Annotated in this window: 49 protein-coding genes (2 of these 49 running past the window's edge); 27 read left to right on the top strand and 22 right to left on the bottom strand. The window is 64.0% G+C overall.

Annotation, left to right across the window (positions count from 1 at the left end; all coding sequences use genetic code 11):
* The 14 genes from C7402_RS19730 to C7402_RS19790 form a co-directional block, all read right to left on the bottom strand.
* On the bottom strand, positions 1 to 27 hold the start of the coding sequence (locus C7402_RS19730; protein WP_165841925.1) for an acyltransferase family protein. It extends 1,095 nt beyond the left edge of the window; the window shows 27 of its 1,122 coding nt (coding positions 1–27); it begins with the start codon at positions 25 to 27; the stop codon falls past the left edge of the window.
* A gap of 96 nt (positions 28 to 123) precedes the next feature.
* Positions 124 to 1,449 (bottom strand): hypothetical protein, encoded by a 1,326-nt coding sequence (locus C7402_RS19735; RefSeq protein ID WP_133254509.1) that lies wholly within the window; start codon positions 1,447 to 1,449, stop codon positions 124 to 126.
* Between the two features lie 154 nt (positions 1,450 to 1,603).
* On the bottom strand, positions 1,604 to 2,776 hold the full coding sequence (locus C7402_RS19740) for a hypothetical protein (protein ID WP_116611763.1): 1,173 nt from the start codon (positions 2,774 to 2,776) through the stop codon (positions 1,604 to 1,606).
* 92 nt (positions 2,777 to 2,868) lie between these two features.
* Complete coding sequence (locus tag C7402_RS19745) at positions 2,869 to 5,259, bottom strand: polysaccharide biosynthesis tyrosine autokinase (RefSeq protein WP_116611764.1); 2,391 nt, start codon at positions 5,257 to 5,259, stop codon at positions 2,869 to 2,871.
* 24 nt (positions 5,260 to 5,283) lie between these two features.
* The gene (locus tag C7402_RS19750) at positions 5,284 to 6,555 is read right to left on the bottom strand and encodes a polysaccharide biosynthesis/export family protein (protein ID WP_116611765.1); all 1,272 of its coding nucleotides are present in this window, start codon (positions 6,553 to 6,555) and stop codon (positions 5,284 to 5,286) included.
* 38 nt (positions 6,556 to 6,593) lie between these two features.
* Positions 6,594 to 7,538 carry a glycosyltransferase family 2 protein gene (locus C7402_RS19755; protein WP_112172510.1) on the bottom strand — a complete coding sequence of 315 codons (945 nt, stop codon included), beginning with the start codon at positions 7,536 to 7,538 and terminating at the stop codon, positions 6,594 to 6,596.
* Between the two features lie 28 nt (positions 7,539 to 7,566).
* The gene (locus C7402_RS19760) at positions 7,567 to 8,958 is read right to left on the bottom strand and encodes an undecaprenyl-phosphate glucose phosphotransferase (protein WP_116611766.1); all 1,392 of its coding nucleotides are present in this window, start codon (positions 8,956 to 8,958) and stop codon (positions 7,567 to 7,569) included.
* Positions 8,959 to 8,986: 28 nt separating this feature from the next.
* The gene (locus C7402_RS19765) at positions 8,987 to 9,721 is read right to left on the bottom strand and encodes a Crp/Fnr family transcriptional regulator (RefSeq protein WP_112172512.1); all 735 of its coding nucleotides are present in this window, start codon (positions 9,719 to 9,721) and stop codon (positions 8,987 to 8,989) included.
* Between the two features lie 157 nt (positions 9,722 to 9,878).
* On the bottom strand, positions 9,879 to 10,211 hold the full coding sequence (locus tag C7402_RS46325; protein ID WP_133254510.1) for a hypothetical protein: 333 nt from the start codon (positions 10,209 to 10,211) through the stop codon (positions 9,879 to 9,881).
* Between the two features lie 265 nt (positions 10,212 to 10,476).
* A complete protein-coding gene (locus C7402_RS19770) occupies positions 10,477 to 13,035 on the bottom strand; it encodes a glycosyl hydrolase 2 galactose-binding domain-containing protein (protein WP_165841926.1) in 2,559 nt (852 codons plus the stop codon).
* 94 nt (positions 13,036 to 13,129) lie between these two features.
* Positions 13,130 to 14,167, bottom strand: a complete 1,038-nt coding sequence (locus C7402_RS19775; RefSeq protein ID WP_116611767.1) for a DUF1839 family protein — start codon at positions 14,165 to 14,167, stop codon at positions 13,130 to 13,132.
* Positions 14,164 to 15,210, bottom strand: a complete 1,047-nt coding sequence (locus C7402_RS19780) for an amino acid--[acyl-carrier-protein] ligase (RefSeq protein ID WP_116611768.1) — start codon at positions 15,208 to 15,210, stop codon at positions 14,164 to 14,166. Before C7402_RS19780 ends, C7402_RS19775 begins: the two co-directional genes overlap by 4 nt.
* 1 nt (position 15,211) lies before the next feature.
* The gene (locus tag C7402_RS19785; RefSeq protein ID WP_116611769.1) at positions 15,212 to 16,471 is read right to left on the bottom strand and encodes an acyl-CoA dehydrogenase family protein; all 1,260 of its coding nucleotides are present in this window, start codon (positions 16,469 to 16,471) and stop codon (positions 15,212 to 15,214) included.
* On the bottom strand, positions 16,468 to 16,719 hold the full coding sequence (locus C7402_RS19790; RefSeq protein ID WP_112172517.1) for an acyl carrier protein: 252 nt from the start codon (positions 16,717 to 16,719) through the stop codon (positions 16,468 to 16,470). Before C7402_RS19790 ends, C7402_RS19785 begins: the two co-directional genes overlap by 4 nt.
* A 260-nt stretch (positions 16,720 to 16,979) precedes the next feature.
* Here C7402_RS19790 and C7402_RS19795 point away from each other — a divergent pair, with 260 nt between their 5' ends.
* From C7402_RS19795 to C7402_RS19815, 5 genes are all read left to right on the top strand, one after another.
* Positions 16,980 to 17,513: a GNAT family N-acetyltransferase gene (locus C7402_RS19795; RefSeq protein ID WP_112172518.1), complete on the top strand. Its 534-nt coding sequence runs from the start codon at positions 16,980 to 16,982 to the stop codon at positions 17,511 to 17,513.
* Between the two features lie 9 nt (positions 17,514 to 17,522).
* Positions 17,523 to 19,034, top strand: coding sequence for a glycosyltransferase family protein (locus tag C7402_RS19800; protein WP_112172519.1), 1,512 nt, complete (start codon positions 17,523 to 17,525; stop codon positions 19,032 to 19,034).
* A 14-nt stretch (positions 19,035 to 19,048) separates the two neighbouring features.
* Entirely contained in the window at positions 19,049 to 20,227 is a 1,179-nt protein-coding gene (locus tag C7402_RS19805) for a glycosyltransferase family 4 protein (protein ID WP_116611915.1), read from the top strand.
* On the top strand, positions 20,224 to 21,378 hold the full coding sequence (locus tag C7402_RS19810; RefSeq protein ID WP_116611770.1) for a glycosyltransferase family 4 protein: 1,155 nt from the start codon (positions 20,224 to 20,226) through the stop codon (positions 21,376 to 21,378). The genes C7402_RS19805 and C7402_RS19810 overlap by 4 nt, the downstream gene beginning before the upstream one ends.
* A 182-nt stretch (positions 21,379 to 21,560) precedes the next feature.
* Complete coding sequence (locus C7402_RS19815; protein ID WP_116611771.1) at positions 21,561 to 23,489, top strand: ArnT family glycosyltransferase; 1,929 nt, start codon at positions 21,561 to 21,563, stop codon at positions 23,487 to 23,489.
* 228 nt (positions 23,490 to 23,717) lie between these two features.
* Here C7402_RS19815 and C7402_RS19820 read toward each other — a convergent pair whose 3' ends face one another.
* Positions 23,718 to 25,178: an oligosaccharide flippase family protein gene (locus C7402_RS19820; RefSeq protein ID WP_116611772.1), complete on the bottom strand. Its 1,461-nt coding sequence runs from the start codon at positions 25,176 to 25,178 to the stop codon at positions 23,718 to 23,720.
* Positions 25,179 to 25,197: 19 nt separating this feature from the next.
* Entirely contained in the window at positions 25,198 to 27,351 is a 2,154-nt protein-coding gene (locus tag C7402_RS19825) for an acyltransferase family protein (RefSeq protein WP_165841927.1), read from the bottom strand.
* A 279-nt stretch (positions 27,352 to 27,630) separates the two neighbouring features.
* Here C7402_RS19825 and C7402_RS19830 point away from each other — a divergent pair, with 279 nt between their 5' ends.
* From C7402_RS19830 to groL, 5 genes are all read left to right on the top strand, one after another.
* Positions 27,631 to 29,478: a serine aminopeptidase domain-containing protein gene (locus C7402_RS19830; RefSeq protein ID WP_116611774.1), complete on the top strand. Its 1,848-nt coding sequence runs from the start codon at positions 27,631 to 27,633 to the stop codon at positions 29,476 to 29,478.
* A complete protein-coding gene (locus C7402_RS19835) occupies positions 29,475 to 30,296 on the top strand; it encodes a class I SAM-dependent methyltransferase (RefSeq protein WP_112172525.1) in 822 nt (273 codons plus the stop codon). Before C7402_RS19830 ends, C7402_RS19835 begins: the two co-directional genes overlap by 4 nt.
* A gap of 147 nt (positions 30,297 to 30,443) precedes the next feature.
* The gene (locus tag C7402_RS19840; RefSeq protein ID WP_112172526.1) at positions 30,444 to 30,971 is read left to right on the top strand and encodes a flavin reductase family protein; all 528 of its coding nucleotides are present in this window, start codon (positions 30,444 to 30,446) and stop codon (positions 30,969 to 30,971) included.
* Positions 30,972 to 31,356: 385 nt separating this feature from the next.
* A complete protein-coding gene (locus C7402_RS19845; protein WP_027816722.1) occupies positions 31,357 to 31,647 on the top strand; it encodes a co-chaperone GroES in 291 nt (96 codons plus the stop codon).
* Between the two features lie 44 nt (positions 31,648 to 31,691).
* Positions 31,692 to 33,332: a chaperonin GroEL gene (gene groL / locus C7402_RS19850; protein ID WP_112172527.1), complete on the top strand. Its 1,641-nt coding sequence runs from the start codon at positions 31,692 to 31,694 to the stop codon at positions 33,330 to 33,332.
* A gap of 175 nt (positions 33,333 to 33,507) precedes the next feature.
* On the opposite strand, the gene C7402_RS19855 is transcribed toward groL, so the two are convergent.
* Entirely contained in the window at positions 33,508 to 34,353 is an 846-nt protein-coding gene (locus C7402_RS19855) for a hydroxymethylpyrimidine/phosphomethylpyrimidine kinase (protein WP_112172528.1), read from the bottom strand.
* A gap of 334 nt (positions 34,354 to 34,687) precedes the next feature.
* Between C7402_RS19855 and C7402_RS19860 the strand changes: the two genes are divergently transcribed.
* From C7402_RS19860 to C7402_RS19895, 8 genes are all read left to right on the top strand, one after another.
* On the top strand, positions 34,688 to 34,858 hold the full coding sequence (locus C7402_RS19860) for a rubredoxin (protein ID WP_008342674.1): 171 nt from the start codon (positions 34,688 to 34,690) through the stop codon (positions 34,856 to 34,858).
* A gap of 189 nt (positions 34,859 to 35,047) precedes the next feature.
* Complete coding sequence (locus tag C7402_RS19865; protein WP_116611775.1) at positions 35,048 to 36,541, top strand: hypothetical protein; 1,494 nt, start codon at positions 35,048 to 35,050, stop codon at positions 36,539 to 36,541.
* A 247-nt stretch (positions 36,542 to 36,788) separates the two neighbouring features.
* Entirely contained in the window at positions 36,789 to 37,367 is a 579-nt protein-coding gene (locus tag C7402_RS19870) for a YqgE/AlgH family protein (RefSeq protein WP_112172530.1), read from the top strand.
* Positions 37,364 to 37,798 (top strand): Holliday junction resolvase RuvX, encoded by a 435-nt coding sequence (gene ruvX, locus C7402_RS19875; RefSeq protein WP_112172531.1) that lies wholly within the window; start codon positions 37,364 to 37,366, stop codon positions 37,796 to 37,798. The genes C7402_RS19870 and ruvX overlap by 4 nt, the downstream gene beginning before the upstream one ends.
* 62 nt (positions 37,799 to 37,860) lie before the next feature.
* Positions 37,861 to 38,376 carry a bifunctional pyr operon transcriptional regulator/uracil phosphoribosyltransferase PyrR gene (pyrR, locus tag C7402_RS19880; protein WP_116611916.1) on the top strand — a complete coding sequence of 172 codons (516 nt, stop codon included), beginning with the start codon at positions 37,861 to 37,863 and terminating at the stop codon, positions 38,374 to 38,376.
* A gap of 140 nt (positions 38,377 to 38,516) precedes the next feature.
* Positions 38,517 to 39,536 carry an aspartate carbamoyltransferase catalytic subunit gene (locus C7402_RS19885; RefSeq protein WP_112172533.1) on the top strand — a complete coding sequence of 340 codons (1,020 nt, stop codon included), beginning with the start codon at positions 38,517 to 38,519 and terminating at the stop codon, positions 39,534 to 39,536.
* Positions 39,537 to 39,586: 50 nt separating this feature from the next.
* Positions 39,587 to 40,876, top strand: a complete 1,290-nt coding sequence (locus tag C7402_RS19890; protein ID WP_116611776.1) for a dihydroorotase — start codon at positions 39,587 to 39,589, stop codon at positions 40,874 to 40,876.
* 55 nt (positions 40,877 to 40,931) lie between these two features.
* A complete protein-coding gene (locus tag C7402_RS19895) occupies positions 40,932 to 41,714 on the top strand; it encodes a lysophospholipid acyltransferase family protein (RefSeq protein WP_116611777.1) in 783 nt (260 codons plus the stop codon).
* A 35-nt stretch (positions 41,715 to 41,749) separates the two neighbouring features.
* Here the strand turns inward: C7402_RS19895 and C7402_RS19900 are convergent, their stop codons facing one another.
* Positions 41,750 to 42,601 (bottom strand): symmetrical bis(5'-nucleosyl)-tetraphosphatase, encoded by an 852-nt coding sequence (locus tag C7402_RS19900; RefSeq protein ID WP_112172536.1) that lies wholly within the window; start codon positions 42,599 to 42,601, stop codon positions 41,750 to 41,752.
* A 408-nt stretch (positions 42,602 to 43,009) separates the two neighbouring features.
* Here C7402_RS19900 and rfbB point away from each other — a divergent pair, with 408 nt between their 5' ends.
* The 9 genes from rfbB to C7402_RS19945 all read left to right on the top strand — a co-directional run bounded on the left by rfbB (position 43,010) and on the right by C7402_RS19945 (position 53,139).
* The gene (gene rfbB, locus C7402_RS19905; RefSeq protein ID WP_112172537.1) at positions 43,010 to 44,071 is read left to right on the top strand and encodes a dTDP-glucose 4,6-dehydratase; all 1,062 of its coding nucleotides are present in this window, start codon (positions 43,010 to 43,012) and stop codon (positions 44,069 to 44,071) included.
* Between the two features lie 11 nt (positions 44,072 to 44,082).
* Positions 44,083 to 44,976 carry a glucose-1-phosphate thymidylyltransferase RfbA gene (rfbA, locus tag C7402_RS19910; protein WP_112172538.1) on the top strand — a complete coding sequence of 298 codons (894 nt, stop codon included), beginning with the start codon at positions 44,083 to 44,085 and terminating at the stop codon, positions 44,974 to 44,976.
* On the top strand, positions 44,961 to 45,512 hold the full coding sequence (gene rfbC / locus C7402_RS19915) for a dTDP-4-dehydrorhamnose 3,5-epimerase (protein ID WP_116611778.1): 552 nt from the start codon (positions 44,961 to 44,963) through the stop codon (positions 45,510 to 45,512). The genes rfbA and rfbC overlap by 16 nt, the downstream gene beginning before the upstream one ends.
* Positions 45,513 to 45,519: 7 nt before the next feature.
* Positions 45,520 to 46,413 (top strand): dTDP-4-dehydrorhamnose reductase, encoded by an 894-nt coding sequence (rfbD, locus tag C7402_RS19920; protein ID WP_208948957.1) that lies wholly within the window; start codon positions 45,520 to 45,522, stop codon positions 46,411 to 46,413.
* The gene (locus tag C7402_RS19925; RefSeq protein ID WP_116611779.1) at positions 46,413 to 47,321 is read left to right on the top strand and encodes a glycosyltransferase family 2 protein; all 909 of its coding nucleotides are present in this window, start codon (positions 46,413 to 46,415) and stop codon (positions 47,319 to 47,321) included. Before rfbD ends, C7402_RS19925 begins: the two co-directional genes overlap by 1 nt.
* Positions 47,322 to 47,379: 58 nt before the next feature.
* On the top strand, positions 47,380 to 48,162 hold the full coding sequence (locus tag C7402_RS19930; protein ID WP_116611780.1) for an ABC transporter permease: 783 nt from the start codon (positions 47,380 to 47,382) through the stop codon (positions 48,160 to 48,162).
* 10 nt (positions 48,163 to 48,172) lie between these two features.
* A complete protein-coding gene (locus C7402_RS19935; protein ID WP_116611781.1) occupies positions 48,173 to 48,922 on the top strand; it encodes an ABC transporter ATP-binding protein in 750 nt (249 codons plus the stop codon).
* 1,335 nt (positions 48,923 to 50,257) lie between these two features.
* Positions 50,258 to 52,135 carry a glycosyltransferase family 2 protein gene (locus C7402_RS47725; RefSeq protein ID WP_165841939.1) on the top strand — a complete coding sequence of 626 codons (1,878 nt, stop codon included), beginning with the start codon at positions 50,258 to 50,260 and terminating at the stop codon, positions 52,133 to 52,135.
* A 194-nt stretch (positions 52,136 to 52,329) separates the two neighbouring features.
* Complete coding sequence (locus C7402_RS19945) at positions 52,330 to 53,139, top strand: class I SAM-dependent methyltransferase (RefSeq protein WP_116611783.1); 810 nt, start codon at positions 52,330 to 52,332, stop codon at positions 53,137 to 53,139.
* 136 nt (positions 53,140 to 53,275) lie between these two features.
* On the opposite strand, the gene C7402_RS19950 is transcribed toward C7402_RS19945, so the two are convergent.
* The 4 genes from C7402_RS19950 to C7402_RS19965 form a co-directional block, all read right to left on the bottom strand.
* Positions 53,276 to 55,204 carry a hypothetical protein gene (locus C7402_RS19950; RefSeq protein ID WP_116611784.1) on the bottom strand — a complete coding sequence of 643 codons (1,929 nt, stop codon included), beginning with the start codon at positions 55,202 to 55,204 and terminating at the stop codon, positions 53,276 to 53,278.
* 380 nt (positions 55,205 to 55,584) lie between these two features.
* On the bottom strand, positions 55,585 to 57,045 hold the full coding sequence (locus C7402_RS19955; RefSeq protein ID WP_116611785.1) for a hypothetical protein: 1,461 nt from the start codon (positions 57,043 to 57,045) through the stop codon (positions 55,585 to 55,587).
* 60 nt (positions 57,046 to 57,105) lie between these two features.
* Positions 57,106 to 57,540: a GtrA family protein gene (locus tag C7402_RS19960; RefSeq protein ID WP_116611786.1), complete on the bottom strand. Its 435-nt coding sequence runs from the start codon at positions 57,538 to 57,540 to the stop codon at positions 57,106 to 57,108.
* Positions 57,537 to 57,671, bottom strand: partial view of an SDR family oxidoreductase gene (locus C7402_RS19965; RefSeq protein ID WP_116611787.1) — the final stretch only. 606 nt of this gene lie beyond the right edge of the window; only the last 135 of its 741 coding nucleotides appear in the window; its start codon lies beyond the right edge, outside the window — the gene reads right to left on this strand; it ends in the stop codon at positions 57,537 to 57,539. Before C7402_RS19965 ends, C7402_RS19960 begins: the two co-directional genes overlap by 4 nt.

Genomic DNA, 57,671 nt, shown 5'->3' on the forward strand with positions numbered 1-57,671 from the left:
CGCGCCCCGGCTGGAATTGTTTTTCATTGTTGGTGTCTCGCTACCTGGTGAGGTGCGGCGTTGCATGTGGTTGCGTACGGTCGCGTGCGGACCGTACGCGGGATGCCCGACCCCTCGGGCGATTCAATGAAAGAACTGGTCGATCAGCGGCCGGAACCGGTAGAAGGGGCTAAAGCCCATCAACATGCAGCATTCGGGCAGCCGGAAAGTCAGGCAGTAGAACAGCGAGAGGAAGAAAAGCGCTTTACCGTGGCGGCCGCTTCGATATGCGATTGCCGGTATCAGGTCGCGCGACACGTACTGGAAACAGGGCTCGAGCCGCGCGCGCAGGGCGGCGGGAACGCGGCTCATCACGTCGGGCGTGGTGATCGACCCAGTGCCGTCGGCGAGCAGCAGCATGAGGTACGACAGCGCGACGGCCGAAAGCCAGCGCCCCCAGTCCATCGCCAGGATGAAGATCGGAATCGAGCAGAGCGCGAGAAACCACAGGATCGCGAGATGGCGGCGCAGCAGGTCGGGAGAGCACACGCCCGCGCTGGCATCGCGCCGCGACGTGATGAAGGCGAGCACCGCGCTAATGCCGATGGCGCCGACAGCCCACTCCCAGAACTGGCCCGACACGACGACGTGCAGGGACATGGCCAGATTGGCGAGCGTGCTCCAGCCGAGCACGGTGACCGCGCCGAAGGGGATGTCCGGCGATTTCGGCGACAACAGGGCGCGCAGCGCCGGGTCGAGGGTCATCCACATCTCGCTCGCGAGTTGTGGGCTGCCGCGCCACAGGAAGCACACGCCGAGCATGACCAGCTGGATGAAAAGACCGAGCCGGACGAGCCATGTGAAAGTGAGATGCGTGGGGGCGAGCATTTGCGCGACGCGTCGCGCGAGCAGGTAGAAGGCCGGAAACGAGATGAACACGAATCCTTCGTGCACGAGCGGAAGCGCCACGCACTGCGCGAGGAAGACGACGAAGAACAGCCAGGCGGCGGGCAAGCGCCTCGCATCCGTGCCGGCGCGGCAGATGGAGATATAAAGCAGGCAGTCGATCGCAAGGGAGATATGGAACAGCATCTCCTTGCGAAAGAAGTACTCGCCGCCCAGGGCCATGTGCACGAGCCCGCCCGGCAGCAGCAGCGCGAGCAGGATCGCGGGGGTGCTTTGCCAGCGCGAGGCGCGCCACAGCGCGAACAGCAGCACGCACAGCACCGTGTAATTCACGAACACGAGGTGGTTGATCGCGCTGATCCAGTCGGCCTTCTCGCGCACGAGTCCGAGCAGCTCGCCGCCCAGGCCGCGCCGGACGAACCCGTGGTCATAGGTGATCAGCCAGTCGGTATAGCCGTAGCCGCTCCAGTTCAGGCTCTCGGGCTTGTTTGCGGTGGCGCCCCAGACAAGCGCAACGCCTACGCCCATGAGCGCCAGGACGATCCAGAGATTCACTCGTTTCACAGCTTCCCCCTTGCTTTTCCTGAACCGGTCGGCCGTCGTCGCGTGCCGATTCGAGTCGACGCGCTGTCGCTGACCCGCTGTGGTCGACCCGCTGTGGTTGACCTGCTGTGGTTGACTTGCTTTGGCGGTGGACCACCGGCTGTTTGCGCACTGCCTAGATGTCGTTGACTGCCTCGGCCGGGCGCCCGGGCGGCGCGCCGCCCGTCACCGCAAACGAGCCACGGGCCCCGGCAGCCCCGGTCTGGCGCCTGGAGCCGGCGCCGGCGAGAAAGACCGAGGCGGTGGTGCACAACAGCAGCGCCGCGCTCACGTCCAGCATGCTGAGCGCGCGCACTTCGTCGACGTAGCCGAGCGCGAGAAAGAGCGGCACATTGCACGCGGCGGCGAGCAGGGCATGGCGGCGCGCGCACTTTGGCAGCGCGCTCCAGCCCGTGGAGACGAGCAGCGCGAGCAGCCCAAGGATGACGATATTGGTGGGGCGTGGCAGCGGAATGCCGTAGGTCCACTCGGTCAGGAAGTAGTTGCGCGGGTTGGCATAGAAGCGCAGGTTCAACCAGAGATTGAACAGCGCCGGGTCGCCCGCATTGCCTGCGTAACGGTATTTGACGAGCGCATTGACGAGCGCGCCCGCGGCGATGCAGACGCCGATGCACGCCACGGCCGCGCGGCGCGAGGCGCGCAGGCGCAGGAACGGATAGAGCGTCACCGCGAAAACCGGGAACGACTCCTTGTTGAACGTCGCCACGAGCGTGAGCGCCACGAGCCATGCGATCTTCGCCCGGCACGCGAGCCAGACGGCGGTCGCCATGAACATCAGCTCGGGAAAATCATAGAAGTAGGTGGCCGGCATGACGATGGCCAGGACGAGAGGCGCAAGCGTGGCGGCCACTTCGTCGCCGGCGAGGTCGAGGCAGACCTGCCGCAGCATCAGCATCGCAACGAGCAGCGAGCAGAAGGAGAGGCCGTACACGACGTAATAGCGCAGTGCGTAAGCGGGATCGTCCGTGCTCTTCGCGCGTGTGAAGGTGGCGCGCAGCGGGTTGTGCGCCGGGGCGTCCTGGGCGAGATGCTCGAGAAAGCGCGTCTTGAGCGGCTGCGGGAGCAGCCGCTCGGCCGTGTTCGCGATGGTCGGCAGCAGTTGCCGGTAGACGTACGGCCGCTCGGCCGTGCCGTCCATAATCTCCGTGAGCGAGGTGCCCGTGTTGCCGTCACCAAAGCTGTGCTTGGCGTAATTGCCGCAAACGGCGGCTGCCGCGACGAGCAGGTAGGTGCACAGAAGCATCACGCTGCGCGTAATGTGCGCTCCGAGGCGCTGCTGCCGATACATGGGACACTCCTAAGTCAGGAAGCGCGGGGCCGCACGTTCGCACGTTCGCACGTTCGCACGTTCGCACGTTCGCACGGTCCCGCGGGCTCGCGTCAGGGCTTGGGATAGTCCGATCCGGACATGTCGGTGGTGTACGTGTAGGCATACGCGTAGTCATAGTGGCCGTAGCGGGCCCCACGCTTGAGTTCCACGGCATTGAGCACGCCGCCTATCACCCGGGCGCGCGCTCGTTGCAGTTTCTTGAGCGAAGCGCCGATCTCGCGTTCGGTGTGCGCACCGGCGCGGATCACGAGAACCGTTGCGCCGGCGATGTTCGCGACGATCGAGGAGTCGGCCACGGCGAGCAGCGGCGGCGTGTCGATGATCACGAGGTCGAATTCTTCGGAGAAGCGGCGCAGCATCTCCGTGAAGCGGCTCGACGTCAGGATCTCGGAAGGATTCGGCGGGTAGGCACCCGACGCGATGAAGTGCAGCCCCGAGACGCCGGTTGCGCGCGCGGCGATATCGAAGTCGACCTGACCCGTGAGCAGCTCGGTCAGGCCGCCTTGCGGCGAGCGGCCGAAGTACTGCGCGAGGCGGCCGCGGCGCAGGTCCGCGTCGATCAGCAGCACGCGCTTGCCCGACTCGGCGAACAGGGCGGCGAGATTCGCGCAAAGGAAGCTCTTGCCGTCGGCGGGCGTCGGGCTCGTGAACGCGATGATGCGGTTGGGCGTGTCGACGAGGCCGAACTGGAGCGTCGCACGCAAGCCCCGCAAACCCTCGACCGAAACGTCGAACGGATGCGTCTTGGCGAGCAGCGCGCGGGTGGGCGCATGGGGCGCGGGAACCGGCACCATGTCCGACTGCGCCATGTGGCCACGCTCGCTCGGGCGGGCTGCACGCGGGCGGATCAGGCGCGCGACACCCGAAGGCACCGCACGCATCACGCCGTTTCGCTCGGGCGCGGGCAGGGCGGCCTGCTTGCTGTTGGCGATCTTCAGGTCGCTGCGCGTTTGCTCGGCGGAGAGCGGAATCGAGCCGAAGATCGGCAACGAGAAGCGCCGCTCGATCGTTTCGGGGTCCGATATGCCCGTGATGAACATGTGGCGGCAGAACGCGAACGCGATCCCCGCGAGCACGCCGAGGAGCGCCCCCGCGGAGATGATGAGGCCGGCTTTGGGCGCGACCGGCACGGTCGGCACGAGCGCCTCGTCAATGATGTGCACGTTGCCGACCGTGCCGGCTTTCTGGATCGACAGTTCCTGGGTTCGGTTGAGCAGTGCGACGTAGATGTCGTTGGCGACCTTCGCGTCGCGTTGCAGCGAGACGGCTTCGCGCTCCGATCCCGGCAGGTCCTTGAAGTGGTCTTCGAAGCGCGCGCGTTCGGCGGAAAGCGCCGCGATCTGCGCGTCGGTCTGCTGGACTTCGGGGCTGTCGATCGTGAAGCGCGTGAGCAGTTGCGCGCGCGCGATGCGCAGCGCGGCGATCTGCTTTTCATAGTCGAGGCCGCCTTGCAGATACACCGAGGCCTCGGCCGTCGGCTGGAACGTGCCCGCCCGCGCCTGGTATTCGGAGAGCGCGTGCTCCGCGCGCTGGAGATCCTGGCGCAGCCGCGGCAGTTCGCTGTTCAGGAAGTCGAGCATCTTGCTCGCTTCCTCCTGCGCGCGCGTGGTGCGCTGCGCGAGGTACGACTGAGCGACGGCGTTCGTGATCGCCGTGATCGCCTTCGGGTCCGTGCCCATGAACGAAAGCTGCACGATGCCGGTGTCGTGACCGCGCTCCATGACTTGCAGGCCGCCCACGAGGCCCATCACGGCGTCGAGCTGGTTGGCGCGCGTGATGAAGAACTCGGTGTCGGGGCGCGCGACGAGCTGCGTCACCTTGATGGTGACGCCGTTGCCCTCGGCCTGCGTGCCGGCCTTTCCTGACAGCAGCAGTCGGCCCGCCGGATCGAGGAGATCGAAGCGGCTCTCGCCGCGCGCGCGCAGTGTGAGCTGCACGCCTTCGAGCGCCTTCGGCACCGTGATCGAATCGACGGCGAATTGCTCGCCACCCCAGGCGTACGAGCGCATGCCGAACCAGGCCGGCATCGGATGGCCCGGACGCGCGAACAACTGGGAGATGCGCGAGAGGTACGGCAGCATCTTCGGGCCCGCGCCGAAGTTGAGCCTGAACTGCTCGACCACGGGCTCGACCACGCTGCGGCTCTTGATGATCTCGATTTCCGCGTCGGTGTGGATCATGCCGCTGCCGGCGCTGGACAGTGAGCCGATCGCAGCGGCGGTTGCCGACCCCTGCTGCGACGGGTCGATCTGAAGCATGGCGTCGGCCGAGTAGATCCGCGTTGCGGTCTGGGCGTAGAAGATCGCCGCTCCCAGCACCAGCGCCGCGATGCCGATCACCCACCAGATCTGGTCGACGACCATGCGCACCAGATCGCGCATCACTTCGTCCTCGTCACCCCCGCGGGCTGGCGAGATGTCTTCAATGTCATAGGTACTCATTGTCAGCTCTCTCGGTCGCGGATATCAGGGGTTCACAAGTTCTTTCGTGAAGAAGATGGTCTGCAACGACGGCGTAATCAGGTCGAGCAAGCGGTTAAAGCGCGCCGACTGGGCAATCTGCACGTACACGACATCGCGCGGCGCCAGTTCGAACCGGGTCATCAGCATGATGGAGTCGACCTGCGTCATGTCGAGGCGGAACACCTGCGGCGTGGCGAGCTTCGTCTTGACCGTGTGGTTCGGGCCCGGCTGCGGGTCGATGCCGCGAATCACGTAAATGGCGTGCGGATTCGACGTGCGGTTGTCGATGCTGTTGGCGTTCGCGATGGCGTCGGCGAGCGTGAGCTTGCCGCGGTTCATCGGCACGATCGACGGATGCGCGATTTCGCCGAGCACGAACACGCGACTGTTGCTGCGATCGGGCACGTCAACGATGTCGCCGTCGCGAAGTAGTACGTTCTGCTGAATGTTGCCCGTCGAGACCAGCGAATCGACATCGATCTGATGCCGTACGCCATCGCGCGTCACGCCGACGTTTTGCAGGTCGGCGTCCTGCTGCGCGCCGCCCGCGCGGTTGAGCGCGTCGACGATCGACATTGGCATGTCGGTGATCGCCTGCCCCTGGGGCACGCGCACGTCGCCGAGCACCTGGATCTGCTTGCTGTTGAAGCCCGTGACGCGCACGTCGAGCTGCGGATTGCGGATCGTGCGGCTCAAGCCTTGCGTGAGCTTTTGCTGGACCTCTTCGGCGGTCAGGCCGACCACCTTTACGCGGCCTACGCGCGGAAAGAAGATGGTGCCGTCGGCCGCCACGCGCAGTTCGAGCCCGCCGATCTGGCCGCCGCCCGACACGCCGCCCAGGGTGCCGCCGCCGCCCGTCGCGCCGCCCGCCGAGCCTGCTGCGCCGCCCGCGGCCGCGCCACCCGTCACGCCGCCCGCCGTGCCGCCTGGCAGCGGAGGCGTGCCGGTGCCCGCGCCGCCTTGCGAGGTCAGCTCGGGGTGATCCCAAACGATCACCTGAAGCGAATCGTTGATGCCGATATGGTAGACGTACGCCGCGCGCGTGGCGGGCGTGAGGCACGTCAGCGGGCACGTGAGCAACGCCGCGTTGTCGTCAGGGTGCTGAATGAAGTATTGCGCGTTGATGGGCAGCACGTCGTAGACCGGCGGCGCCGTCTGCTGCGCGGGAGGCGCGGGTTCGCGCAAATTGCTTTCGTCAAAGAAGCCGCCGGGCGTCAAGCTGCACGCGCCGAGCGACAACACTGCCAACCCCGCGATGATGTTTTTTGTCTGCATGGTCAGTTTCCCCGCGTTACACGTGCGCGCCGATCCTTTCAGCGTCTGTCCTGCTGCCAGGCGCCAAAAAGAGCGCGTACACCAATCCACCACTGCTGCATGGCGACTGTCGGCCCGGTCCGGCCGAATGCCAGCGTGAGCGCACGGCCAAGCCCCGGGTCCGCGCGCGTGCCAATCAACGTGGCGTAAAAGATGAAAGCCCAGCGACCTGCCGGTGAGAGGTGGTCGCGCATGATGAGTCGCAGATTAAACGAAGCGTTGTAAAACGCCGTGCGGTTGAACACATAACGCTGATCTTCGTCCGCGCGCTGTGCCGGGAAGTGATCGACGAGAATAGTGGGGTCGTACATCAGCGTCCACGCGCGGCGCACGACGTCGAGGCTGAACTGCATTTCGCAGTGCACCTGCGCGCCGCTGCCGAGCAGCCGTTCGTCGAAGCGTATGCCCGTCACGGCCGCGCGCCGGAACGCCATGTTCACGGCCTTGAGCACCTGCACGCGGCGGCGCGGCCCCGCGCCGATGTGATGATTGCCGATCGCGCGGCCGTACCAGCGTACGAGCCCCACGTTGGGCGCGGCGCCCGTGAGCACGGTGCCGCGTTCGTGCACGATGTCGCGCCCGCCGATGCCGCCGAGTGTGTCGTCGTCGATGAAGGCTTCTTCCAGGCGCCTCGTCCAGTCGGGATGCGGCGCGGCGTCGTCGTCGGTGAAGCAGACGAGTTCGCCGCGCGAGGTTTCGAGGCCCATGTTGTAAGCGGCGACTACGCCCGGCTGCGTGACGGGCGCGACGCGCAGATTGCGCGTGCCGGGCCCGCTCACGCGCGTGCGCAACAGGTCGTGCGTGGCGTGGTCGTCGGCGCGCGCCACGACGATCACCTCGTCGGCGGGGCGCTCCTGTGCGTCGAGCGCTGCGAGACAGCGTGCGAGATCGGCGGGCCGCCGATAGGTCGGCACGACCACGGAAAGGCTGAATGCCTGGCTCACGTCCTTGACTCCCCCGGGTGAAGCTTGGTCAGTAGGCGTTGCGGCCGACAAATCCCTTCACGAGCGTGATGAGCACGATCTTGATGTCGAACCAGAACGACCAGTTGTGGATATAGAAAAGGTCGAACTTCACGCGCGTTTCCATTTTTTCGACTTTGCGCGTGGCGCCCCGGTAGCCGTTCACCTGGGCCCAGCCCGTGATGCCGGGCTTGATGCGGTAGCGATGCATGTAGCCGTACACGAGGTTCTTGTAGAGATCGTCGTGTTCGAGCGCGTGCGGGCGCGGCCCCACCACGGACATCTGTCCGAGCAGCACGTTGTAGAACTGCGGCAGCTCGTCGAGGCTCGTGCGGCGCAGGAACGCGCCCACCCTGGTCACGCGCGCGTCGTGCTCGGTGGCTTGCGTCACGACGCCTTCCTCCTCGCGGTGCACGGTCATCGAGCGGAACTTGTAGATGCCGAACGGACGGCCGTCGATCCCCTTGCGCATTTGCCTGAAGAACACGGGCCCCGGCGAACTCAGCTTGATCGCCACGGCGATCGCGGCGAACAGCGGCAGCGTGAGCACGAGCACGGCCAGCGAGAACACGCGGTCGAACACGAGCTTCGGCCACATCTGCGGCGCCGGAATCGGCATGCCGGTGAGGCTGATGGTGGGCAGCCCGAGCACGTCGACGAGCGAGTGATTAAAGAGCGCGAGGCTGCGCGTGTCGGGCACGAAGCGCAGATTCACGAAGTCGTTCTGGAACGCGCGCGTGAAGCGGTAGATCGTGTGCTCTTCGGAAAGCGGCAGCGCGAGCCAGACTTCGTTGATGTGCTCCTCGCGCACCTTCTGCACGAACGCGTTCATGTCGGTGAGCGTGGGCAGGCCGTTGATGCGCGCGTGCGACTCGGCGAACATGTCGGCGAACTGCGTCGTGTCGAACACGCACACGGGCTTGAAGCCCGCGTGCGCGCGCTGCTCCAGGTGCGCGAGCAGCGTGCGCGTGAAGCCCGGCGTGCCGACGAGCGCGACCGAGCGATAGTTCAGGCCGCGCCGCCGCGCCACACGCAGCGCCAGGTGCACGATCAGCTTGGTGGAAAGGATCAGCGCGCCCGAAATGAGCGTCGCGTAGCCGAACCACAGCCGCGAGATCGCCTCCGTGCGGTGCAGCGTGAAGCTGAGCATGAGGCCGGCCACCACGATCAGCAGCCAGGCGGCGGCCACGCGCGAGAGCATCGCCGGCAGCGACTTGCCGCGCCACGTCTCGTAGATGCCGAACACGGGGAACAGCAGCAGCACGAGCGCGCAGTTGAACGCGATCAGAAGCCGCTGCGTGTCTTCGAGCCCGATTGGCGACGAGTAGCGCATCCGGTGGGCGAGCAGAGCGCCTGCGATCACGAAGAACGCGTCGAAGGCCCTTGCGGTATTGCGAAACATGACAGCTCCCCGGCTGTTGCGGATGCGCTCAGGCGACGGTCTCGGCCTGGTGCAGGCGCGGCAGCAGGCGGTCGAACTCGCGGCGTACGAGCCGGTAGCATTCGCACGCGCGGGCTTCGAGCCCTTCGCGGTCCACCACCTCGATGCGGCCGCGATGATGGTGAATGAGGCCCTGGTCGTGCAGCTTGCCCGCCGCTTCGGTAATGCCCTCGCGGCGCACGCCGAGCATGTCGGCGATGCGTTGCTGCGTGACGGCCAGCTCGTTCGACGCGACGCGGTCCGTCTCGCTGAGCAGCCAGCGGCACAACTGGCTGGAGAGCGAGTGATGGCGGTTGCACGCGGCGGTTTGCGCGATCTGCGTGAGCAGGGCGTGCATGTAGAGCATCATCAGGCGGCGTAGCATGTCCGAGCGCGCGAAGTGCTGGCGCAGCGCCTGTGCGCTCATGCGGTAGGCGAAGCCCGCGTGCTGCACCTGCACGCGGCTCGGCATGGTTTCGCCGCCGGTGAGGATCGGCACGCCGGTCATGCCTTCGCGGCCGACGGCGGTCAGTTCGACGGAGCCGCCGTCTTCCATCGTCGAGAGCAGCGAAATGACCGCCGTGGTGGGAAAGTAGACGTGGTGAATGCGTTGGCCGGAGTCGCAGATCAACTGCTCGGTGCGCAGATGAACGAGTTCGAGATCGGGCGCAAGCGCCTGCCACTCATGCGTGGGCAGTGCACCGAGCAAATGATTGCCGTGCAGATCGGATTGAAGGGTGAGCATGATTGGTCCTCGCACGAAGCCGCGTGAAACACGGCATTCTGTTTTTTCCCCCGTCACCGCATCTCATGAGTCTCTGCACGCGCGGCGTGCCATGAGTGCGTTGTGTGGGCCCCGTAAACCCCCTGACGCGCCGGCCTTCGTTCGCGAAGTGCCTGTGTCATGCGTCGGTGCCTTCATTTAGCGAGGAGCGTGCCAGCGCACGGCAAAGCGAGCGCTGGCGCGATGCAGCATTGTTCGCGCGGCTCGCGCCGAGAAAAAGTCCGGCTTTTTGTTTCAAATCTGTACAGCGAGAAGGCGTGCGCCGCGCGTCCTTCCAGCCGTTGCCGCGCTCGCGAAGCCTTGCTGCGGCGGGGTTCCCGCGCGTTCCGGCATGCTGCTGCAAGGGGCTTTGCGCTTGAAACAAGCGGTGTTCGAAGCGGATTCGCCACCCGTCGCGCGCATGCCGAATTGATTCAGATGTGTTCCACGGCTTGCGTGCGTCGTCGCACATACGGTTATTTTGTGGTGGGACGCGCCCTGCACGCAGCACGCCTGCACGGCCCGGAGAACAAGCACGGGTGCGGGTCTTTGCGGCGCTCGCCGATTGCGTGCGGGTGCAGCCGGTGTGAACGGGGGCGCAGGCGTTCGATCCATGAGTCGGTCCCGGGATGCTGCACTTGTTTCGTTGTTGTTACATGAGGCGCTATGGTCTGCGGTAATAGCGGGGGGCGCGGCGCGCGGGCAGCGGCGTGCCTGCGCGCGCAAGGCGTCTCACACTATGGATAGAACACCGTGGCGACGGCATTGATCGCACGGATTTCACCTTCGGGCGGGGCGTCGCGATGGGGGCGGCCCGCGGCGCCGCTCGCGGGTGTGAGCGCGATGGTGCGCGCTCGGCCCGGCACGAGGTGGAACCAGTTAGGCGTGGCGACGTAATGCGCGTCGGCCACGTAGACGTAGCGCGCGAAGCGCTGTGCTTGCAGCACGAGCTGCCATCCCGCAGACGATTGTTCGAGCGTCGCGGTGATGCCCAGGTCGTGACGTTCGAGCGCGCGCTTCTCGGGCAGATGAAACGCTTCGGCGAGGATGTCGCCGCTCGCGCGCTCGCGCAGCGTCGCGATTGTCACGTCGTGCGGGCGCGGGCCGAAGCGGTACGCATGCGTGAAATCGAAGAAGCGCCCGAGCAGGTCCGCGGCGCTCACGCTGTGCGCGCCGCGCGGCCCGAGGTCGACGTCGCGGCTCGCCTCGGCCACCTTCACCGCGCCGTCGCGCAGGCACAGCAGTTCGAGCGTCGCCGCGAGCGGCTTTGCCGTTTCGTTGACGATGTGCAGGTCGAGCCCGTTGAGCCCTTCGTCGGTGATGCCGATGTGCACGGGCTTGAGCGCCTGGGCGAGCGCATGCCACGCGCTCTTCGGACGCCGAAGCGAATCCACCACGCCCCAGCCCGCGCCCGGGCGCAGGTCCTGAAACTGCCAGACGAGCGCGCCGCCGCAGCGCGATCCCGCGCGCCGCCATTCGGCGAACACCTCGGTCATCAGTTCGGCCACCACGGCGCGCCCGAGGTCGAGAAAGCGCTGCGGGTCTTCGTAGCGCAGCCGCGCGCTCTCGTGGCCGTACACCGCGTGCACGTAGTGGTCGCGCACGTCGTCGAAGTCCCAGCCCGAGCCGGGGTCGCGCGGCACGGCGGCCTTCCAGCGCGGATCGTGGCAGTGAATCGTGCCGAGGCCGTCGTGCAGCGTGGCGTCGTCGGGAATGTTGGCGAACGCGAGACATTCGGCGGCGAAGCGCACGTCCGAGCGCCGCACGTCGCTCATGGGCCGCTGGTACGCGCTCACGCCGTAGTAATGGGTGATGCCCGCGCGCGTGCCGAACGGCCAGACGCCGCCCGAGGGCGAATTCGTGACGTACCGGATGTCGGGCCGCTCGCGCGCGACGAGTGCGGGCAACTGTTGCGTGAAAAGCGGCTGCTCGCGCTGCTCGGGCGTCAAGCCGAACATCGCGGCCTGCTGGTCGATCTCGCTGCCGCCGCAGGTCACGGCGAGCGAGACGTGGCGGCGCGTGCGCGCGAGAAACTGCGTGGCTTCGCGCGTGACGGAGGCGATGAAGGCTTCGTCGGCGGGGTAGTCGAAGTTGGCGAACGCAAAGTCCTGCCAGATGAGGATGCCGTGCTCGTCCGCGAGGCGGTAGAAGGCATCCGATTCGTAGACCATCGTGCCGCCCACGCGCAGCATGTTCATGCCCGCGTCGCGCGCGAGCGCGAACCACTGCGCGAGTTCGTCGGGCTTGCCGGCGAGCGTCACGAGGTCGGCGCTCGTCCAGCACGCGCCCCGGCAAAACACGGGCGTGCCGTTGATGCGCAGGGCGAAGCCGTTGCCGTCGTCGCCGTGGTCGGCTTCGATCGTACGAAAGCCCACGCGGCCCAGGTCGAAGGTTTCGTCGCCCAGTTGCAGGGTGAGCGCGTGCAGCGTGGGCGCGCCGTGCGTGTGCGGCCACCAGCGCTCGGCGCCGGGCACCCGCAGGCGGCCCGCGAGCGTGCGCGCGTCGCGCCAGGCGAGCGCGCCCTGGGCGCCGCCGCACGCGAGTTGCGCGCGGGCGGCGGCCGCCTGCTCGTGCACGAACGTGAGCGTGAGGGAGACGACGCCGTCGTCGCCTTCCACGGCGGTGGCGACGTCGACCGTATCGAATGCATGGGGCGCGTCGCCCAGCCATTCGACGGGCCGCCACGGGCCCACGGCTTCGACGCTCGGGCACCAGCCCGGCATGTGGCCGAGCAGGGTGGTGCGAACGTTACGTAACGTCGGCGGATTGACGAGGCGCGGACGCCAGCGCGCGCGGCCCCGCCGCGCGGCCAGCAGCGGCGCGAGCGAGCGAAAGCACAGCGCGAGCGTGGCGCGGCCTTCGAGCGCGATGTCGAGGTCGTGCGCGACGAACATCGAGTCGGAGTCGAGCCGCTTCACGCCGTCGAGCCAGACTTCGGCGAGCGTGGCGAGGCCGTGCAGGCGCAGGCGCCGCACGCCGCCGTTTTCGCGATCGCCTTCGATGGTGACGCGATACCAGTGATCGTCCTGCTGGAGCGGCGGCGGGTGGCCGATGTCGAGCCGCCCGGCGTCGCGCCACGCGGCCGCCACGGTGCCCGGCACGGTGGCCGCGAGCCAGCCCTCGGCAGGCCAGTCGGCGGGCGACGCGCAGGCGCCCGCGCGCGTGCTGAGGCATTGCCAGCCGGTGTCGAGCGCGCGCGGCCAGACGGAGGCCTCGCGCGGGCGCGCGTGAGGCGCTTGCTCCGCTTCGGCCGGGCCGCCGCGAGAGTCGATGGAATCGGTTGGCAACGCCCGCACGGCGGCTCCTTTCGTGGTACGTGGGGTTCCGGCCGTGGGGCGGCCTGCTTGGGTGCGGCTTGGGTGCCCGCTTAGGCGCGGCTGGCGTGAGCCGTCAGCCCATCAGCCTCGCGAGCGCAGGCAGCGTGTTCTCGTAGGCGGCCTCCAGGGTGTCGAAGCATTCCGCGCAGAGGTCGGGGCGCTTGCGCGCCATCGCCCGCACGAGGCGGAACTGCATCACCATCGACTCGGACGCGATGGTCTGCGCCCCCGCCACGATCGCCTCGGGCACGTCGTAGCCGTGCTCGTTGAGCCACAGCAGGTACTTGGACAGGAACTCGAAATTCGCGCCCAGTTGCCGCATGAGGTTGAACGAGTACAGGTGGAAGTACCGCTCGCCGCGCGCGAGCACGGCGTCGAGCTGCTCGGGAAACGCCGCGCGCCACTGTGCGATGGGGTTGTGCGCTGGCCGCCGCGCGAGATGGCCGCGCAGCAGTTCGGCCGACGCCTGCGCGAGCGCGAGTCCCTGGAGCGGCGCGCGCGCCTGCTTGCAGAACTCAACGTACGGGAACAGCAGGTCGGGCTGCTCGAAGAACTGCGGCAGCTTGCGGAACACGCCGTCGTAGTCGTCGCCTTCCAGCCGGTGGTAGCCCGTGTTGTGGAAATAGCCGAGTCGCTTGCCCACGGGATCGATGAAATCGATGCCCACCGTGGTTTTCGGGTGCTCGCGCCGGTACGAGGTGGCGCGCGTGTTGGGCAGGTAGTAGCCGTCCACTTCCACGAGCACCGTGTGGCCGCGCAGCGTCTGCGCGCGCACGCGGTCTTCGAGCGAGTCGTAGATCGCCAGTTCCTGCACCTGGGTGCCGTAGAGCGTTTCGAGGTCTTCGAGCGGAAACTTGAAAAACGTGAACTGGTCGCCCTCGAAGTCCTGCGTCACCGTGAACGCGAAGCCCGCGCGCGGGTCGAGGCCGAAGCCGTGCAGCACCTCGATCCACAGGTCCACGTAGCAGTTGGTCTCCACCCACACGCGCTCGCCCTGATGCAGCGCGTGCGAGGCGTGCTCGCCGCGCGGCGGGCGCAGCGGCACGACCACGGCGGGCGCGGGAGCGGCTGCGGGCGCGAGCGACCCGGCAGTCGAGAGCGGCGTGCTCATACGTGGCCCTCCAGCGCGTGCGCGATGCGCGCGCGCGTGTCGCCCCAGAGCAGCGCGCGCACCTCGTCGGGCCAGGTGTTCACGTCGAGGCCGTGGTGGCGGAAGAGGGCGAGCGTGATGCGCTCCATGCCGAAGCCCACGCAGCCCGTGTGCGCCACCGACCCGTCGGCGCAGGCGATCTTCCAGATCGCGCCGAAGTGGTCCATGTGGTAGTTGAACGAGAGGCACGCGGTCTTGCTTTCGGGGTTCGCCACCGGAATCAGCAGCTCGAACTTGAGCGCGAGCGTGCGCTGGCTGTCCGCCACGATCTTGCCGCCGCGCCCGAAGAACGGGTCGTTGGCGAGATCGACGTCGAGCGGCAGCTTCAAGAGGCGCACGAGCGCCGAGCCGCGGTCGATCCACATCTGCCGGAACGTCATGACCTCCTCGGCGCTGCCGAGGCGCACGTATTCGCGCTGGCGGAACATCTGCATGCGCGCGGGGTCGAGCGAGGGCTCGTGGCGAAAGCAGTACGACAGCACGTCGATGGTCGCGCCGCCTTCGGGCAGCGGGCCGCGCTTCGCGATCACCGGGTAGATCGGGTAGCACGCCGCGGGCGTGAGCACCACGCGCGTGGGCTTTTGCTGGCCGAGCCAGGTGTCGTCGCGGTCGTCGTCGCGCTCGGCCATGGCGTCGTCGAGCGCGCGCAGCAGGCGCCGGTGGCCGCCGTCGTCGCCGCAGAACGAGTGGATCGTGCCGGCCAGATGCGGGAAGTTCTTGAGGTACTCGCTGTCCTCGAAGTCCGTGCGCCGCATGGCGGGCGGAAAGCGCAGCAGCTCGGGCTGCTGGTCCGCGCCGAGGTGCGAGATGGCCGCGTTCAGGCGGTCCACGATGTCCTCGAAAACGGCGCTGCGGCCGTACAGGCCGTTTTCGCCCGTGTCGATCAGGATGCCCTTTTCGAGCAGGCGCTCGCGCAGGGTCGGGTCGGCTTCGAGTTCGGCGGCCGCTTCATGGGCGGCCGCTTCCTGCGCGGTGGCCGCGCGCGTGTCGGTGATCGTGCTCATTTCAGACTCCCCCAGGAGCGGCCGGCCGTTGCGCCAGCAGCAGGCTCGCCGTGTTCTGCGCAATACGGTCGTTGTTGATCATCAGCGGCGCGGAGTACAGGTCGCGCAAATGGCGGCCCACGCTGTATTCCGTGCCGTTCTTGTAGCCCGCCATGCCAACGATCATCAGCACTTCCTGGACCACCTGGAGCGCGGTCGAGGAGATGCTCGTCTTGAGCGTGTTCATGTCGGAGGCAAAGCCGAGCAGCGCGGAAAGCGGCAGGTCCGCCTGGTTCGCGCCGTGCTTGGCGTTGTGCGCGGTGCGCGCGGCGTCGAGCGCGACGGCGAGGCGCGCCTGCATCATCTGCAACAGGCCCGTGGCTTGAGCGAGGCGCATGCCGGCCGGCGGCACGGAGCCGGGCTTGGCGCGCGCCTGGGCGCGGAAGAACGCCTTCGCGCGGTTCACGGCGTCGCCCGCCACGCCGGTCCAAACGGCCGCCCACAGCGTGTGCGAGACGGGCAGCATGGTCTGGTCGGCGATCTCGCTGAACGGCGTCGACAGGATCTGCGTGGCGTCGCCGCCGGCGACAAGCCGAAAGCCTTCGCTACAGGTGCCGCGCATGCCCATCGAGTCCCACACGCCGCGTTTTTCCAGCGTGGTCTGCTCGCGCAGCGTGACGATCATGACCTGATCGGAGGCCGCGGCTTCGGCATTGCGGCGCGCGGTCACGAGAATGCCGTCGGCCTGCGCGCCATACGAAATGGTCGGCGCGAGCTTCTCGATGCGAAAGCGCTCGCCCTCGACTTCCACCGCGCACGCGCTGGTGCGCATGGCCCCGCCGATGGTTTCCTCAGACGTAGCCGAAGCGAGCAGCAGTTGCTCGCCAACGAGCCGCTCGAGCAGCGCCGCGTGCCACGCCGTACCGCTGCCGTGCTCCTCGATGCAGGCCACCTGGATCTGGTGCATGGCGTAGACCATGGCGGTCGAGGCGCAGCCTTGCGCGAGCGTCTCGCAGATCGTGGCGACGTCGGCGAGCGAGAGGCCCGCGCCGCCGAAGCGCGCCGGCACCATCGCGGAGAGCAGGCGTTCGCGGCGCAGGGCGTCGAAAGCCTCGGTCGGGAAGCGCGCTTCGCGGTCCACGGCGTCCGCGTGCTGCGCGGCGACCTGCATGGCGCGCTGCGCGGCGGCGCGCCAGCTCGCGGCCGGCTCGATCGCGGCGAGCGGCGCGGGCGGCGCCTCGCCCGCGGCGAGCGCGGCGTCTTGCTTCAGGGGCGCGTTCATACGGCCGCCTTTGCCTGCTGAAGCTCGGTCACGGCCGCGGCAAGCGAATCGATGCTGGAAAAGAGCCGGCGGGTGAGCATCCGGTCGGGAATCTCGATGCCGAATTCGTCTTCGATCGCGAGCATCAGATGCACGGTCGCGAGCGACGAGAGCCCGGCGGCGTAGAGGTCGGCGTCGTCCGCCAGGGAGTCGGGCGGCACGTCGAGACGGGCGGACTCGGACAGGATGCGGCGCAGTGCTGTTTTCATGAAATTGCCCCCTTCAAAGGAAAGGTCGCGTGGACGCTTGGGGTGGGTTCTTCACGGGTCGGTCCCGGTCTGCCGTTGCGCGGCGCTGCGGCGGCGCTGCTTTCGCGCGGGCAGACGGGCGTGCCGGTTGTTCGTATTAAACGGATCGCGATGCAGCATCGTCGGTACGCTTCCGCACGGAGATCGAAGGGTCGCGAGGCGTAACGTGTGGCCATGGCGACACCGCGTGTCGCGACGGAACAAAAGCTTGAGGAGGATCAATGAACTGGAAAACGCTCGAATTCGATCAGTTCACGGCACGCGAGCTGTATCTGATCATGCGGGCGCGCAGCGCGGTGTTCGTGGTCGAACAGTCCCATGTCTGTCTCGACGCCGACGGCCACGACGAGCGCTCGCTCCACGTTTTCGCCGTGGAGGACATGGGCAAACCCATGCCGGTGGTGGCCTACGCGCGCATCCGGCCCGGCGACGCCGAAGACCCGGAAATCATCATCGACAAGGTGCTCACGAGCCCCGCGCGGCGCGGCGACGGCACGGCCGAACTGCTGATCGAGCGCGCGCTCGCGGCGATTGTCGAGCGCTGGCCGGGCCGCGCGGTGCGCGTGAGCGCGCCGGCCACGCTGCGCGGCTTTTACGAGCAGTTCGGCTTTCGCAAGGCCGAGGGGCCGTTTCTGGAGCACGGCGTGCCGTTCATCGGGCTCGTGCGGCACATGCGCGGCGAGCATGGCGTGTTCACCGCGCGGCGGCGCGAGCGTGGCGCGCTTGCCGCCGCGAGCACGTTCGAGCTGCTCTGAGGGCGCGCGATGAGCGAGGCCCCGTTTCTTGCCGCTCCCCAGCCGACGCGCCTGCCGATACGCGCGCGCGCGCGTCGCCGTTCGCGCTCGCGCATGTCGTTCCTGATCGGCCCCCTCGCGACGCCGGTGTCGGTTTTCGTCGTGACGCTCATCCTGATCGTGGCGCACCAGGGCAAGCTGCTCGAAGTGACCTTCATGCCGATGGCCGTCGCGGTCTCGTACTGGCTGTACCGGCGCTATCCGGTCCATTACGTTTCGATGGTGTGCTGGCTCATTTTCCTCACGCCGGAAGTGCGACGGTTCGCAGACTTCTATAACGGCGTGTTCAACCAGACCAGCATCATCATGATGACGCCGTTTTTCGCGGCGAGTCTCGCGGGCCTCTCGATACTGAACAAATATCGCTATCTCGGCCAGCGTCGCGCACTGCCGCTGATCATGATGCTGATCGCCATTGTTTATGGCTATGTGCTGGGCGTGGCGCAGTTCGGCATCATGGCCGCGACTTACGGGCTGATCAACTGGCTGCAACCGATCTTCATCGCCTGGCATCTCATCGTCACCTGGCGCGAATATCCCACTTATCGGCGCGTCTTGACCAAGACCTATGTGTACGGCGCCATCGTGATGGGCGCGTACGGCATCTACCAGTATGTGGCGCCGCCGCCCTGGATCGCTTTCTGGATGGCGCAGTCCGGCATGGAGTCGTCGTCGGGCAGCGCCGTGCCGTTCGGCATGCGCATTTGCAGCACGATGAACTCGACGGGCCCGTTCGCGCTCACGATGATGGTCGCGCTCCTCATGCTCGTCAGCGCGCCGGGCAAGGCGAAGTTCTTTGCCGGCATCGTGGGGCTTCCCTCACTCATGTTCACGCTCGTGCGCACGTCGTGGGGCGGACTGGTCATCGGTCTCGTCTACCCGCTCGCCATGCTCGACAGCAAGAGCCGGCTGCGTTTGATCATGGTCGGCGTTTGTGTCGTGGGGCTCTGCGCGCCGGCCGTCATGATCGACCAGGTGGCCGCACCGTTGCTCAAGCGCCTCCAGACCATTCAGGACATCCAGAACGACAGCAGCTTCCAGGCGCGCTCGGGTTTCTACACGAACTTCTCGGAGATCGCGTCGCGCAGCTTCGCCGGTCACGGAATCGGTTCGACCGGAATTGGCGCGAAGCTCGCCGCCGATCCGTCCCAGGTGCTCTCGGTGGTGGACAGCGGCGTGGTCGACGTGGTGTGGGTGCTCGGCTGGCCCGGCACACTGCTCTATATCGGCGGCGTGCTCATGCTGCTATGGCGCGCGTTTGTCGCGAGCCTGCTGCGCTCGGACGACCGGTTCGCGGTTTCCGGCGTGGGGGCGTCGATCGCGATCCTTGCGATCATGGTCATGGTGGATACGCTACAGGGCTCGTCGGGCATGCTTTTCATGATCGGCACGGTGATCCCGGTGATCGGCTTGCGCTACGTGCGGCACATGCAACGTCTGAACGCCTTGAGCGGCGCCGCGCGTGCAGGGCGGCCCTCATGAGCGCCGAGCGCCGATTGCGCGTACTGGTCGTGACTCACGTGGTGCGCGAGAACGACGGGCAGGGGCGCGTGAATTACGAAATCGCGCGGGCGTTGCTTGCCGCGGGGCATCAGGTCACGCTTCTGGCCTCGATGGTCGCACCGGAGCTGCTTGCCCATCCGGCGCTGCGCCATGTGGAGATTCCGGTCAGCCGCGTGCCGAGCCGCTTGCTGCAATACCAGCTGTTTGCGCTGCGCACCGGCGCGTGGATCCGGGCGCATCGCGAGGAATACGACGTCGTGCACGTGAACGGCTTTATCAGCTGGGCTCGCGCGGATGTCAACGCCGTGCACTTCGTGCACGATGGCTGGTATCGCTGCGGCTTTTATCCGTACCGCTTTTTCGACGGCTGGTACGGCGCCTATCAGGTCATCTATACGCGGGTGAACGCATGGTGCGAGCGCTGGGCGTTTCGCCGCTCGCGCGTCATCGTGCCGGTGTCCCACAAGGTCGGCGAAGAGGTTCGCGCGCTAGGGCTCGACGCGAGTGCACTACGCGTGATCCACAATGGCGTCGACACGGACCAGTTCGCGCCGGGGCCATCGGAGCGGGAACGATTCGGCTTGCCACGCGATGTGTTCATGCTGCTGTTCGCGGGCGACCTGCGCTTGTCGCGCAAGAATCTCGACGCCGTGCTGCGCGCCCTGGCGCTCACGCCGCCGCATGTCCATGTGGCCGTGGCAGGCGGCCTGCGCAACAGCACGTATCCCGCGCTCGCCCGCGAGCTGGGCGTTGCCGACCGGGTGCATTTTCTCGATTTCGTGACGGACATGCCCGCGCTGATGCGCTCGACCGACGCGTTCGTGTTTCCTTCGCGCTACGAAGCAATGAGCCTCGTTTTGCTCGAGGCGCTTTCGGTCGGGCTGCCGGTCATCACGGTGGCGACGGCCGGCGGCTCCGAGGTGATCGACAGCCGGTGCGGCGTCGTGCTGGACAGTCCGGAAGACACGCCAGGCCTCGCGCGCGCGATCGAGCGGGTCGCCGGGAACGCGCAATACGCGCGCGAGATGGGCCAGGCGGCACGCGAGCTGGCAAGAACCCTCACGTGGCCGACGATGGCGGAGCGCTATCTCTCGTTGTACGAGGAGCTCGCGCGGGGCAATGATGCGGTGAGGCTGGAACTCGCGGGTGAAGTGCTGCCGGGGCGGTCATGAGCGAACGCATTGACTCGTTGCAGATCGGCATGCATTGGTTCGGCGAGCGCCAGGGGGGCCTCGACCGTGTGTTCATGGCGCTCATCGAATCCTTGCCGGCGCAGGGCGTGGATGTGCGAGGGCTCGTGGCCGGCAGTGAGAACGTGCACCGCGCCACGAACGGCATGGTTCAGTCGTTTGCAGGCCAGCACGATGGCCTCGGCACCCGGCTGCGCCGTGCACGCATGCACTCGATCCAGCTCAAGCGTGTGCGCCAGCCCGACATCGTCGCCTCCCACTTCGCGCTGTACGCCGCGCCCACGCTCGGCGTGTTCGGGCGGGTGCCGCGCGTCGTGCATTTTCACGGACCGTGGGCAGCGGAATCGTCCGTGACCGGCCACAGCCGGTTCTCGCATGCCGTGCGTCATGCGGTCGAGCGAACGGTGTACCGCAACGCGCAGCGCCACATCGTATTGTCGAATGCGTTCGGCCGCGTGCTGCAAACCGAATATGGCATCCCGGAGGAGTCGATTCGCGTCGTACCGGGGTGTGTCGACATCGAGCGTTTCGACACGGGGCACACAAAGGCCCGAGCGCGCGAGTTGCTCGGTGTCGCGCAGGACCGTCCGCAGATATTCTGCATCCGGCGTCTCGTGACGCGCATGGGGCTCGAGGATCTGATCGACGCCATGTTCATCGTCAAGCAGGCGATTCCCGAGGCCCATCTGACGATCGCGGGCAAAGGGGCGCTGGACGCCGCGTTGCGCGCCCGCATCGCGGCGCGTGGACTGGAAGCTCACGTGACGCTCGCCGGCTTCGTGTCCGACGACGATTTGCCATTGTGGTATCGCGCGGCGGATCTGAGCATCGTGCCTACGGTAGCGCTCGAGGGCTTCGGCCTCACCACGGTCGAGTCGCTGGCGGCCGGCACGCCGGTGCTCGTGACGCCCGTAGGCGGCCTTCCCGAGGCGGTGGCGCCGCTCTCCGAAGGGCTGGTGTTGCCTTCGATCGGCTTCCATGCGATCGGCTGCGGGATCGTCGATGCCTTGCTGGGCCGCCACCCGCTGCCCGACGAGCAAACCTGCCGGGACTACGCACGCAGCCGCTTCGACCGCGCCGCCGTGGCGTCGCAGGTGGCGGCGGTCTATCGCGAAGTGGTGGGCGAGCGCTAAAAACGCGCTAGCCAGGCGATGATTGGGAGTGCTCCCGAATTTTGCCGCCGATATGCGGGAAAGCCAGCAGAATGCGCCGGCCACACATCTAGACTCTAGGGATGAGTTTCCCGTCATTCAACCTGCATCCGTCGGTTCCTGCGCATATGAAACAATTCTGGAGAGTAAGGCCCACTCTCGTATTGGCCGTCATCGTGGTGCTGGCGTTTGCCTGGCGCGCGGTTTTCATTTATCGGCCAATCGACTGGATCACCAACTTCTGGCTGTTCGAGGACTTCGGCTATTCACTGAAGATCGCCCGCAACATTGCGCTGGGCGCTGGAGAAACGTTCGATGGCGTTGTATTTACGAGTGGCTATCAGCCGCTATACGTCTGGCTGATGGTGCCGGTGTTCCGGCTTTTCCCGAACAATCTCATCACGCCCGTTTATATCGCCGAGACGCTGCTGGCAATATGCAATTGCGCGACGGCGATCTTTGCCTACCTCATTGTTTCCCGCGTGACGAAGCGGCCGTGGCGCGGCGTCGTCGTCGCCGCGCTGTGGGCGTTCAATCTTGCCGTCGCGCGCAATGGCAGCCTGGGTCTGGAAACAGGCCTGTCGACGATGATGGTTGCCGCGACGATGACGTATGTGGTTTCGATCGATTCCCGCCGCCTGGCGGCGCGCAATGCATTCGTGCTCGGCGCGTTGCTGGGTTTGAGCTTTCTTGCACGCGTGGATGCGGCCTTTCTCGTTGCCGCGACCACGCTCTACTTTGCATTTTTCAGTATGGCGAAGCGAGCGGTGACGGCGAAATTCCTCGCCCGCGCGCTCGCCACGTTCGTTGTCGTGGTCGCGCCGTACTGCATTCACAACGTCATTCACTACGGCGCCATGCTGCCTACGAGCGGGCAGGTCATGACCGGCAAGGGAAGCCTCCTTTCCCCATCAGTTCTCCTGCACTCGCTCGCCGAGTTCCGTCATCATGCGGAGTCCAGCCTGTACATCATCGGCCGGATGCTGGTTGGCGTGACGTCGGTGAACGGGTATGTCGTCTTTTCCGATGACTGGTCCATGCCGATTGCGGTGTTGACCAGCGTCGCACTCGTCGCGTGTGTCCTGTTCAGCTATAGGCGCTACACGCAGAGCCGCCGTGAGATCTTCTATCTGGCGCTGGTTGGCGCGATGTTCACCGGGGCGTATGTGTTCTACCAGATGATGCCCTACGAGCGCTATTTCCTGCCCGCGGTCTTTGCATGGACGCTGTTCGTCGCGCTCGCGGGGACTGAGTTTGTCGATCTCGCGAGGCGTCACTTGCGCTTTCCGAATCTCGTCACCGCGTTGGCGGTCGCCGTGCCGCTGGTGTCGTTCAGTATCGGGTCGAGAGCGAAGCTGCTGTCGGAGGAGGGGCATATCTACGGCTGGTACCACGGGGTGCAGGCGTTGAACCGGATTGCCGGCCCCGGCGACGTGATCGGCGCCCTGCAAACCGGAAACACAGGGTACTTCTACCAGCAGGGCCGCGCGATCAATCTGGACGGCGTGGTCAACATGAGCGCGTATCGCGCGCATCAGGCGGGCGTGATCGACCGATATCTCGCTGACAATCACGTGAAGTTCATCGCCGACGAAGGTTCGTTCCCGCTCTACATCTCCAACGACATCGAGTCCGACCACGATCGGGCGAATTTTCTTGCGAGTCTTTCGCAGGTCTACGCCAACCCGTCTGACCTGTACCGGATCTATCGGATCGATGCGCAGCCGTACGCGGCGATTGTCCAGCCGAGCGCCGCTGCGGGCTGGCACGAAAGCGTGCAGAGTTTCTCCATCTTCCGCCGCGCACTGGTGAGCAACGTGCCTGGCGCGAAAACCGGCTTTGCCACGGATCGGCCGGTCGACTTGCGGTTCGTGCGCGCGAGTTCCGCCGGCATGGTGAACGTGTACGAGGACGGAATCTTGCTGGCGAAGGTCGATCTCTACGCGGCCGTTCCCGACCCGACCTACAAGTTCCGTGTTCAAGGTGACGGACGCATGCATCATTACTCGGTGGAAGTCGCCAACGAGGCGAATGCCGATTCCACCGGTCACTGGGTCACGTTCGACGCCATCCTCGAGCGCAACGTCCAGTGAATCGCGGCAGGCCGCCGCTCGATGCGGTGTTTGCGCCGCTGCATGTCCGCGCCGTCATGCCCCCGCGCGCCGCTCACGTTGTCCGTAATCCTTGACGACATCGAGCGGCGCGCTCGTTTTTTGTGCTCGTTTTGTGCTCGTTTCGTGTTTGTTTCGCGCTCGTTTTGTGCTCGTCTCGTACGCTCCGCCCCATGTCGTCACGGGGCGCGGGGCGGGCAGGTAAAGCGCTTATCCCCGGGCGATGCTGGTGCGTGCGAGGAACTGGCGCAAGATCTTGCGCAGCGTGGCCGATTGATGCAACGAGAGGGCGAGGTTTGCCGCCGCCGTTGCCAGCGCGGCCGCCGCCGCAGCAGGCATGCTGAGGGGCATGTTGGCGACGCCGAACGCCACGACGATGAACGACAGATGCGCGAGCATGTTGCCGACGATGCTGCGCACGTGAACGCGTGCGAAGTAGAGGAACACCGCGTAGTCGCACAAGGACTTCGCCACGACCACCGCCCCGGTGCCCATGAGGCCGAAGGTGTGCGTCGCGGCCCATAGCGCGGCGCCGAGCAGCGGCAATTGCAGCCAGCTCACGCGCGCGACGCTCGCAGGATTCGCCTGCGCCTGGATCAGGATCCCGAGAATGCTGGACTGGCCGGCGAGCCACACGCCGATGACGAGCAGCCGCCCGACCGGTGCCGCGGATTCGGCGATGGACGCCCCGAGCCAGATCACCAGAAACGGCTTGAGCGCAAACAGCGCGACGATCATGCAGGGCGTGAACACGCCGTTCAGGAACGCCAGCGCGTCGCGCGCGAGATCGTGCGCGTCTTCACGCGAGGCGGCGGAAAGACGCGGGAAGAGCGTGCGCAGCATGGCCGAGGGCAGCATGTTCAGGCGCGTGACGAGGTTCTGCGGCGTCGTGTAGTAGGTCACGTAGCGCGCGCCGAGAATCGCGCCGACGATCACGCGGTCGAGCGTGGCCGCGATCGCCCCTGCGCCCGAGAACAGCAGCGTCCATTTGCCGTAGGCGAACAGCTCGGCGATGACCTCGCGCTCGGGCATGCGCAGCCGCTTGATGCCGAGTGCCCGAAAGGTCGCGAAGCCGAGAAGCACACCCGCGATCAGGCGGGCGAGCACGGCGGCGGGAAGCGCCACCGCGAGCGAAGGCGAAAGCCAGTAGATGGCGGCGAGCGGTAGCAACTGGAAGAGAAACGTGCCGAGCGTCTGATTCGCGTTGTAGCTGCCGAAGCGCTCCACCGCCGTAATCGCGCCCGCGAAGACCCAGGTGACGTTTGCGAGCGGCACGGCGACGGCGACCCACGGCAGCGCGCTCATGAGTTCGCTGCGAAACGCCGGATCGACGTGCATGCCATAGGCGAGCCAGGCCGACGCGCCCAGCCAGACGATCAGGCCGCCCGCAATCCCCGTGCACAGGTTCAGAAAACATGCGCCGAAGAAGATGCGCTCGACGGCGTCGCCGGGCGCGTTGCGCACTTTGGCGATCTGGTTCTCGGTGGCGAGGCTCGTGCCCAGATCGAGCAGGCTGAAATAGCCGATGAGCGCCCACACGAGGTTGATTACGCCATAACGCTCGACACCCATTAGCCGGATGTAGGCGGGAACCGTCATGAGCGAGACGAGCGTGGGCGCGGCAAGTCCAAAGAAGTTGATGATGATGTTGCGGACGACGGCTTTTTCCATGGCGGTGCGGGTCGGGGAGTCACATGGTGTCGAAGATGGCTTGCTTGAACAGGAGGGCGCCTTGCGCGCTCATGTGGTTGTCGTCTTCGTAAAGGGGCACACCGTCGATGACGGCCTGGCACACCGGCCCGCTGCACAGCCGCGGGATGGGATCGAAGACGCGCACGTTCGGTAGCGAAGCCGCCTGCGCGACGAGATCCCGCTCGAACGCTTCGTTGCGCAGATGGTCCGCCGTCAACGGTTCGACGCGCTCCGGATGCGCGTAAAAACGCGGCAGCAGGTCGTGCTTGAGTTCGGGCGGGTTCTGGAAGACGACGAGTCGCCGCGTGCTGGCCGCGAGTGCCTTGACCGTGAGCGGGAACTGGCTCGACAACGCCGCGCGCGCGCTTGCCAGCGTGGCGTCGCTGTCGGGCGAGGTCGTGATGAAATGCGTTTCCTTCTGGAGTTCGCCGTAGCGCGTCCAGCCATTGCCGTAAAGGCTCCAGCGGCTGATATAGAAGATCACGTCCGGCTTGAGCTGCTGGATCGTCGAGACGATGGGTTCGGCGAGCCCAAGACGGCTGCAATCGCGGCTGCTGACCGCGCCGTCGCTGCGGCGCGTGCCGAGCAGCGGCGGACAGCCGAGATGGACGAAGGCCATCAGGCGCATGTTGTGGTCTTTGGCAATGCTGACGATTGCGGGGAGCCATCCACCGCCGTGCGAGTCGCCCCAGATGACCAGCAGTTTGCCGGTGGCCGAGGTGTTATAGGCGCGGCAGAATTTATCGGCGTTGGGGTTGGCCAGATGACAGGGCGCGGACGGATCCGAATCGCGGATCTGCCCGTCCTGTTCGAGCAGCGCGAGGCCCGCATTGTTGGCAACGGGGCGCGACGGGAGTCCCTCTTGTACAAAGAGCCACGCACCGGCTGCGCCGAGCCCGACGAGCATCGCGCACAGCGTGGCGGTCTGGCGCAGGCTGCTTTTGGTCGCGCGGATCGGCAGTTCGATGTAGCGATACGTGAGGACGGCGAGGACGATGCTCGTGAGCACGAGCGCGAGGCGCGCCTCTACCGGCACGAATCCGCCTTCGAGAATGTTCGCGAACGAGAGCAGCGGCCAGTGCCACAGGTACAGCGGATAGCTGATGAGGCCGATCGAGACGGCCACGCGGCTGCCGAGCACGTGACGGTTGAACCATGCGCGCGGCCCGGCGCAGATGATGAGAAAAGCGCCTGCGGTGGGCAGCAGTGCACGCCAGCCCGGAAACACGTCGTTCTGGCTGATGAAGGCAATCGCGGTGCCGATCAGGAGCACGCCTAGCGCCGACAGCGCGCTTGAGGTGCGCGCTCCGAACTGCACGAGCCCCGGTTTGTTCAGCGTAACCCAGGCGAGGATCGCGCCGATCATGAGTTCCCAGAAGCGGGTGAACGGCGAATAGAACGCCGCGGTCGGATCGGACGCCGAGGTCATCAGGTTCAAGGCGAGCGACGCCGCGGCCACGCCGCCGAGGAGCAGGACAATGGCAGCCCTGCGGCGGTAGACGAAGCTCACGAGGAGCGGCCAGAAGATATAGAACTGCTCCTCGACGCCGAGCGACCACAAATGCAGGAGCGGTTTTGTCGGCGCGGTATTGTCGAAATACCCGGCCTCGCGCCAGAGCATGATGTTCGACAGGAAGGTCGAGCCGCCGAACATGTGTTTGCCGAGTTGCCGGTACTCCGCGGGCATCAGCAGGAACCAGCCGAACACAAAACACGACGTGAGCACGGCAAGCAGCGCGGGGAAAATGCGCCGGATGCGCCGGATGTAGAACTCGATATAGCTGAAGCGGTTTTCCTCGAGGCTTTCGAAGATGATCGTGCTGATCAGGAAGCCGGAGATCACGAAGAAGATGTCGACACCGACAAAGCCGCCGCGCAGTTCGGACGGCAGCGCGTGAAACGCCACGACGGACGTGACGGCGACGGCGCGCAAGCCGTCGATGTCGGGCCGGTACTTCGGCGCCCGCAGGTGTTGCGGGGCCACGCGTGCCGCAGCGCCGACGTCCGGCGCACAGGTCGCGCCGCCGGGTGGGGCGTCTTGCAGGGTGTCGCGATGAAGGCCGGTGGGCGGGAACGTGGCGGATGTGTCGATGCCGGGTGATGAGCCGCCATCGTTGATGGGAAGCGGGGTGATCGGATTTGTCATTCGCATGGCGGACTCGTGCTGTGCGGATCCGGCATCGGGCGACACATGCGGTGCAGCTCCTTGAATCCGCGTGGACCAGTACTCAACGGTTGGACACATTGTGCCGTCGTGCCGCCGCCGCCAGTGTGGGCGGCCGTACAGATACACCGACGCCGGAAAGGTTAAATTTCTCCAACCTGACGAGGGCCTTTCTCACGCTGTCGCCATGCGCCGCAACGCTCGGCAGAGCGCCCCGGCGCCAGTCATTCCCTCCTTTCCTGCAACGGCATCGCATAGGGATTTCCGATGGAACCTGTCGTTTTCGACGGCTGCCTTGGCTGGCTTCATCCGGCGAGCGGCCGGCATGGGGTGGTCCTGTGCAATCCGTTCGGCTATGACGCGCTCTGCACCCATCGTGGCTGGCGGCGTCTGGCGGAGCGCATTGCGGCGAGTGGCATGCCGGTGTTGCGCTTCGACTATCCCGGCGCTGGCGATTCGCTCGGCGAAGAGGAAGATCCGGGCCGCTTCGAGGCATGGATCGACAGCATCGTGGCCGCGGTGCGTCACCTGCGCGAGCGCACGGGCGTACGACAGGTCTCCTTGTGCGGCCTGCGCCTCGGTGCAACGCTCGCGGCGCTCGCCGGCGAACGCATGGGCGACATCGATGGCCTCGTCATGCTGGCGCCTGCGTTATCGGGCCGCAATTATCTGCGCGAATTGCGCGCGCATCGGCAAAGCTGGCTCAATACGCCGGCGGGCATGACGGCCGACCCGATTCCCGAAACGGCGGCTTATGTCGAGGCATTCGGCTTCGGCCTGCATGGCGACGATATTGCCCGGCTGGGCGCAGTCGACCTGCGTGCGGACACGCGGGCACCCGCGCGGCGCGTGTTGCTGCTCGACGCGAGCGATCGTGCGCGCGGCGGCGCACTCGTCGATCACTACGCGGCGAATGGGGTTGCTGTCGAGCGCCAGCCGTTCGACGAGGCGGACCGTTTCATGGTCGAGGCGCTCTACAGCGAGGAGCCGGTCGTTGCGTTCGGCGCGCTCACGCAATGGCTTGCCGATGCGCCGCCTTGCCTTGCGCACGACGGCGAATTCAAAGGCGAGCGGCACGATGGGGATAGTCCGCATCTCACAAGCGAGCGCTTCGTCGAGCAGCCAGTCGTTTTTGGCGACTACTTCGGTGTGCACTGCCAGCCCGCCGCGCCGCGCACCGATGTGCCCGCCGTGCTGTTCCTCAATACGGGGGCGAGCCATCATATCGGCGACGGCCGCATTTTCGTGCTGTTTGCGCGTCGGCTCGCGGCGCTCGGCATTGCATCGCTGAGAATGGATCTGGGCGGTCTTGGCGACAGCACGCCGGCCGCGCGTTCTGTCACACTCGATACGATATATTCGAAGGAATCCTATACAGATGCGATGCAGGGCGCGGACTGGCTGGTCGCGCACGGTTATCCGTCTGTCGTGGTGTTCGGCGTTTGCGGCGGCGCGTTCGTCGGCTTGCATGCGTGCGCGCAGCATCCACGCATCGTGGGCAGCTTCGGCGTGAACCTCCAGAAGTTCATCTGGGACGGCGCCGATCGCACGCCCGGCACGACCGGCCTCGCCTCGAACCGGGTGCTGCGGCGCTCGGCGCTCAGCGTCGGGAAGTGGAAGAAAGTGCTGCGCGGCGAGACCTCGCTCCTGCGCGTGGCGAGCGGACTCGCCCAGCGCTTCGCTCGCAGCCTGACACGCCGCGCGGCGGACTTCGTCGACGCGGCCACGGGCTGGTCGTTCGCGCCCAGCGAGGCAAGGAGCCTGATGCAGCGCATCCACGCGAAGGGCGCCGAGGTGCGGCTCGTGTACGGCGAATACGACCTCGGCCTGGACGAACTGAAGGTTCAATTCGGCGCGAAGGTGAGCGGCCTGCGCGCGTTCACACGCGTGCACGCGGCGACACTGCCGAAGCTCGATCACGCACTCTTTACTCAGGCCGCGCGCGAAGCCGCGATGGCCGACGCCCGGCAGTGGTACTTCGAGCGTTTCTGCCGGCGGCGGGCGCAGGACGAAGCAGCGTGGCACGGACCGGTGCCTGTCGCCCGGTCTCGCGTCGCCGTCGAGCCTGCAAGCCAGGTTACGTGCAGTTCTCATCTTGATGGAGTGCATCAATGAATATTGAGCTTCCGCTTGACCGGATCAACCAGCGCGCGTGGAACTCGCACGATGCGATGCGTGAGTTCACGATGGGCAAGACATGGACGGACCCCGGCGAAGAAGCGGCGTTCGACTGGATCTATGCCGAGTGCGCGGGTGAGCCGATCCTCGACATCGGCATTGGCGCCGGCCGTACGATTCCGCTGATGTTGCGGGTTTCGCAGCGATACACCGGCATCGACTACACCGCGAAGCTGCTCGAACAGGCGCGCGGGCGTTTTCCTGGCCTCGACCTGCGCCACATGGACGCGCGCGACATGGCTGATTTGCCGTCGGATCACTATGCGTTCACCGCGTTCAGCTGGAACGGTATCGATTGTGTCGACTACGAAGACCGCGTGCGCATTCTCAAGGAAATGTACCGCGTGACGCGTCCCGGCGGCCTCGTGCTGTTTTCTACGCATAACCGCGAAGGTCCGGGCTTTCAGGAGAGCGTCTGGAAGCTGCTGCCGCGCTTTTCGCCCAATCCGTTACGCCTCGCCCGGCGCACGCTGCGCTCGATGTGCGTGCTGCCGCTCGCGACGTACAACTACTTGCGCCACGTGCGTTTTCATCGCGACTATCCGGGCTACTCGATCAAGACGGCGGGCGCGCATTACTTCGGCATTGTGATCGTCTACACGACGCTGCCCGAACAGCGCCGGCAACTGGCGTCGCTCGGCTTTGAGATCGATGCGGTGTTCGGCAGTTGCGACGGCCAGCGCATTCCGGCGGAAAAGGACACGAGCGACGCGTTCTGGTTTCATTTCATCGCGCGCAAGCCGAGAGCGCAGTGACACCGTGACAACGCTGGCGGATCTGTGTGCGCACGTACAGATCGACACCTGCGGTGCGCGTTCAATGCACGATGAAATATTGCGGAGCGCCTGGAGACCACAACATGCGGTATGACGATGACCGGTGCCGCATGGGGGAGAGCAACAATGCACGCGAGCGCACTGCGCAAAGCTGACCTGGCCGCGTCGGCCGGAGAACTGGACGAGCGGCGCCTGCGCACCGCGCTGGGCCGCTTTGCCACCGGCGTCGTGGTGATTTCCACGGGCACGGGCGACGAACTGCACGCCATGACGGCCAATGCGTTCATGTCCGGATCGCTGAAGCCGCCGCTTATTGTGGTTTCGGTTGGCCATCGTGCGCGCATGCACGAGTGCTTGATGCGCTCGGATCTCTTCGGTGTCAGTGTGCTGTCCGAAGAGCAGGAGTCGCATAGCCGTCATTTCGCCGGCGAGCCACAGGCGTGGCTCGCGCCGCGCTTCATGGAGGTCGAGGGACTCGCCGGCGTGGTGCTGCTGCATCGCGCGCTGGCCCGATTCGCGGCGCGCGTCGTCGACCGTCATCCGTGCGGCGATCACACGCTCTTTGTCGGCGAGGTGCTTTCGTTCTCGCTCGAGGAGGACGCTCCGCTCGTGTTCTACGGCGGACGCTACGCTTCGGTGGCGCAGGGCCACTGATCTCGCCGGGCCGATCCGGCCCGGTTTCCCGTTCCCGCAGGGCGGTGGGGCGTGCAGGCGCGCGTTCCATGCGCATCTCCAAGGCCGGGAATTCATCGTATACCCTGACCCCACAAGGCGCAGCCTTCATGTTTTCGTCCAATTTAGACGTTAAAGCGGAACTTTGACGCTCTGATAGCGACAAATTGCCGAATTAGCGCAACAAGTCACGCCACTTCCCCCGCTTCGCTCCCCTTCTTGAATTTGTCATTCCTCGTCCATATAATTAGCACTCACTGCACGAGAGTGCTAACAACTCTGGTGCGAACCACATCTCTGGCTGACGGTAGTCGGCAGCCAGGTTTTCTTGAGTCGCTTCAAGTCCTAATCAAGAGAGGATCTATCCATGAACCTTCGTCCTTTGCACGATCGCGTGATCGTCAAGCGCCTGGATCAAGAAACCAAGACCGCTTCGGGCATCGTGATCCCGGACGCAGCGGCAGAAAAGCCGGATCAAGGTGAAGTCCTGGCCACGGGCCCGGGCAAGCGTGACGACAAGGGCTCCCTGATCGCGCTCGACGTCAAGGTCGGCGATCGCGTCCTGTTCGGCAAGTACGCTGGCCAGACCGTCAAGGTCGATGGCAACGAACTGCTCGTGATGCGCGAAGAAGACATCATGGCCGTGGTGCAGAAGTAAGTTCAGCCCACCGCACATTCATCAAGAATTCAAGGAGTTAGAAGATGGCAGCTAAAGACGTCGTGTTCGGCGATTCCGCCCGTTCCAAGATGGTTGAAGGCGTGAACATTCTCGCCAACGCAGTGAAGGTTACGCTGGGTCCGAAGGGCCGCAACGTGGTCCTCGAGCGCTCGTTCGGCGGCCCGACGGTCACCAAGGACGGTGTCTCGGTCGCAAAGGAAATCGAGCTCAAGGACAAGCTCCAGAACATGGGCGCGCAAATGGTCAAGGAAGTCGCTTCCAAGACCAGCGACAACGCCGGTGACGGCACGACGACGGCTACGGTTCTGGCCCAGTCGATCGTCCGCGAAGGCATGAAGTACGTCGCATCGGGCATGAACCCGATGGACCTGAAGCGCGGCATCGACAAGGCCGTCGCAGCAGCAATCGAAGAGCTGCGCAAGGTCAGCAAGCCCTGCACGACCAACAAGGAAATCGCTCAAGTCGGTTCGATCTCGGCAAACAGCGACACGTCGATCGGCGACCGTATCGCTGAAGCGATGGACAAGGTTGGCAAGGAAGGCGTCATCACCGTCGAAGACGGCAAGTCGCTGCAAGACGAGCTGGAAGTCGTCGAAGGTATGCAGTTCGACCGCGGCTACCTCTCGCCGTACTTCATCAACAACCCGGACAAGCAAGTCGCCGTGCTGGAAAGCCCGTTCGTCCTGCTGTTCGACAAGAAGATCTCGAACATCCGTGATCTGCTGCCGGTTCTGGAACAAGTCGCGAAGGCTGGCCGTCCGCTGCTGATCATCGCTGAAGACGTCGAAGGCGAGGCACTGGCCACGCTGGTCGTCAACAACATCCGTGGCATCCTGAAGACCGTCGCCGTCAAGGCTCCGGGCTTCGGCGACCGCCGCAAGGCCATGCTGGAAGACATCGCGATCCTGACCGGCGGCCAGGTCATCGCTGAAGAAACCGGCCTCACGCTCGAAAAGGCAACGCTGGCCGAACTGGGTCAAGCGAAGCGCATCGAAGTGGGCAAGGAAAACACGACGATCATCGACGGCGCAGGCGAAGCTTCGACCATCGAAGCCCGCGTGAAGCAAATCCGCACGCAGATCGAAGAAGCGACGTCGGACTATGACCGTGAAAAGCTGCAAGAGCGCGTTGCCAAGCTGGCAGGCGGCGTGGCAGTGATCAAGGTCGGCGCTGCGACCGAAATCGAAATGAAGGAAAAGAAGGCACGCGTGGAAGACGCGCTGCACGCAACCCGCGCTGCCGTTGAAGAAGGCATCGTCCCGGGCGGCGGCGTTGCGCTGATCCGTGCACGTACGGCTATCGCCGGCGTGAAGGGCGCCAACGCAGACCAGGACGCCGGTATCAAGATCGTCCTGCGCGCCATGGAAGAGCCGCTGCGCCAGATCGTCACGAACGGCGGCGAAGAAGCGTCGGTCGTCGTGGCAGCGGTTGCCGCTGGTCAAGGCAACTACGGCTACAACGCAGCGACGGGTGAATACGTCGACATGGTTGAAGCTGGCGTGGTCGACCCGACGAAGGTCACGCGCACCGCGCTGCAAAACGCAGCTTCGGTCGCAGGCCTGCTGCTGACGACGGACGCAGCCGTTGCTGAAGTGCCGAAGGAAGATGCTCCGATGGCTGGCGGCATGCCCGGCGGCATGGGCGGCATGGGCATGGACATGTAATTACGGCTTAGGCCGCGATTACTTTGAAGTGCAGGGGAACGCGCCGCGAGGCGTGTTTCCCGCCCAAAAAGAAAAAACCCGCAGCGATGCGGGTTTTTTTTCGTCTGTGCGGTTCGCACAGACTTCGTCCGTTCCGCGCGGCCGGCCTTCGGCGCCGACCCGCGCGCGGCGATCGTTATGGCTTCGCCTCGCCGGGCGAGGCTTCATCCGTGTCGGCGTCATTGCTGCGCGCCCAGAAAAACCGGTCCGGCAGCCACGACCCCATGCCCGGCCGGAACGCGCTCTGCACCGCCTGGTACAGATACTCCTGCGCCTCGCGCACGGCCTCCGGCGGCTCCTGGCCGTTCGCGAGCAGCGCGGCGATGGCCGTGCCGAGCGTGTCGGTCAGGCCCATCATCGGCTGCGTGGCGCGGTCCCAGAGATCCTGGCGCAACTGGCCGTCTTCGCAGTAGAGCGTGTTGATCACGCGGTGCGTGCCGGTTTCCATCGCGAGGATGTACTCGCAGCCCGTGGCGAGCAGGTGGGCGATGGCGGCGTCCACGCTCGGCGCCTCGGCGTCGCCGTCGGGCTGCGCGAGCGCGATCAGCACCGAGGCGTCGGCGACGAGCAGCGTGGTCTGCGGCACGAGCAGGTCGGCCATCGCTTCGCGCAATTCGTCGGCGGCGAGCACGTGTTCGTCGTCGAGCGTGAAGTCGGGCGCGAGGATGAGCGGCACATCGTCGTAATCGGCCACCACTTCGGCGATCGCGCTCACGACTTCGGCGCGCGCGCATGCGCCCACCTTGAATGCGGCGATCGGCATGTCTTCGAGCAGCATGCGCGCCTGGGTGGCGACGGTTTCGGGATCGAGGCCGGTCACTTCGTCGCAGCCCGCGGAGTCGCGTACGGTATAGCCGGTCAGCGCGGAGACGCCGTGGCAGCCCATGCTGGCGAGCGTGAGCAGGTCGGCTTGCAGTCCGCCGCCGCCCGTCGGGTCGGAAAGGCCGAAGGTCAGGACGATGGGAGGGGTGTCGCTAGGCATGAACGTGGCGAGATGAAGTGGACTTCGGCCGCGGCGTGCCGCGCCGTCATATGAGAATGGTTCAATTATGCGGCCTATCCGCGCATCCGGGGGACGGATGACGCCGGTAGCGAGGGATTTTTGCGCACCGCACCAGGCACTGCATCAGGTTAAGGGGCGAGCAGGGGATGCGCAGGGGACGCGCAGGGGACGATAAGCGGGCGAATTTTCCCCGAAACCGTGCCGGGCACAGTCCCTCCTTGCTAGGCATGGAAACGGCAACAAGGTACCATCATGGCTCTCGTTTCCCTGATTTTTTTCCGATTGGTTTCGGATTTTTCGACGCGGCATAAGAATGGAATATAGAAGCTGGATGTGCCTGATCTGCGGCTGGATTTATGACGAAGAAGCCGGTTTGCCAGACGAAGGCATCGCGCCCGGCACGCGCTGGGAGGATGTCCCGATCAACTGGACCTGTCCCGAGTGCGGCGCACGCAAGGAAGACTTCGAGATGGTCCAGATCTGAGGCCTCGCTCGCGCCCCGGCTGGCTGGCGCGGGCACTGCATTTGCTCTCGCCGGTGGTCTTGATGAGTTCGCGCTGGCTTGCCCGATGAATTTGCGGGATCGGCGCATCGCGATGTTTTGCCCCGCCTGTCGTCACCGTCGTCGGTCATGCCGGTCTGGTCGGCCCGCAATCCTTCTCGGCGCTGCCCCATGAGTCTTCGTTCAACCGCTGTTGCCCGATTCGAAGCGTTGCCCAATCCGCGTGGCGGCCAGGTGCCGTTCGCGCACGGCGCGCTCGCGCATGCGCTCGCTTCGCTCGACGAGCAGCGCGACGTCGCCCGGCCGCTGCGTCAGGCGGCCCGCACGCTGCGCGACGCAGGCTGGCTCGCGGCCGCGCGTTTCGCCGACACGTTGTTGCTCGCTTCGCCGCTCGCGCTCGCGGCGCCCGTTGCCGTGGCGCCGCCACCTGGCTTGCCGGCGCGTCCGCTGCACGCGCCCGAGGAACTGGAGGGCGTCGAGGTGCGTGTGCAGTTTCGCGAGGCGCTGGAAGACCTCGCCGCCGCACTCGAGCGCCGCAACCTGCGCGAGCTTGCGTGCTCGCCCGCGCTTTTCGCGCGGCAACACGCGCTCGTCGCGGCGCTCGCGGAGCACGTGCCGGGCGTGACGCTCGCGTATGAGGATGTGGCGCTGCATGGCCGGCCGCTTGCGCCGGCCACGCTCCACCCGCAACCGGCGCAGCGCTTCGGCCAGGTGCGCGCACGCTACGAGGCGGCGCTGCTGCACGTGCTCAAGTCGCGTCTTGGCAACGGCAGCCGCGCGGCCAACGCGCTTGCGCTCGCGGCGTTCGACGAAATGGACACCTGCATGGTCGAGCTGACGAGCGCCGATCCCTACGACTTCTGGCGTCTTGCTGCGGCCTGTGGCCGCGCGCTGCGGCGCGGCGAGGGGGCGTGGGGCGACGAAGGCGCGCGACGGCTTTACGCGCGCTGCAATCTGCTGATCGGCGAGCATGCGCGCGGGCTTCGCTTCGCGCCGCAAACGCTCGTGCGCGCCACGCTCGCGCAGTTGTGGCGCGATTACGCGCTCTTTGGCGCCGCGGCGGAAGACACCGCCGACGTCGAACTGCTGCACGACTACGGCCTAACCGTGGACTGGCACATTGCCGGCACGCAGGCCTCGGAGGCGCTCTGGGAGGCGGGGAGCACGCAGGCCGGTGTGCTGGCGGCGCGTGTCGCGCCCACGCGCGAGCTGGGTGCGCTGGTCGTCAACGGCAATGCCTATGAAGATTTCCTGCAAACCGCCGACGCTTCGATGATCGCGCTCGGCACGCACTCGCGTACGCTGAAATTGCGCGGCGAGGGGGCGATCGCCGAGTCCGCCGACGCGCTGATCGCGGCCGAGGCGGCATACCGCATCGGCGCGGCCGCGTGGGCGCTCGGGCTCGGCCATGTGGGGTTGCTCGCTGACGCGCTGGGCCTTGCGTGGCGGCGCACCGCGCACGCGGCGTCGCTTGCCGGGCAGCCGTCGCGCGGCGCACCCTTCGTCGCCGCGCCCGGCGCCGAGGCGATCGAGCACGCGAGCGAAGCGTTGCGCGCGATGCTGCACAAGGTCGCGGCGGGCGTCGCGCAGCCCGACGCCGTGGCCGCCGTGCGCGCGCTCGGCGTGGCGATCGTCGGGGGAGCGGCGCAGGGCGCGCTGCACTGAGCCCAAGGATTCGCGCGCCCGCGCGTGGTTGGCAGGGCGCGCGCCGCGCCGGGCATTGCGCTTGCGCCGGTTGCGCCACTTGCGCCCGCCGATTGCCTTGCAAGGGCAGAGCGCGCGCATGTTAGAGTGACTCATTCCCTGCAATGCGGAAAAGCGCAGCGGTTGGCGGGTCGCGTGGCGACGTTCGGCCGCCGCCCGGGCCGGCAGCGTGCCGCCATTCCGCATCGTCTTTGCTAGAATTCAAACCATGTCCAAGAGTACCGATCGCATCAATCTCACCAACCAGTTCCTGATCGCCATGCCCAACATGGCGGACCCCACGTTTTCAGGAACGGTGGTCTACCTTTGCGATCATTCTGAGCGCGGCGCGCTCGGTCTCGTTATCAATCGTCCCACCGACATCGATCTCGAGGCGCTTTTTTCCCGCATCGACCTCAAGCTCGAAATCGAGCCGCTGCTGCACGTGCCCGTGTATTTCGGCGGTCCCGTGCAGACCGAGCGCGGCTTCGTGCTGCACGCGCCCGCCGAGGGCACGAGCTACACGTCGTCGATGTCCGTGCCGGGCGGCCTCGAAATGACCACCTCCAAGGACGTGCTCGAAGCCGTGGCCAACGGCAGCGGCCCCGAGCGCTTCCTGCTCACGCTCGGCCATGCCGGCTGGGGCGCGGGGCAGCTCGAGGACGAAATCTCGCGCAACGGCTGGCTCACGGTCGAAGCCGATCCGAAGATCGTGTTCGACGTGCCCGCCGAAGAGCGTTTCGAGGCGGCGCTCGCGCTGCTCGGCATCTCGTCCACCATGCTCTCGGGCGAAGCGGGCCACGCATGAGCGTGGCAGCCGGGCGAGGGGCCGGCGAGGCCACCTTGCTTGCATTCGATTACGGTGAAAAGCGTATCGGCGTGGCGCTCGGCAATGCGCTCACGCGCAGCGCCCGCGCGCTCACCGTCATTGCGAACAAGAGCCGTGACTACCGTTTCCAGGCAATCGGCGAGTTGCTGCGCGAGTGGCAGCCCGATCTGCTCGTGGTCGGCCTGCCGTGCCATCCCGACGGCACGCCGCATATCATGACGCAGCACGCGAAGCGCTTTGGCAACCAGCTCAACGGACGCTTCAATCTGCCCGTGGTGTGGGTGGACGAGCGCTATTCGTCAGTCGATGCCGAAGCGCGCCTGCGCGAGCGCGGCGAACGCGTCGAGCATGTGGACGCCGAAGCCGCCTCCGTGATCCTCCAGCAATACCTCGACGAACTCGCGCCTTGAGGTGCCCGATGAGCCTACCCACGAGCCATCCTCCAAGCTACGCAATGCGTCACGCGGCCGGCATGCCCGACGCCGAAGCGCTATATGGCGCGGTTCTCGACGAGATCCGCGCGGCCTGGCCCGCCGATGCGTTCAGCGCGTCCGGCGGCGTTGCGATCGTCGGCATTCATAGCGGCGGCGCGTGGGTGGCCCAGCGCCTCGCTCACGATCTCGGCGCGGTGGAGTGCGGCGTGGTGAACGTCGCGCTGCATCGCGACGACTACGCGAAAAAGGGCCTGCACAGCAAGGCGAGCCCGACGGCGCTGCCGTTCGAGGTCGAAGGGCGGCGCATCCTGCTCGTCGACGACGTGCTGTACACGGGCCGCACCGTGCGCGCCGCGCTCAACGAGCTCTATGACTACGGCCGTCCGGCCGCCGTGGAACTGGCGGTGCTCGCCGACCGCGGCGGACGCGAGCTGCCGGTGGCGGCGCGCTATGTCGGCGGCTTCGTGAGCGCTGACGCGGGCGCCACGCTCGTGCTCGCACACGGCGACGACGGTCGCTTCACCTTCCACGTCGAGCCGCGCGGCGGCGCCTGACGCGGCGCCGGCGTGCGCATCGAGCGCAGCCCGCGCGGCGAGTCCGTTGCGGCGCGCCGCCCGCCCGGCGGGTGCGCGAAGCATGCACGCCGGCCGCGCCCACTCCGTTCCAACCGGTCATCACATCCAGGATTCACGCGATGAACACACAGCCCACGCCCGAAGCGTCCGCAGCGGACGACAAGCGTTTTCGCTACGGCTTCCTGAAGGGCAATCCGCAGCTCACGAAGAACGGCGAGCTCAAGCACCTGCTGTCGATCGAAGGCCTTTCGCGCGCGATCCTCACGCATATTCTCGACACGGCCACGCAGTTCGTGAGCGTGACCGACCGCGACGTGAAGAAGGTGCCGCTCCTGCGCGGCAAGTCGGTGTTCAACCTGTTCTTCGAGAACTCCACGCGCACGCGCACGACGTTCGAGATCGCGGCCAAGCGTCTTTCGGCGGACGTGCTCAACCTGAACATCAACGCCTCGTCGACGAGCAAGGGCGAGTCGCTGCTCGACACCATCGGCAATCTTTCGGCGATGCACGCCGACATGTTCGTCGTGCGCCACGCGTCGAGCGGCGCGCCGTACCTGATCGCCGAGCACTGCGCGCCGCACGTGCACGTGATCAACGCCGGTGACGGCCGCCACGCGCACCCGACGCAAGGCCTGCTCGACATGTACACGATCCGCCACTACAAGCGCGACTTCACGAACCTGCGCGTGGCGATCGTGGGCGACATCCTGCATTCGCGCGTGGCGCGCTCGGACATCCACGCGCTCACCACGCTCGGCGTGCCCGAAGTGCGCGCCATCGGCCCGCGCACGCTGCTGCCGGGCGGCCTCGAGCAGATGGGCGTGCGCGTGTTTCACAACCTCGACGAAGGCTTGAAGGACGTCGACGTGATCATCATGCTGCGCCTGCAAAACGAGCGCATGAGCGGCGCGCTGCTGCCTTCGGCACAGGAGTATTTCAAGAGCTGGGGCCTGACGCCCGAGCGCCTCGCGCTCGCCGCGCCCGACGCGATCGTCATGCATCCGGGGCCGATGAATCGCGGCGTCGAGATCGATTCGCAGGTCGCGGACGGCCCGCAGTCGGTGATCCTCGACCAGGTGAGCTTCGGCATTGCGGTGCGCATGGCGGTGATGGGCATTGTCGCCGGCAATCACGACTAACGCGCAAACGCGGCGAGAACGAAAAGGGCAAAAGGGCAAAAGGGCAGCACATGAAGATCCATATTCAAGGCGGCACGCTGATCGATCCGGCGGCCGGCGCCGAACGGCAGCAGGACATCTATATCGAAGCGGGCAGGATCGCGGCCATTGGCGCGGCGCCCGCGGGCTTCCACGCCGAGCGAACGATCGACGCACGCGGCCTCATGGTCGCGCCGGGTCTCGTCGATCTGAGCGCGCGTCTGCGCGAGCCGGGCTACGAGCATAAGGCCACGCTCGACTCGGAGATGAACGCGGCGCTCGCGGGCGGCGTGACGAGCCTCGTGTGCCCGCCCGACACCGATCCCGTGCTCGACGAAGCGGGCCTCGTCGAGATGCTCAAATACCGCGCGGGCAAGCTCGCGCGTGCGCACGTGCATCCGCTCGGGGCGCTCACGGTGGGCCTCAAGGGGCAGGTGATCACGGAGATGGTATCGCTCACCGAGGCCGGCTGCATCGGCTTCACGCAGGCCGACGCGCCGATTGCCGACACCCAGGTCCTGCTGCGCGCGCTCCAGTACGCGAGCACCTATGGCTACGCCGTGTGGCTGCGCCCGCAGGACGCGTATCTCGCGAAGGGCGGCGTGGCCGCGAGCGGCGCGCTGGCGTCACGCCTCGGCCTCTCGGGCGTGCCCGTGAGCGCGGAGACGATCGCGCTCTTCACGCTTTTCGAATTGATGCGCGTGACGGGCGCGCGCGTGCACGTGCAGCATCTGTCGTCGGCGGCGGGTGTGGCGCTCGTGCGCGCCGCGAAGGCCGAGGGGCTCAGCGTCACCTGCGACGCGACGGTGAACCACCTGCATCTGATCGACATGGACATCGGCTATTTCGACGCGCAGTACCGGCTCGATCCGCCCTTGCGCCAGCAGCGCGACCGCGAGGCGATTCGCGCGGCTCTGGCCGACGGCACGATCGACGCGATCTGCTCGCAGCACACGCCCGTGGACGACGACGAAAAGCTCTTGCCGTTCGCCGAGGCCACGCCTGGCGCGACGGGCCTCGAACTGTTCCTCTCGCTCACCGTGAAATGGGCGCAGGAAGCGGGTGTGCCGCTTGCCAAGGCGCTTGCGCTCGTGACGTCGGCGCCGGCGGCGGTGATGCAGCGGGACGCGGGGCGCATCGAGGTGGGCGCACGCGCGGACCTTTGCGTGTTCGATCCGCACGCGCACTGGCGTGTCGAGCCGCGCGCGCTCAAGAGCCAGGGGCACAACACGCCGTTCCTGGGCTACGAACTGCCCGCCGTGGTGCGCGCCACACTCGTGGCGGGCCGGATCGGCTTCGAGCGCGGCGTGCAAGGTGCGTGACAGATTTGTGTCACGCGCTTCTGCTAGGATCGCCCGATTCAGCTAATCGTCAACCATGAGCCTCTTCATCCGCAAGACCCGCCTGCTCGCGCATCTGGTGCGCGGCGCATGCACCGTCGCGCTGCGCTTTCCGCGCGCGAGCGCCGATCAGCGCCACGCCATGAACCGCGCCTGGTCCCTCAAGATGCTCGAACTGTGCGGCCTGAAACTCGTCGTGCACAACGACGCGGCGCGGCTCGATGCGGGTGCGCTCGTCGTGAGCAACCATGTTTCGTGGATCGACATCTACGTGATCAACGCGTGGCGGCCCACGCCGTTCGTCTCGAAGGCCGAGATCCGCCACTGGCCGCTGATCGGCTGGTTCGCGCAGAACCTGGATACGGTGTTCATCGAGCGCGAGAAGCGCAGCGACGCGCGCCGCATCATGCACGAGCTGGCCGAGCGCCTCACGCGCGGCGAGCTGATGTGCGTGTTTCCCGAGGGCACGACGTCGGATGGCCTCGCGCTCAAGCCGTTTCATTCGAACATGTTCCAGGCCGCGGTGTCGGCGGGCCGTCCCGTGCAGCCGCTGTGCATCCGCTATGAGGACGCGCAGGGCCGCCAGTCGGTGGCGCCCGCATATATCGACGACCTCTCGCTGAAGGACTCGCTCGACGCGATGCTCAAGGCCGGGCCGCTCACGGCGCACATCTTCGTGGGCGACGCGATCGAGGCCGGCGAGGACCGCCGCAAGCTCGCGGCGCGCGCCGAGGAGGCGGTGGGGCAGGCGCTCGTGACGATGCGCGAAAGCGCGCCGCACAGCGAGGCGCCGGGCGGGCGCGTCGCGCAGCTTTCGTAGCGCGGTTCAGGGGGGAGTGTGGCGCGGGTCCTGACTCAGGCGCCAATCGCGCGGCACTCCGCGCAGGCGACCTGGGTGAGCGTGCGCTGCGCGGGATCGGCTTCGAGCTGCACCGCGGAAAGGCGATTGCCCCACACGCAACCCGAGTCGAGGCCGATCAGGTTATCGCGCATCATGAGACCGAGCGCGGCCCAGTGGCCGAACACGACGGTGATGTCGCTCGTTTTGCGTCCCGGCACGTCGAACCACGGCATGTAGCCCGCGGGCGCGGAATCGAGGCCGCCGCTCGCGCTGAAATCCATCGCGCCGTCGCGGTTGCAAAAGCGCATGCGCGTGAGCGCGCTGCACGTGATGCGCAGGCGCTCGATCCCCTTGAGATCCTTCGACCAGCGGTTCGGCTCATTGCCGTAAAGCCCCGCGAGCGTTTCCTTCCAGTTCTTGCCGCGCAGCGCGGTTTCGAGTTCGTGCGCAAGCTCCAGCGTGAGCGTCACGTCCCATTGCGGCAGCACGCCCGCGTGCACCATCAACATGCCGCTCTCGTAGTGCGCGATGGGCCGGTGACGCACCCAGTGCAGCAGATCCTGCGCATCGGGCGCGTTCAGGATCGCGTCGATCGTGTCGCCTTTCTTCGCCTTTCTGATGCCCGCCGAAACCGAGAGCAGATGCAGATCGTGATTGCCCAGCACGGCCACGCCCCGATCGCCGAGCGCGATGACCTCGCGCAGCGTTTCGAGCGAGGCCGGGCCGCGATTGATGAGGTCGCCGGCGAACCAGAGCGGCGTGCCGGCGGCCGGCGCCGCCTTGGCGCGCAGCTCGCGAAACGGAGTGAGACACCCCTGAAGATCGCCGAAGGCGAGCGGGGCGGGGCGCAACGAGGATGTGTTCATCGAATCGATTACGGTTGCGGGACAGGCAGAGGCGACCGCAGACGGTACCACAGGTCGCGCAACTGGACGTGACAGGACAAAAGTGCGGAATGCGCGAACCTGACCGGATTGCATTGGCTTGCATTGGCTCGCGCCAGGGTATGTCGCGTTGCGTCAAATTAAGGATGGCAAAACCCGTCTGACACAATTTGTCAAGCTGTTTCAAGATGTTAGCGATGTGGTTTTCGCGCTGGCTGGCCGTATAATTGTGGGTCTAAAAACAGAGCCTGAGCATGCAGGACGAATAATATCGGTATGCCACTGACCGGCTTTGTCTCAAAAATTCCGTTTTTACAGCATTATTTCAAACGTCTGACTGCGGTCGTTTCTCAGCAGATCGGCGTCCATTCTCGCCAATAAAGGAGTCCCATGATCCTGGTAACGGGCGGTGCTGGTTTTATCGGCGCCAACTTTGTGCTTGACTGGTTGCGTCAATCCGACGAAGCCGTTCTCAACGTCGACAAGCTGACCTATGCAGGCAATCTCGGCACCCTGAAATCGCTGCAAGGTGACCCGAAGCACGTTTTCGCCCGTGTGGACATCTGTGACCGCGCCGCGCTCGACGCGCTGTTCGCCGAACACCGTCCGCGCGCGGTGCTGCATTTCGCCGCGGAAAGCCACGTCGACCGTTCGATCCACGGGCCGGCCGATTTTGTTCAGACCAATGTCGTGGGCACCTTCACGCTGCTCGAAGCCACGCGCCAGTACTGGAACACGCTGGGCGAGGCCGACAAGGCCGCGTTCCGCTTCCTGCACGTCTCGACCGACGAGGTGTTCGGCTCGCTTTCCGCGACCGACCCGCAGTTTTCCGAAACCACGCCCTACGCGCCCAACAGCCCGTATTCGGCGACCAAGGCGGGGTCCGATCATCTCGTGCGTGCGTATCACCACACATACGGTCTGCCCACGCTCACGACAAACTGCTCGAACAACTACGGCCCGTACCAGTTTCCCGAGAAGCTGATTCCGCTGATGATTGCCAACGCGCTCGCCGGCAAGCCGCTGCCCGTGTACGGCGACGGCCAGAACGTGCGCGACTGGCTCTACGTGGGCGACCATTGCAGCGCGATTCGCGAAGTGCTCGCGCGCGGCCAGTTGGGCGAGACCTACAACGTGGGCGGCTGGAACGAGAAGAAGAATCTCGAAGTCGTGCACACGCTGTGCGACCTGCTCGACGAGATGCGTCCGAAGGCCGCAGGCTCGTATCGCGACCAGATCACCTACGTGACCGATCGCCCCGGCCACGATCGCCGCTATGCGATCGATGCGCGCAAGCTCGAACGCGAGCTGGGCTGGAAGCCTGCGGAAACCTTTGAAACGGGCCTTGCGAAGACCGTGCGCTGGTATCTCGACAACCAGGCATGGGCGGATGAAGTCGCTTCGGGCGACTATCGCAAGTGGGTCGAAACGAACTACGCGCAGCGCGCGTAAGGGCGAAAGCAATGGCGCGCAAAGGCATTATTCTGGCCGGGGGTTCCGGCACGCGGCTTTACCCGATCACGCACGCAGTGTCGAAGCAACTGCTGCCGGTGTACGACAAGCCGATGATCTACTACCCGCTTTCGACGCTGATGGTGGCGGGCATTCGCGACGTGCTGATCATCTCGACGCCGCAGGACACGCCGCGCTTCGAAGCGATGCTCGGCGACGGCAGCGCGTGGGGCATGAACATCCAGTACGCGGTGCAGCCCTCGCCGGACGGTCTCGCGCAGGCATTCATCATCGGCCGCGACTTCGTGGGCAACGACCCGTCGGCGCTGATTCTCGGCGACAACATCTTCTACGGCCACGATCTCGCGAAGCAGCTCGAGCGCGCGGACGAGCAGGATGCGGGCGCGACGGTATTCGCCTATCACGTGCAGGATCCCGAGCGCTATGGCGTGGTCGAATTCGACAAGGGCTTTCGTGCGCTGTCGATCGAAGAAAAGCCCGAGCAGCCGCGGTCGAACTACGCGGTCACGGGGCTTTACTTCTACGACAATCGCGTGTGCGACATCGCGGCCGACATCAAGCCTTCGCCGCGCGGCGAGCTTGAGATCACGGACGTCAACTCGCGCTATCTGCGTGACGGCGCGCTCAATGTCGAGATCATGGGCCGTGGCTACGCGTGGCTCGACACCGGCACGCACGATTCGCTGATCGACGCGGCCACGTTTATTGCCACGCTGCAAAAACGCCAGGGACTTGTCGTGGCGTGCCCGGAAGAGATCGCGTATCGTCGCCGCTGGATTGATGCAGAGCAACTGCAAAAGCTGGCCAAGCCGCTCGCGAAGAACGGTTACGGCAAGTACCTGTTAAACATTCTTACGGATCAAGTCGCATGGCCATCACGGTAACGGCTACAGCCCTTCCCGAAGTCAAGATCATCGAGCCGAAGGTTTTTGGCGACGCGCGCGGCTACTTCTACGAGAGCTTCAACGGCCGCGAATTTGCGGAGCAGGTCCAGGCGGGCGTCGAGTTCGTTCAGGACAATCATTCGCGTTCCGCGAAGGGCGTGCTGCGTGGGCTGCACTATCAGGTCGAGCATGCGCAGGGCAAGCTCGTGCGCGTGGTCGAGGGCGAGGTGTTCGACGTCGCAGTGGACATTCGCCGCAGCTCGCCGAACTTCGGCAAGTGGGTGGGCGTGACGCTCTCGACGGAGAATCATCGTCAACTCTGGGTGCCGCCGGGCTTTGCGCACGGCTTCGTCGTGCTTTCGGAGTCGGCGCAGTTCCTCTACAAGACGACCGATTACTGGTTCCCCGAGCACGAGCGCAGCATCGTGTGGAACGATCCGGAAATCGGCATCGAGTGGCCGATCGACTTCGAGCCGTTGCTGGCGGCGAAGGATGCGGCGGGCAAGCGCCTCGCCGAAGCCGAAGTTTTTGCGTGAGCGAGTGATGAACGAGCAACCGACGATCCTCGTGACGGGTGTGAACGGCCAGGTGGGCTACGAGCTATTGCGCGGCCTGCAAGGGCTGGGTCGCGTGGTAGGACTCGACCGCGCGGCGCTGGATCTGGCCGATCTCGATCGCGTGCGCGAAGTCGTGCGCGAGGCGAAGCCTGCGATCATCGTGAATCCTGCGGCCTATACGGCTGTCGACAAGGCGGAAAGCGACGAGGCTGCGGCGCGGCGGCTCAACGCCGAGGCGCCGGGCGTGCTGGCCGAGGAAGCGGCGCGTTGCGGCGCGGCGCTGATTCACTACTCGACGGACTACGTGTTCGACGGGACGAAGGATGCGCCATATGCGGAAGACGATGCGACGAATCCGCAGAACGTGTACGGGGCGACCAAGCTCGAAGGCGAGCAGGCGATCGCGGCGAGCGGCTGCGCGCATCTGATTTTGCGTACGAGCTGGGTGTATGGTCGGCGCGGGAAGAACTTCCTGCTGACCATGTTGAAGCTTGGCGCGGAGCGGCCGGAGTTGCGTGTGGTCGCCGATCAGTTTGGGGCGCCGACTTGGTCGCGCTCCATTGCAGCGGCGAGTGCGCACATCGTTGCACAGGGCCTGGCGTCGCAGCGCGGCGGGGATGCTGCGTGGTGGCGCGAGCGTTCCGGCATATACAACCTCACGGCCGGAGGCGCCACGTCGTGGCACGGCTTCACGCAGACCATCCTCGACATTGCAATGGGCGATAAGGCGCCGAACGTGGTGCCGATTCCTGCGTCCGATTATCCGGTGCCGGCCAGGCGGCCGACGAATTCGCGTCTCGCGAGTCAAAAGCTCGCGCAAACCTTCGGCTTGCGCTTGCCGACGTGGGACGAGGCACTCCGTATTTGCCTCGAAGATTGATGGGCGCACGCGTGGTTGGCGATGCCGGGACCGGCACGGTGGTCGTGTTCTACCGTCCCGACGACGGTTGCATTGCGCGGGCGAACCGGCTAGCCAGTTTTGGTCCTTGCGTGGTGGTCGACAACACGGAGCAAGTGCGGGATGCCGCCGCACTCGGACTCGTCCCACATATCGTCTACCTGCCAAATGGGGCGAATCTCGGCATTGCCACCGCGATCAACCAGGGTGTTGGGGCCTTGATTGCGCGCGGCTGTACACAAGCCATTCTTTTCGACCAGGACAGCGAGCCCTCCGACGAATTGCTTCTCACGTTGCCGCGAACCATGGAGAGCGAGCTGGCGCGGGGTGTGAAGGTGGCGCTGATCGGGCCCGCCTACGAAGACGGCAGGCTGGGCGGCGTTGCGCCATTCGTGCGATTCGGGATGTTGCGACTGCAACGGATCGCGCCTGTTGGGACACGTCCGGTGGAAGTCGATTTTCTGATCACATCCGGGTCATGCCTCAATCTTGCAGCATGGCCGGAGATCGGTCCGATGGACGACGCGCTCTTCATCGATTTTGTCGATCTCGAGTGGTGTGTGCGCGCGCGCAAACATGGTTTTTCGGTGTTGGGTGCGCCCGCGCTCAAACTAAAGCACTCTCTGGGCGGCGAGCCGGTGCGGGTGTTCGGCCGTGCCTACCCGGGACACGGCGCCGTGCGTCACTATTACCAGTTTCGCAACGCCATTGCGCTGTTGAGGCGCGGTTATATGCCATGGAGCTGGAAGTCGACCGAACTCGTGAAGTTGCCGGGGCGGCTCGTGATTTATGCCTTGTTCATGTCACCGCGCACCGAACATCTGAAAATGGCCCTGCTCGGTATCTGGCATGGCCTGACCGGCCGATTGGGGGCGTTGTCGCGTGGCTAGCAGCCTGTCTTCGACAATGTCACATTAACTTATCTTTCTGAGACTTCAGACCGAACGCATGTTCTCCTTTGCACTGCTCGATCTAAGAAATAGTATCGCTTCCTGGCGCCTCTGGACGCTGCTTGGGTGGCTTGAAGTGCGGCAGCGCTATGCGCGCTCGCGCGTTGGCCCGTTCTGGTTGACGATCAGCATGGGCGTCATGATCGGGTCGCTCGGCATGGTGTACGGCACGCTGTTCGGCCAGTCGATGAAGGACTACTTGCCGTTTCTGGCGTCCAGCCTCGTGTTGTGGGGGTTGTTTTCGCAGACGGTTCAGGACGGCACGCTCGCCTACATCAGCAGCTCGTCCTATATCCGCCAGATGGCTACGCCGAAATTGATCTACATCCTGCAAGTTGTGTGGCGGAATCTGATCGTGACAGCGCACAACTTCGTCATCGTCATCCTGCTGCTCGTAATTTTCGGTGTGAAGAGCTGGACCGCGCTCCCGGTGTTCATTCTGGGGCTGTTGGTGTTTGTGCTGAACACAATGTGGATCGCGATGCTGGCGGCGCTCCTGTCGGCCCGTTTCCGGGATTTGCCGCAGATCATCGGTGCGTTGCTCCAGGTCGCTTTTTACGTGACACCGATTATTTTCCGTCCGAACGCGTTGAATCGTTTCGCGTTTATCGTCGAATGGAATCCGCTTGCATATCTGATCGGCGTCGTGCGAGAGCCATTGATCGGCCAGATGCCGAGCGCGCTGACCTGGGAAGTGACGATCGGGATGCTCGTGATCGGCTGGCCACTGGCGCTGCTGATAACCGGCCGCTTTCTGAAGCGCATTCCGTACTGGGTGTGAGGAGCAAGACGTGGCGTATATCGAACTAAAGAACGTGACCCTCGACTTGCCGATCTTCGACGTTCAGGGACGTTCGCTGAAAAAGCAGGTGTTGCGCGTGGGGCGGCGTAACCGGATTGCTGAGGGCAACGATGGTGTGATCGTTGTGCGTGCTCTCGATGACGTGAGCGTGCGTTTCGAGCGCGGCGACCGAATTGGCCTCATCGGCCACAACGGCGCCGGCAAGTCGACGCTCCTTCGTGCGATGGCAGGTATTTACCCACCGACTGCCGGGGAGGTGGCCCGCGAAGGGAAGGTCGTACCGCTGCTGGATATCAGCCTCGGGATGGATGAGAACTCGACCGGTATGCAGAATATCCGACTGCGCGGGCTGTTGCTCGGAATGTCGGATGCGGAGGTGCGGGCGAAACAGCAGGAAATAGCGGACTTCTGCGAGCTTGGCGATTATCTGGATTTGCCGATTCGCACGTACTCAAGCGGGATGCGCGTACGCCTTGCGTTTGCGGTGTCGACCGCAGTCGACGCGGAAATTCTGTTGCTCGACGAAGTGATGGGTGTCGGCGACGCGTCGTTCATGCACAAGGCAGAGGTGCGGCTCGCGGATCTCCATGGTCGCGCCGAGATCGTCGTACTCGCCATGCACTCGAATGCGGAGATCCGCAAGGTGTGTAACAAGGTGCTCTGGATGGAGCGCGGACGCGTGCGCGCGTTCGGGCCGACCGAGGAAGTCGTGGCGGCGTATGAGGCGTCTACGGCTTGACGGTGTCGATGTGTGGCGCTCACTTCTGAGATAAGCGTCTGCAATAAGCGCTGCGCCCGGCAGCGGTCTGTCGGGCCGACCGGATAATGAGAGATAGGCAGGAAACGAGGTTCGTTCGGAATGAAGACACTGCAACAGTTATACGACGAGCACCATGGCAAGTTGTCGGATAAATGGTCGATTTATCTGACTGAGTACGATCGCGTGCTCTCTCCGTATCGCACTCGAGCGGTGAGCGTCCTGGAAATCGGCATTCAGAACGGTGGATCGCTTGAGATTTGGGCGCAGGCCTTTCCAGATGCGCGCGCGGTGGTGGGCTGTGATATCAACCCGGCGTGCGCTGCCCTCACGTATACGGATCCCCGTATCTCCGTCGTGACGGGCGATGCGAACCTCGACGAGACCGAACGTTTGATCGCGGCACATGCGGAGCGCTTCGATATTGTCATCGACGATGGTTCGCATAAGTCCGGTGATATCGTCAAATCGTTCCTGCGGTATTTCGCCCGGATCGAAGACGGCGGCGTGTTCATTGCCGAGGATTTGCATTGCAGCTATTCAAAGGACTTTGACGGCGGCTTGTATCACCCGTACTCCTCGATTTCCTTTTTCAAACACCTTGCCGATGTGATCAATCACGAGCACTGGGGGATCGACAGACGGGCGGCGGCGCTGCTCGACGGGTTTGTTCGCGAGTATGGTGTCAGTGTGTCCGAAGACGTACTCGGAATGATCCATTCGGTGCAATTCGCCAATTCGCTCTGCATTATCCGGAAGGCGACGGCACAGAAGAATGTTCTTGGGCAGCGTGTCGTCGTAGGTGAGGATGGTGCGGTGGTTGGCGCCGTAACGGCGCTCAACGCGCAATCGGGCGCGTCGATAGTCCCGCCTCAAACAGAGAATCAATGGTCGATCCTCGAACGATCGCCCGCAGAATCCTGGCAACAGATCACCGACGAGTCGGCGCGCTTGCGCCAGCGCGTCGACGAGCAACTCTCGCAAATTGACGCGTTGCGCAACGAAGTAATAGCTCGCGAGACGCAGCTTGCCGCCGCACAGCAACAGACTGTGTCTCATGATCGTGAGCTAGCAGAATTGCGGCGGACAATGGAGCGCGATGAGCGCAAAGTTCTGGATCTTCAGAAAGAGTCGCGTCAGCAAAGTTCTCAGTTGACGACGCTGCGCGGAGAGCGCAAACAATTGGCATCGCGTGTCGATGATCTGAAACGGGAAGCTTCGGCGCGCGAAGGGCAGATCGACGTCCTGCGTCTGGATATTCACGCACTCGTCAATTCGACTTCCTGGCGTCTGACCGCGCCGTTGCGTTGGCCGAAGATGACGGTGATCAGAACGCGATCCGTGGTGCGTCGGGCAACTGCTGGGGCCGGCGTCAGTGGAGCTTTGCGCAAGGCATACGGGGTGTATCGTCGTGAAGGCCTCGCCGGTGTGCGACAGCGAATCAAATTGCTTGGTACTACGGGTCCAGGTGCGGGGATTCAGGGAGACTACACGGAGTGGGTCCGGCGGTATGACCAGGTCGACGATGCCATGAGGCAGGCGATACGCAAGCGTATTGCAAGTTTCGGCAAGTCTCCTCTGATTTCGGTAGTCATGCCGGTCTACAACCCGAAGCCCGAATGGCTCTCGGAAGCGATCGAGTCGGTACGCAATCAACTTTATCCGAACTGGGAGCTATGCATCGCTGACGACGTATCGCCTGATCCTGCCATTCGTCCCTTGCTGGAGCGTTATGCTCGCGAGGACAAGCGGATCAAGGTGGTATTCCGTGAGAAAAATGGTCATATCTCCGCCGCTTCAAACAGTGCGCTTGGCGTCGCGACGGGCGAGTGGGTTGCGCTGCTCGATCATGACGATTTGTTGCCCGAATACGCACTCTATTGCGTTGCCGATGCGATCAATGACAATCCGGCTGCGCAACTGATCTACTCGGACGAAGACAAGATGGACGAGTCCGGGAGGCGTCACGATCCCTATTTCAAGTGTGCATGGAATCCCGATCTGTTCTATTCGCACAACATGTTCAGTCATCTGGGAGTCTATAAAAAGTCACTGCTGGATGAAGTTGGCGGCTTCCGTGTTGGTCTCGAAGGGTCTCAGGACTACGATCTGGCATTGCGTTGTATTGAGCGTGTGGACGTGAGCGCGATTCATCACATTCCGCGCGTCTTGTACCACTGGCGGGTTCATGCTGAAAGCACCGCTTCTGGTGCGGATGCGAAACCTTATGCCGCTGTTGCGGGTGAACGTGCGCTCAATGAGCATTTTCAGCGGACGAACGTGGCGGGTGTGATCGAGTACACAGGCTTGGGCTATCGTGCTCGATACGAACTACCCAGCGCGGTACCGCTGGTGAGTTTGATCATTCCGACGCGTAACGGGCTGCATTTGATTCGCCAATGCATCGAAAGCATTGTCGAGAAAACGTCTTACGAGAACTACGAAATCATCGTGGTCGATAACGGTTCCGACGATCCGGCTACGCTGCGCTATTTCGATTCGCTTAAAGATGATTCACGTATTCGCATCCTGCGCGACGACAGGCCATTCAACTACTCGGCACTGAACAATGCGGCTGTCGAAGTGGCGAATGGAGAATTTATCGGGCTGATCAACAACGATATCGAGGTGATTTCTCCAGACTGGCTTTCGGAGATGGTTGGAATCGCGCTTCAGCCAGGCGTCGGTGCCGTAGGAGCCAAGCTGTGGTATCCGAACGATACGTTGCAGCATGGCGGCGTCGTCCTGGGTGTTCTGGGTGTCGCTGGGCACGCGCACAAGAACGCGCCGCGAGGGTACCCGGGCTACTTTTGCCGGGCCAGCTTGATTAGCTCGTTCTCGGCCGTCACCGCTGCATGTCTGATCGTACGTAAGTCGATTTACAACGAGGTGGCCGGTCTGAACGAAACAGATCTGACGGTGGCTTTCAATGACATCGACTTCTGCATTCGTGTCCTTGAGGCCGGTTACCGTAACGTTTGGACGCCGTACGCGGAGTTGTATCACCACGAATCGGCGACGCGCGGGTTCGAGGACAATCCGGTGAAGCAGGCGCGCTTCATGGGAGAGATTGAATATATGTTGGGGCGTTGGGGGAAATTGCTGAAGAACGATCCCGCATACAGTCCGAACCTGACGCTCGAATATGACGATTTTGGTTTGGCCTGGCCGCCCAGGGTGAAGCCGCTTGCTTGATGGCGCGGGACGTCCGTAGGCAATGGGTTCGGCCTGCCCACGCGTCGTGATCGTCCGCATTTGTGTAAGACCTGATTTCAAAGCCATGTTAATCTGAGCGGCGGTGTTCACCTGGTTCGAACTGGGGGATGCTACTATAGCTGCGCATCTGTAACTTCCGACGTTGGTCCACAGCAACTCACATTGGGTGTGCCATGGGAAACAGTTCGCTTCAGAGTGCGGTTCGTGATTGGCTTGATCTTAACGATCGACGAATATTCGAGGACGCATCGTTGCGTTCGCGGGTAGCGCCTTTTCCACCGCCGGAGTTGATGCAGGCGGTCTCAGCCACGGACAACGAGCAGCACTTTGCGATGCACGGGACGCATATTTTTGAGGCGATCTCAAAAAGCAGCCCTAAGTCACTGAGCGAGTTCGCAAGTATTCTGGATTTTGGTTGCGGTTGTGGAAGGCTGGGTCGCATGTTCCTTGGCCATCCATCGAAGATAGTCGGATGTGATATCGACACCCGGCACGTGGAATGGATCAACGCGAATCTCACCCACATGTCAGCCGTGAAGAGCGAGCCGAACAAGCCGCTTCCGTTCGACGATGGTTCGTTTGACGCGATTATTTCGGTTTCCGTGTTTTCACATATAACCGAAGTGTCTCAGGAATTCTACCTGACCGAACTGTCGAGGATTGCGAAGCAGGGCGCCTACCTCTTCCTGTCGACGCATGGAGAAACAGCATTTCGGAAGGTGAGGACGAGCGAGCGCATGTTCAGCCTCGTCGGCATTCCAGCTGAAGCACTACCTGATGCGTCGTCACGCATGGATGGCGGGCAATATGCATTCATACGGCAGGGTGCGGGACATCCTACCGAGTCAGACTATGACTATGGCATCACGTTCATTCCAACGACCTACGTCCTGGACAAGTGGAATCGCCACTTTGAGATTGTAGAGATCGTTCCAGGCGCGATCCATGACTGGCAGGACATCGTGGTTTGCCGTAAGCGCTAATTCGTTTAGCCGGCTTGACCAGGTGGCCGAAGTTTCCTGCATCACGTAAATAAAGGTTCGTAGCCCTTACCGGCGCATAGCCTGATACTCTATCTATGCAATAGGCGGGCGGAAGTGCCCGCCCGCCCTCGCAAATTTATTGTGAAAGTGCAACAGGGAATGGCCCGCAGGTTTGCCGTGTATTTCCTCGAGTCATCACTACCGACAAGGAATAGTTGCCATCAGTCAGGGTAGAGAGATCCGCGAGCACACGAAAGCCGGAATTCGTCAATGCAACGGGAAGGTTCAGGGCATGCGGCACGTCTGCGCGAGGATACTGACTCCGCGCCCGAACTGAATATGCAGCGGTGCCGTTAGAGAACTCCAGATGCACTTCTTCGGGCAATGCTTTTACGTCGCCCGACATTATCGACCATCCGCTAATCGTCACAGGATGGGCTCGATGAATTTGCTTGCTTTGCGCAAAGAGAACATCGTTCACAAGGTCAACTGCGCACAACGACGAAGTTTCGCTTGCGGGGCTGTGGAGCGTTATGGAAGTCGCCTTCTGAAGCGACAACGGCTGATACTTATCGCAATCATCTTCTGACTTGCAGGCCGTTTTCAACGGGAATGATACGCCCGTTATTTTTCCGATCAGGTCCTTGCGCGCATAAACGACAAAGAAAATATTTCCCTCGCCGGCAGCCAATCCGCTATCAAAAACACGCACCGCTTCATAGTCATCGCTAAGTTTGGCAGGGCGCTTAGGTGTGGAGTCCTCTGCGTTCTGCATAATGATGATCTCTGGTCGATACTTTTCGATCAGATTTCCGGATTCGTAGTGACGATTCAGAAACGACCAGTCATAGACATAGCGCCCGGAGTACAAGGCAGGGTTGCCCCAGGCCGTGGCAACCTTGAAATACTGAGGCGTGTGCTCGTTGACCCAGCGTCCCGCTTCAGCGCGATCGAACTCCACGGTATTCAACCAGTTTATTCGAGATTCCGTGTCAGCGCGTTCAAATGACCATAGGTGAACGACGATGGCGAGCAATAGCGCGACACCGCATATTCCGGCGAATTGTTCGGGTAGATTTTTTTTCAGCTGAACAATGCTTGCCACTTGCGCCACACCCAGGCTGGCGAGTACGGTCAGCAGCATCAGTGCTGGCATGTAGTACCAATCGTACGGCTCGAACGGATATTTGATCGAATACGCCGCTACATGAACGCACATCGCTCCCAAGGCAAACAAGACAACTGGGAAATGGCGTTTAGAGCACTTCCAGATGCCCAGACATGCCAGAAGAACGTAGATCCAATGACTAAAGCGGAAGAGGAGTGAGTTAGCAAACCAGGTCCACTCAATCGACCGATGGAAATCGTTTTGATGAAATGCTTTGGTGAGGAATGAATTGGGAACTGGGGCGCCGAACCAAAACCGCGCGAAACAGTACCATGTCGCGGCGATAATCAACGCTACAAAAACACCCCTCCATGCCAATTTCCGCAACATCACGAAATGGGCAATGAGAAGCAAACCGGCTACCGGGACCAGATCTAATTTCTGAACTGCCAGCAAGCCCGCTGCCAGGCCCACCATGACATCAGATTTTCTGTAAAGCAGCGCATACAATGCAAACACGAGCATTGCATACGTCAATGGCGACTCCAGGCCAGATCCCGCGAAATACATCAGCCCGGTATCAAGCGAGGAGAGGACCGTGAAGGCTATGCCGGCAAGCAAACCAAATCGTTCAGCCAGCATCAGCGAGCATGCAGTCAGACTGACTACCGAAACGAACGTACTAGTCCAGATGATGGCGGCCGTTGGATCGACGCCTAATTTTAGGGGTAGGATCAGCAGCAGTGGGAACAGTGGAGCACTCGCGCCCCATACAGGAGACTCACCGAGATTCCATACCCAGTACTCGCCGTGCGCCATATTTTCGGCGTAGCGCAAGAAAAACGCAGCATCGTCAGGCAGAGCATTTCCCATTCTGAAGTGAATGGAAAAAACGTAGATGATTGCGCTAATAATCCCTAATGCGCACAATCTCCAGGTCTGTTTTTCTAGCTTCACGTTTTCCTCAAGAGAACATTTAATTCTTAATTTCGTGCAAATGCGTTCTGCATTTGCACGAAGCGGATCATTTCAATATGCCGCGGGGCTGCTCAAAGAACCGATGGCCAGCGCGGAGCAGGCCGATGTGACGTGCTCGTGCCGGGGCATACCGGAGCGGACTCCGATGCATCCTGTGAAAATTGCTCGGCTTCGCGCTACGGCACGTGGATGGTGAAGAATTCCGAGGATTGCCGAGCTGAAGAATTCTATCCCATAGCGTTGCGTGGAAGGCAAACTTCGATGAGTCTGCAACACTCGCGCGGTAATAGTGGGCCAAAAGCGCTGCTCGTGCCCGAAGTTGACGTTCAATCCGATTGATCTCGTCACTCTGCGCTTTCTCAGATTCCCCGACTGCAATCGGCAATATGCTTTGACGTCCCGGACGTGGTTGATTTGGCCAACAACTGGTACCCGGGGAAGTGGAAACCTTGCTCGGGCGCGTAGGCGCCAGAGCTGGTCAGGCAAGTTGCGCTCGCCTCGAATGGCCATAGTGGCTCGTGGACCAGAATATAGTCGGGCGAGTATTTGCCAAGCCATGCGTGGACATCCTTCTTTGCGATGTAGTCCGCGTTGTAAGGATTGGTCAGGCCAAGAATGTCAATAATATAGCGATTGGAATACCATCCAATTGTGCCAATTTCAGCGGCTGCAACAACCGAGTTTTTCGGAGTGTTATTGTCAATCCAGTCTCCAATATTCTTGTACGGATCGAACGAACCTCTTGATATGTCGGAGAGTTTCAGATTGGCTGCGCTGAATGCAATAATCAATAGCACGCACGGAACAGCAGAGACCCAGTATAGTCGATGCTTCCGTGCCAGCTTGATCGATTTGAAGGTCAGTTGGAATACACCCGACCCGCAGTAGAGCATCAGGAAATAAAAGAAGGGCGCGTAATACCAATGATAGTTGGGAATCCGGAGGAAGACATAAAATGCTCCGAGAAACGCAAGATATATGAGAATCAATCTGGTTGTAAGATCGACGCGCTTGAACCAAACGCCAACTGCGGCGGTTACTATCATGAACCAGGCCAGGCGAAAGGTGCCGTCAAAAAACCAGCCCTTCATGTAATCGATGTGCAGAAAGATCAGTCCCGCTCCCCAGTAGCCGGAACGACCTTGGCCGATTTTTGCATTGCCTGTTGCAGGCAGTGGAGAGCCGTAATAAAGGTAGTTGAATAGCAAATTCGCGGCGATGATCGCGGCAGGGGCAATGAAATACTTGAGAGGCGGGATTCGCTTTTTAGAGAGCACATAGTGACAGAAAATGACGGCGCCAAGAAACACCGCTTCTGTACGTGTGATGATCGCAAGCCCGATGACGCATGCAGTCCAAAAAAGCCGTTCGTCCCGATATAGGGTGAACGCCAGTGCAGTCAGGAACAGGAACAGCGACGTCTCCATGCCGAACGTCGTGTAGAAGTAATTGAACGAGACGATGAAAAATCCGCACAGAGCCTGTTCTGCGCGATTGTCGGATATCAGGATTGCGCCATATATGGCGGCCGCACACAGGAACAAGAACGACAGAAAGATTGTCGTGTATTGCAGGTTGTGTACCGGAGCATTGGCAGCGATCAAAATATACGAATAAAGCGGCGAAGTCAGTCCATTGAAGTGGTCGCCAGCGTTATACGTCAGTCCGAAGCCATCGAAAAAATTCCGTACATATCGCAGATAAATCAGTGAGTCATCCAGCTGATAATTCCGGTTCTTCCAGGAAAACCATGCAGCCACGGGAATAGTCGAGATCAGAAGCGCGACATTCCGCAGTGGGTTCGAATTCGCTTGGCTCATATAATATTCTGCTGGTATTCGATCAGTACAGGGCGTGGAGTTGATGCGCGGGGCAATCTGTTACGAGAAGACAAATTTCTTGTCCAGCTTGTATTTCACCAGATAGCCGATTATCAAACCGATGGCTCCGCCTGTCAGGCGTGCGGGTTCGGTGCCGAAAATGCTGTCGGCGCCAAATTCGAATCCCCAGAATATCACGGTGGTTGCAATACCCATGGTCGAATACAACATGAAGCTCTTGAAGCCATGCGCGAGATTGCGGTGCTGATAGCGAAATATCCAGACCTTGTCGAGTACAAACTTGACGGCAAGCCCAATGGCCGTGCCGGCCAGGACCGAAACGGGTATTGCATACAGCGCCGGTGCGACGGATGTATAGACCTTCTGAGTGCCGAGATTCGCCGCAATCGAAATGGCCGCGAAGAGTGAGTAGAGGAGAACGATCGTCGAACGGCTCCTCATTGGCGCGGACTCAATGTGCAGGGGCCGATTCATAGCGACGTCCGCTTGAACAGGAAGCGAGGCACCGATCGAATGATCAGCATGATGATCGACCAGAACCAAGGCGTGTATAGAACATCTTTGCGTCGTTCGACCGCCCTGATGATATCGTTGGCCACTTTCTC

Origin of the sequence: Paraburkholderia unamae (assembly GCF_003096875.1) — a bacterium.
GTDB lineage: Bacteria > Pseudomonadota > Gammaproteobacteria > Burkholderiales > Burkholderiaceae > Paraburkholderia > Paraburkholderia unamae.

Excerpts from the sequence above, each read along its gene's own strand:
- ruvX (WP_112172531.1), top strand. The coding sequence starts at position 37,364 with ATGAGCGTGGCAGCCGGGCGAGGGGCCGGCGAGGCCACCTTGCTTGCA.
- C7402_RS19775 (WP_116611767.1), bottom strand. The coding sequence starts at position 14,167 with ATGAGCACGCCGCTCTCGACTGCCGGGTCGCTCGCGCCCGCAGCCGCT.
- C7402_RS19860 (WP_008342674.1), top strand. The coding sequence starts at position 34,688 with ATGGAATATAGAAGCTGGATGTGCCTGATCTGCGGCTGGATTTATGAC.
- C7402_RS19740 (WP_116611763.1), bottom strand. The coding sequence starts at position 2,776 with ATGTATCGGCAGCAGCGCCTCGGAGCGCACATTACGCGCAGCGTGATG.
- C7402_RS19890 (WP_116611776.1), top strand. The coding sequence starts at position 39,587 with ATGAAGATCCATATTCAAGGCGGCACGCTGATCGATCCGGCGGCCGGC.
- C7402_RS19960 (WP_116611786.1), bottom strand. The coding sequence starts at position 57,540 with ATGAATCGGCCCCTGCACATTGAGTCCGCGCCAATGAGGAGCCGTTCG.
- rfbC (WP_116611778.1), top strand. The coding sequence starts at position 44,961 with ATGGCCATCACGGTAACGGCTACAGCCCTTCCCGAAGTCAAGATCATC.
- rfbD (WP_208948957.1), top strand. The coding sequence starts at position 45,520 with ATGAACGAGCAACCGACGATCCTCGTGACGGGTGTGAACGGCCAGGTG.
- C7402_RS47725 (WP_165841939.1), top strand. The coding sequence starts at position 50,258 with ATGACGGTGATCAGAACGCGATCCGTGGTGCGTCGGGCAACTGCTGGG.
- C7402_RS19925 (WP_116611779.1), top strand. The coding sequence starts at position 46,413 with ATGGGCGCACGCGTGGTTGGCGATGCCGGGACCGGCACGGTGGTCGTG.
- C7402_RS19825 (WP_165841927.1), bottom strand. The coding sequence starts at position 27,351 with ATGCGAATGACAAATCCGATCACCCCGCTTCCCATCAACGATGGCGGC.
- C7402_RS19790 (WP_112172517.1), bottom strand. The coding sequence starts at position 16,719 with ATGAAAACAGCACTGCGCCGCATCCTGTCCGAGTCCGCCCGTCTCGAC.
- C7402_RS19955 (WP_116611785.1), bottom strand. The coding sequence starts at position 57,045 with ATGAGCCAAGCGAATTCGAACCCACTGCGGAATGTCGCGCTTCTGATC.
- groL (WP_112172527.1), top strand. The coding sequence starts at position 31,692 with ATGGCAGCTAAAGACGTCGTGTTCGGCGATTCCGCCCGTTCCAAGATG.
- C7402_RS19865 (WP_116611775.1), top strand. The coding sequence starts at position 35,048 with ATGAGTCTTCGTTCAACCGCTGTTGCCCGATTCGAAGCGTTGCCCAAT.
- C7402_RS46325 (WP_133254510.1), bottom strand. The coding sequence starts at position 10,211 with ATGTGCGACGACGCACGCAAGCCGTGGAACACATCTGAATCAATTCGG.
- C7402_RS19845 (WP_027816722.1), top strand. The coding sequence starts at position 31,357 with ATGAACCTTCGTCCTTTGCACGATCGCGTGATCGTCAAGCGCCTGGAT.
- C7402_RS19760 (WP_116611766.1), bottom strand. The coding sequence starts at position 8,958 with ATGTTTCGCAATACCGCAAGGGCCTTCGACGCGTTCTTCGTGATCGCA.
- C7402_RS19795 (WP_112172518.1), top strand. The coding sequence starts at position 16,980 with ATGAACTGGAAAACGCTCGAATTCGATCAGTTCACGGCACGCGAGCTG.
- rfbB (WP_112172537.1), top strand. The coding sequence starts at position 43,010 with ATGATCCTGGTAACGGGCGGTGCTGGTTTTATCGGCGCCAACTTTGTG.
- C7402_RS19835 (WP_112172525.1), top strand. The coding sequence starts at position 29,475 with ATGAATATTGAGCTTCCGCTTGACCGGATCAACCAGCGCGCGTGGAAC.
- C7402_RS19855 (WP_112172528.1), bottom strand. The coding sequence starts at position 34,353 with ATGCCTAGCGACACCCCTCCCATCGTCCTGACCTTCGGCCTTTCCGAC.
- C7402_RS19885 (WP_112172533.1), top strand. The coding sequence starts at position 38,517 with ATGAACACACAGCCCACGCCCGAAGCGTCCGCAGCGGACGACAAGCGT.
- rfbA (WP_112172538.1), top strand. The coding sequence starts at position 44,083 with ATGGCGCGCAAAGGCATTATTCTGGCCGGGGGTTCCGGCACGCGGCTT.
- C7402_RS19930 (WP_116611780.1), top strand. The coding sequence starts at position 47,380 with ATGTTCTCCTTTGCACTGCTCGATCTAAGAAATAGTATCGCTTCCTGG.
- C7402_RS19800 (WP_112172519.1), top strand. The coding sequence starts at position 17,523 with ATGAGCGAGGCCCCGTTTCTTGCCGCTCCCCAGCCGACGCGCCTGCCG.
- C7402_RS19750 (WP_116611765.1), bottom strand. The coding sequence starts at position 6,555 with ATGCAGACAAAAAACATCATCGCGGGGTTGGCAGTGTTGTCGCTCGGC.
- pyrR (WP_116611916.1), top strand. The coding sequence starts at position 37,861 with ATGCCCGACGCCGAAGCGCTATATGGCGCGGTTCTCGACGAGATCCGC.
- C7402_RS19830 (WP_116611774.1), top strand. The coding sequence starts at position 27,631 with ATGGAACCTGTCGTTTTCGACGGCTGCCTTGGCTGGCTTCATCCGGCG.
- C7402_RS19780 (WP_116611768.1), bottom strand. The coding sequence starts at position 15,210 with ATGAGCACGATCACCGACACGCGCGCGGCCACCGCGCAGGAAGCGGCC.
- C7402_RS19765 (WP_112172512.1), bottom strand. The coding sequence starts at position 9,721 with ATGCTCACCCTTCAATCCGATCTGCACGGCAATCATTTGCTCGGTGCA.
- C7402_RS19900 (WP_112172536.1), bottom strand. The coding sequence starts at position 42,601 with ATGAACACATCCTCGTTGCGCCCCGCCCCGCTCGCCTTCGGCGATCTT.
- C7402_RS19810 (WP_116611770.1), top strand. The coding sequence starts at position 20,224 with ATGAGCGAACGCATTGACTCGTTGCAGATCGGCATGCATTGGTTCGGC.
- C7402_RS19745 (WP_116611764.1), bottom strand. The coding sequence starts at position 5,259 with ATGAGTACCTATGACATTGAAGACATCTCGCCAGCCCGCGGGGGTGAC.
- C7402_RS19785 (WP_116611769.1), bottom strand. The coding sequence starts at position 16,471 with ATGAACGCGCCCCTGAAGCAAGACGCCGCGCTCGCCGCGGGCGAGGCG.
- C7402_RS19870 (WP_112172530.1), top strand. The coding sequence starts at position 36,789 with ATGTCCAAGAGTACCGATCGCATCAATCTCACCAACCAGTTCCTGATC.
- C7402_RS19840 (WP_112172526.1), top strand. The coding sequence starts at position 30,444 with ATGCACGCGAGCGCACTGCGCAAAGCTGACCTGGCCGCGTCGGCCGGA.
- C7402_RS19945 (WP_116611783.1), top strand. The coding sequence starts at position 52,330 with ATGGGAAACAGTTCGCTTCAGAGTGCGGTTCGTGATTGGCTTGATCTT.
- C7402_RS19895 (WP_116611777.1), top strand. The coding sequence starts at position 40,932 with ATGAGCCTCTTCATCCGCAAGACCCGCCTGCTCGCGCATCTGGTGCGC.
- C7402_RS19820 (WP_116611772.1), bottom strand. The coding sequence starts at position 25,178 with ATGGAAAAAGCCGTCGTCCGCAACATCATCATCAACTTCTTTGGACTT.